48 protein-coding genes, 1 tRNA gene and 1 pseudogene (2 of these 50 running past the window's edge) are annotated in these 57,671 nt (G+C 41.6%); 23 read left to right on the top strand and 27 right to left on the bottom strand.

The annotated features are described in order from the left end of the window. Positions 1-941 carry the 3' portion of a DUF6377 domain-containing protein gene (locus tag WKT12_RS04505; RefSeq protein WP_445323120.1) on the top strand. Its footprint begins 655 nt before the window's first position, so the window shows 941 of its 1,596 coding nt (coding positions 656-1,596); the start codon falls outside the window, past its left edge; it ends in the stop codon at positions 939-941. A 112-nt stretch (positions 942-1,053) separates the two neighbouring features. On the opposite strand, the gene WKT12_RS04500 is transcribed toward WKT12_RS04505, so the two are convergent. Both WKT12_RS04500 and WKT12_RS04495 read right to left on the bottom strand, forming a co-directional pair. After that, on the bottom strand, positions 1,054-1,788 hold the full coding sequence (locus WKT12_RS04500; protein ID WP_418587301.1) for a hypothetical protein: 735 nt from the start codon (positions 1,786-1,788) through the stop codon (positions 1,054-1,056). A 105-nt stretch (positions 1,789-1,893) separates the two neighbouring features. Then, a complete protein-coding gene (locus tag WKT12_RS04495; protein WP_340318894.1) occupies positions 1,894-3,201 on the bottom strand; it encodes a cytidylate kinase family protein in 1,308 nt (435 codons plus the stop codon). 120 nt (positions 3,202-3,321) lie between these two features. Between WKT12_RS04495 and WKT12_RS04490 the strand changes: the two genes are divergently transcribed. The 5 genes from WKT12_RS04490 (at position 3,322) to WKT12_RS04470 (ending at position 9,878) form a co-directional block, all read left to right on the top strand. Next, positions 3,322-4,179: a helix-turn-helix domain-containing protein gene (locus WKT12_RS04490; RefSeq protein ID WP_340318893.1), complete on the top strand. Its 858-nt coding sequence runs from the start codon at positions 3,322-3,324 to the stop codon at positions 4,177-4,179. Positions 4,180-4,510: 331 nt separating this feature from the next. After that, the gene (locus WKT12_RS04485) at positions 4,511-5,734 is read left to right on the top strand and encodes a site-specific integrase (RefSeq protein WP_119219419.1); all 1,224 of its coding nucleotides are present in this window, start codon (positions 4,511-4,513) and stop codon (positions 5,732-5,734) included. Positions 5,735-5,759: 25 nt separating this feature from the next. Further along, on the top strand, positions 5,760-6,899 hold the full coding sequence (locus WKT12_RS04480; protein WP_340318892.1) for a PDDEXK nuclease domain-containing protein: 1,140 nt from the start codon (positions 5,760-5,762) through the stop codon (positions 6,897-6,899). Positions 6,900-7,158: 259 nt separating this feature from the next. After that, entirely contained in the window at positions 7,159-9,162 is a 2,004-nt protein-coding gene (locus WKT12_RS04475; protein WP_009123684.1) for an energy transducer TonB, read from the top strand. A gap of 23 nt (positions 9,163-9,185) precedes the next feature. Then, positions 9,186-9,878: an SIMPL domain-containing protein gene (locus WKT12_RS04470; protein WP_005863300.1), complete on the top strand. Its 693-nt coding sequence runs from the start codon at positions 9,186-9,188 to the stop codon at positions 9,876-9,878. An 83-nt stretch (positions 9,879-9,961) separates the two neighbouring features. Here WKT12_RS04470 and WKT12_RS04465 read toward each other — a convergent pair whose 3' ends face one another. The 8 genes and pseudogenes from WKT12_RS04465 to WKT12_RS04430 form a co-directional block, all read right to left on the bottom strand. Then, a complete protein-coding gene (locus tag WKT12_RS04465; RefSeq protein WP_009123682.1) occupies positions 9,962-10,681 on the bottom strand; it encodes a hypothetical protein in 720 nt (239 codons plus the stop codon). Between the two features lie 4 nt (positions 10,682-10,685). After that, a complete protein-coding gene (locus WKT12_RS04460; RefSeq protein ID WP_119219418.1) occupies positions 10,686-11,606 on the bottom strand; it encodes a relaxase/mobilization nuclease domain-containing protein in 921 nt (306 codons plus the stop codon). Then, positions 11,572-11,955 (bottom strand): MobC family plasmid mobilization relaxosome protein, encoded by a 384-nt coding sequence (locus tag WKT12_RS04455; RefSeq protein ID WP_005633161.1) that lies wholly within the window; start codon positions 11,953-11,955, stop codon positions 11,572-11,574. The genes WKT12_RS04460 and WKT12_RS04455 overlap by 35 nt, the downstream gene beginning before the upstream one ends. 146 nt (positions 11,956-12,101) lie before the next feature. Then, a pseudogene (locus WKT12_RS04450) lies at positions 12,102-13,067 on the bottom strand (toprim domain-containing protein). A 163-nt stretch (positions 13,068-13,230) separates the two neighbouring features. Beyond that, on the bottom strand, positions 13,231-14,310 hold the full coding sequence (locus WKT12_RS04445; RefSeq protein WP_005633163.1) for an AAA family ATPase: 1,080 nt from the start codon (positions 14,308-14,310) through the stop codon (positions 13,231-13,233). Continuing rightward, positions 14,310-14,597, bottom strand: coding sequence for a helix-turn-helix domain-containing protein (locus WKT12_RS04440; RefSeq protein ID WP_005633171.1), 288 nt, complete (start codon positions 14,595-14,597; stop codon positions 14,310-14,312). Before WKT12_RS04440 ends, WKT12_RS04445 begins: the two co-directional genes overlap by 1 nt. A 125-nt stretch (positions 14,598-14,722) precedes the next feature. Then, positions 14,723-15,631, bottom strand: a complete 909-nt coding sequence (locus tag WKT12_RS04435; RefSeq protein WP_117462331.1) for a hypothetical protein — start codon at positions 15,629-15,631, stop codon at positions 14,723-14,725. Positions 15,632-15,871: 240 nt separating this feature from the next. After that, positions 15,872-15,955, bottom strand: a tRNA-Leu gene (locus tag WKT12_RS04430). Positions 15,956-16,138: 183 nt separating this feature from the next. Here WKT12_RS04430 and WKT12_RS04425 point away from each other — a divergent pair. Then, a complete protein-coding gene (locus tag WKT12_RS04425) occupies positions 16,139-17,182 on the top strand; it encodes a mannose-1-phosphate guanylyltransferase (protein ID WP_340318909.1) in 1,044 nt (347 codons plus the stop codon). A gap of 221 nt (positions 17,183-17,403) precedes the next feature. On the opposite strand, the gene WKT12_RS04420 is transcribed toward WKT12_RS04425, so the two are convergent. The 4 genes from WKT12_RS04420 to WKT12_RS04405 all read right to left on the bottom strand — a co-directional run bounded on the left by WKT12_RS04420 (position 17,404) and on the right by WKT12_RS04405 (position 22,120). Then, entirely contained in the window at positions 17,404-19,749 is a 2,346-nt protein-coding gene (locus tag WKT12_RS04420) for a TonB-dependent receptor (RefSeq protein WP_340318908.1), read from the bottom strand. Between the two features lie 118 nt (positions 19,750-19,867). After that, on the bottom strand, positions 19,868-20,272 hold the full coding sequence (locus tag WKT12_RS04415) for an HIT family protein (RefSeq protein WP_340318891.1): 405 nt from the start codon (positions 20,270-20,272) through the stop codon (positions 19,868-19,870). Positions 20,273-20,326: 54 nt separating this feature from the next. After that, complete coding sequence (gene greA / locus WKT12_RS04410) at positions 20,327-20,791, bottom strand: transcription elongation factor GreA (protein WP_340318890.1); 465 nt, start codon at positions 20,789-20,791, stop codon at positions 20,327-20,329. Positions 20,792-20,974: 183 nt separating this feature from the next. After that, entirely contained in the window at positions 20,975-22,120 is a 1,146-nt protein-coding gene (locus tag WKT12_RS04405) for a TlpA disulfide reductase family protein (RefSeq protein ID WP_340318889.1), read from the bottom strand. A 262-nt stretch (positions 22,121-22,382) separates the two neighbouring features. Between WKT12_RS04405 and pnp the strand changes: the two genes are divergently transcribed. Next, positions 22,383-24,569, top strand: coding sequence for a polyribonucleotide nucleotidyltransferase (pnp, locus tag WKT12_RS04400; protein ID WP_340318888.1), 2,187 nt, complete (start codon positions 22,383-22,385; stop codon positions 24,567-24,569). 211 nt (positions 24,570-24,780) lie between these two features. On the opposite strand, the gene rd is transcribed toward pnp, so the two are convergent. Next, positions 24,781-24,945, bottom strand: a complete 165-nt coding sequence (rd, locus tag WKT12_RS04395) for a rubredoxin (RefSeq protein ID WP_021972063.1) — start codon at positions 24,943-24,945, stop codon at positions 24,781-24,783. A 71-nt stretch (positions 24,946-25,016) separates the two neighbouring features. Further along, positions 25,017-25,724, bottom strand: a complete 708-nt coding sequence (locus WKT12_RS04390) for an SIR2 family NAD-dependent protein deacylase (protein ID WP_021972062.1) — start codon at positions 25,722-25,724, stop codon at positions 25,017-25,019. A gap of 138 nt (positions 25,725-25,862) precedes the next feature. Between WKT12_RS04390 and WKT12_RS04385 the strand changes: the two genes are divergently transcribed. Together WKT12_RS04385 and WKT12_RS04380 are read left to right on the top strand one after the other, a co-directional pair. Continuing rightward, positions 25,863-26,447: an FKBP-type peptidyl-prolyl cis-trans isomerase gene (locus WKT12_RS04385; protein ID WP_021972061.1), complete on the top strand. Its 585-nt coding sequence runs from the start codon at positions 25,863-25,865 to the stop codon at positions 26,445-26,447. A gap of 42 nt (positions 26,448-26,489) precedes the next feature. Next, entirely contained in the window at positions 26,490-27,365 is an 876-nt protein-coding gene (locus WKT12_RS04380) for an FKBP-type peptidyl-prolyl cis-trans isomerase (protein WP_021972060.1), read from the top strand. 59 nt (positions 27,366-27,424) lie between these two features. On the opposite strand, the gene WKT12_RS04375 is transcribed toward WKT12_RS04380, so the two are convergent. Further along, the gene (locus WKT12_RS04375; RefSeq protein ID WP_021972059.1) at positions 27,425-28,330 is read right to left on the bottom strand and encodes a helix-turn-helix domain-containing protein; all 906 of its coding nucleotides are present in this window, start codon (positions 28,328-28,330) and stop codon (positions 27,425-27,427) included. Between the two features lie 160 nt (positions 28,331-28,490). Here WKT12_RS04375 and WKT12_RS04370 point away from each other — a divergent pair, with 160 nt between their 5' ends. The 6 genes from WKT12_RS04370 to WKT12_RS04345 all read left to right on the top strand — a co-directional run bounded on the left by WKT12_RS04370 (position 28,491) and on the right by WKT12_RS04345 (position 35,614). Continuing rightward, a complete protein-coding gene (locus WKT12_RS04370; RefSeq protein ID WP_340318887.1) occupies positions 28,491-29,759 on the top strand; it encodes a TolC family protein in 1,269 nt (422 codons plus the stop codon). Between the two features lie 14 nt (positions 29,760-29,773). Beyond that, positions 29,774-30,670 (top strand): HlyD family secretion protein, encoded by an 897-nt coding sequence (locus tag WKT12_RS04365; RefSeq protein ID WP_340318886.1) that lies wholly within the window; start codon positions 29,774-29,776, stop codon positions 30,668-30,670. A 16-nt stretch (positions 30,671-30,686) separates the two neighbouring features. After that, entirely contained in the window at positions 30,687-32,147 is a 1,461-nt protein-coding gene (locus WKT12_RS04360; protein ID WP_340318907.1) for an ATP-binding cassette domain-containing protein, read from the top strand. Between the two features lie 32 nt (positions 32,148-32,179). Next, positions 32,180-33,277, top strand: a complete 1,098-nt coding sequence (locus WKT12_RS04355; protein WP_340318885.1) for an ABC transporter permease — start codon at positions 32,180-32,182, stop codon at positions 33,275-33,277. Positions 33,278-33,290: 13 nt separating this feature from the next. Beyond that, a complete protein-coding gene (locus tag WKT12_RS04350) occupies positions 33,291-34,349 on the top strand; it encodes an ABC transporter permease (RefSeq protein WP_340318906.1) in 1,059 nt (352 codons plus the stop codon). Between the two features lie 92 nt (positions 34,350-34,441). Continuing rightward, on the top strand, positions 34,442-35,614 hold the full coding sequence (locus WKT12_RS04345) for an iron-containing alcohol dehydrogenase (protein ID WP_340318884.1): 1,173 nt from the start codon (positions 34,442-34,444) through the stop codon (positions 35,612-35,614). Between the two features lie 110 nt (positions 35,615-35,724). On the opposite strand, the gene bglX is transcribed toward WKT12_RS04345, so the two are convergent. The 7 genes from bglX to WKT12_RS04310 form a co-directional block, all read right to left on the bottom strand. Further along, the gene (bglX, locus tag WKT12_RS04340; protein ID WP_340318883.1) at positions 35,725-38,025 is read right to left on the bottom strand and encodes a beta-glucosidase BglX; all 2,301 of its coding nucleotides are present in this window, start codon (positions 38,023-38,025) and stop codon (positions 35,725-35,727) included. A gap of 24 nt (positions 38,026-38,049) precedes the next feature. Continuing rightward, a complete protein-coding gene (locus WKT12_RS04335; RefSeq protein ID WP_445323117.1) occupies positions 38,050-39,408 on the bottom strand; it encodes a glucoamylase family protein in 1,359 nt (452 codons plus the stop codon). A gap of 96 nt (positions 39,409-39,504) precedes the next feature. Continuing rightward, positions 39,505-40,983, bottom strand: coding sequence for a RagB/SusD family nutrient uptake outer membrane protein (locus WKT12_RS04330; RefSeq protein WP_021969817.1), 1,479 nt, complete (start codon positions 40,981-40,983; stop codon positions 39,505-39,507). A 23-nt stretch (positions 40,984-41,006) separates the two neighbouring features. Further along, positions 41,007-44,042, bottom strand: a complete 3,036-nt coding sequence (locus WKT12_RS04325; RefSeq protein ID WP_340318882.1) for a SusC/RagA family TonB-linked outer membrane protein — start codon at positions 44,040-44,042, stop codon at positions 41,007-41,009. 161 nt (positions 44,043-44,203) lie between these two features. Next, a complete protein-coding gene (locus WKT12_RS04320; RefSeq protein ID WP_340318881.1) occupies positions 44,204-47,053 on the bottom strand; it encodes a hypothetical protein in 2,850 nt (949 codons plus the stop codon). Positions 47,054-47,205: 152 nt separating this feature from the next. Then, positions 47,206-48,933, bottom strand: coding sequence for a family 43 glycosylhydrolase (locus WKT12_RS04315; protein ID WP_445323119.1), 1,728 nt, complete (start codon positions 48,931-48,933; stop codon positions 47,206-47,208). A gap of 199 nt (positions 48,934-49,132) precedes the next feature. Then, positions 49,133-49,630 (bottom strand): hypothetical protein, encoded by a 498-nt coding sequence (locus WKT12_RS04310; protein WP_340318880.1) that lies wholly within the window; start codon positions 49,628-49,630, stop codon positions 49,133-49,135. 167 nt (positions 49,631-49,797) lie between these two features. On the opposite strand from WKT12_RS04310, the gene WKT12_RS04305 reads away from it, so the two are divergent. From WKT12_RS04305 to WKT12_RS04280, 6 genes are all read left to right on the top strand, one after another. Further along, on the top strand, positions 49,798-50,340 hold the full coding sequence (locus tag WKT12_RS04305) for a DUF1599 domain-containing protein (RefSeq protein WP_021969830.1): 543 nt from the start codon (positions 49,798-49,800) through the stop codon (positions 50,338-50,340). After that, a complete protein-coding gene (locus WKT12_RS04300; protein ID WP_340318879.1) occupies positions 50,330-51,643 on the top strand; it encodes a BT_3928 family protein in 1,314 nt (437 codons plus the stop codon). Before WKT12_RS04305 ends, WKT12_RS04300 begins: the two co-directional genes overlap by 11 nt. Before the next feature lie 32 nt (positions 51,644-51,675). Further along, the gene (gene tpiA / locus WKT12_RS04295; RefSeq protein ID WP_021969828.1) at positions 51,676-52,431 is read left to right on the top strand and encodes a triose-phosphate isomerase; all 756 of its coding nucleotides are present in this window, start codon (positions 51,676-51,678) and stop codon (positions 52,429-52,431) included. A gap of 96 nt (positions 52,432-52,527) precedes the next feature. Beyond that, entirely contained in the window at positions 52,528-52,989 is a 462-nt protein-coding gene (locus tag WKT12_RS04290) for an SPOR domain-containing protein (RefSeq protein ID WP_340318903.1), read from the top strand. Continuing rightward, positions 52,989-53,576, top strand: a complete 588-nt coding sequence (folE, locus tag WKT12_RS04285; protein ID WP_021969826.1) for a GTP cyclohydrolase I FolE — start codon at positions 52,989-52,991, stop codon at positions 53,574-53,576. The genes WKT12_RS04290 and folE overlap by 1 nt, the downstream gene beginning before the upstream one ends. Before the next feature lie 95 nt (positions 53,577-53,671). Beyond that, a complete protein-coding gene (locus WKT12_RS04280; RefSeq protein ID WP_340318902.1) occupies positions 53,672-55,021 on the top strand; it encodes an MATE family efflux transporter in 1,350 nt (449 codons plus the stop codon). 1 nt (position 55,022) lies between these two features. Here the strand turns inward: WKT12_RS04280 and WKT12_RS04275 are convergent, their stop codons facing one another. The 3 genes from WKT12_RS04275 to WKT12_RS04265 are packed head-to-tail and all read right to left on the bottom strand — an operon-like array spanning position 55,023 to position 56,526. Next, positions 55,023-55,244: a hypothetical protein gene (locus tag WKT12_RS04275; RefSeq protein ID WP_021969824.1), complete on the bottom strand. Its 222-nt coding sequence runs from the start codon at positions 55,242-55,244 to the stop codon at positions 55,023-55,025. Positions 55,245-55,273: 29 nt separating this feature from the next. Further along, the gene (proC, locus tag WKT12_RS04270) at positions 55,274-56,044 is read right to left on the bottom strand and encodes a pyrroline-5-carboxylate reductase (protein ID WP_021969823.1); all 771 of its coding nucleotides are present in this window, start codon (positions 56,042-56,044) and stop codon (positions 55,274-55,276) included. A gap of 32 nt (positions 56,045-56,076) precedes the next feature. Then, the gene (locus tag WKT12_RS04265) at positions 56,077-56,526 is read right to left on the bottom strand and encodes an acyl-CoA thioesterase (protein WP_021969822.1); all 450 of its coding nucleotides are present in this window, start codon (positions 56,524-56,526) and stop codon (positions 56,077-56,079) included. Between the two features lie 122 nt (positions 56,527-56,648). On the opposite strand from WKT12_RS04265, the gene WKT12_RS04260 reads away from it, so the two are divergent. Next, positions 56,649-57,671, top strand: the 5' portion of a protein-coding gene (locus WKT12_RS04260) for an O-acetylhomoserine aminocarboxypropyltransferase/cysteine synthase family protein (protein WP_021969821.1). The gene runs 261 nt beyond the window's last position; the window shows 1,023 of its 1,284 coding nt (coding positions 1-1,023); the start codon lies at positions 56,649-56,651; its stop codon lies beyond the right edge, outside the window.

The following is a 57,671-nucleotide window of genomic DNA, read 5'->3' as shown; positions in this document are numbered from 1 at the left end:
CCCTCGACATGAAGCAGAAAGCATATGTAAACTATACGCTGTCACTGGCATACGAAGCAAAGAATGAAATCGATATGCAAATCTATTATCTGGCACAAACTGCCATCATCGATTTAAGTATGCCAGTCAGAGAATATGCTTCGCTGCAAAAACTGGCACGACTCCTTTACCGACATGGAGATTTGAAAAGAGCATACAGCTACCTAAGCTGCTCTATGGAAGATGCAGTGGCTTGCAATGCCCGACTACGTTTTGCGGAAGTTACAGAGTTTTATCCGATTATTGATCATGCATATTCGCAAAAAGAAGCGCAAGAAAAAAGAATGGTTGTCATACTTCTGGTATGTATGGGTGTACTGGCTATCCTACTGATCATACTGGCTTTATACTTATATTACGGATTAAAGAAACTGTCGGTTATGCGAAAGAACCTGTACATATCCAACAAAGAGTTGCAGGCAGCCAATATGAATCTGGCACAGACCGGTAAAATCAAGGAAGTATATATAGCCCGTTACCTGGACCGCTGTGTCAGCTATCTGGACAAACTTGAACAATATCGCCGTTCGCTCGAAAAACTGGCAATGGCTTCACGCATCGACGACCTGTTCAAAGCTATACGCTCTGAACAATTCCTGCGCGACGAACGGAAAAATTTCTACAATGAATTCGACAAATCGTTTTTAGAGTTGTTCCCCAACTTCATTACCGATTTCAATAATCTGCTGAACGATGAAGGGAAAATATATCCCAAGCCCGGTGAAATACTCAATACGGAACTTCGTATTTTTGCCTTAATACGCCTGGGAGTAACCGACGCCAACCGTATCGCTCATTTCCTTGGATACTCACTGGCTACGGTTTATAACTACCGAAGCAAAATACGCAATAAGGCAAAAGGTGACAAAGATAACTTCGAACAAATGGTGATGGGGTTATAACCAACATCAACAAACCGAAATCCAATCATTCAGAACATCCTAAAAAAGAAACTGTTTCTCAAAAATATTCAATTCTTTTGAGAAACAGTTTCCATAATGCTCCGGATAACTTTTAAAAGCTCAATCCAGCTACAAAGTAAAATCCCTCAGTAGAAGGATTCCATATCGCCTTTGCAAACAAAGGCAACGACCAGTTTTTAGTAATCTTTATTTCCTTGGCAGCTTCGACAGCCACTTCGCATACAGCAAAACCATTTATCATTTCCTTTGAATAACTGGAGTTTTCTCCACCCGTATAAAAATCATTTTCCCAAGGAGTTGCTCCAATCTCTACATTCCAGTCCAGACCGCCCAATACAAAAGGAACCGCAACCGAACAGTAAGAAGCGTAAGCCTTGCTGCCATCTGCCTTATAGCCAATATATCCGGCAAAGTTTGTAAACCAGTTTACGGCAAGAATTCCGAAATCATATCCTACCTGAGCTTCAAAAGTATGGCTGGTATTATGAGCGCCATAGTGAAAATATCCCGGTCCGCCGCTGATCCAATAATCTGTAACCGAAACGCTAAAACCTTTTACTTCATAACCCAACGTCAAGTCAAATTCTTTTGTATCATCTTTGTCGAATCCAACCGTTCCCCATCCCGTCAAGGAAAGTCCTTTATAAGCCAATGATACTTCCGGCTGAACGCTTACATTTCCTAAATCCTGACCACGCCAGACATAACCACTCACCAAATCCATACCGACGCCCGCCTCTACCTTGTCTTGCGCCTTTACCTTAACAGGGCATAAGACAAGCATTACGAACACCCATAACATCACCTTTCGGATCACTTTCATCATCATAATTTGCATCTGTCAATAACTATTTAATAAAACGGATGCAAAGTTAGAAAATAAAATCGCCCGAACCGCATCAAATGCCTTATCACTCTTACTTTTATCCCCCTAATTCTGCTTTTCTTCTTTTTCCCTGTTCCGGTAAATACTCTTTATCAAATTGCAAGCCATAGGCAAATCAATGCTTCCCGTGTTTATCATCAGGTTATAATGATGCGGCTCGCCCCATTTTTCTCCTGTATAATATTCATAATGAGCAATACGGTTATGGTTGATCCGCCTGATTTCCGTTTCAGCCTTATCTGCCGCAATGCCATATTCCTGCACGCAACGTGCGCATGCACCCTTCAAATCGGAATAACAGAAAACCTTAATCAGATTTGGATAATTCTTCAAAACAAAATCGGCACACCTGCCCACAATGATACACGATTCCTTTTCAGCCAGTTCTTCGATAATCTTACTTTCTGCAACAAACAATACATCATCCGACGAAAGGCTGCGTTCCAATGCCTGCTCGCTACTTTTACCTAAAATACATTTCAGCCAGAAAGAAGGAATAGACTGCTCGTTTTTCTTGATATATTGTTCGTCTATGCCACTCTTTTGTGCCACCAGATGAATAAACTCCTTATCATACAGCTTAATTCCCAACTCCTTGGACAGCATTTCACCCAGCAAATGTCCTCCACTTCCATACTCCCTTGCAATAGTAATGATAACATGCTGTGCATTCTTCAGAGTAACCGTAACCTTACCAGCCCCTTCATTAATCCATTTATCGAAACAACGGTAGTAAGGACTGATAAAATGTACGATCGGTCCAACCAGCAAAGCTGCGGCTACCGTTCCTTCACGCACCCCATAGATGCCCGACAGGAAACACAAAGACAGCACGCATGCGATACAGACCAGCGTAATATCGAAACACAACTTTACATAGCCAAACTCACCGTGAAAGCGTTTAGATATGACACGGACAAAATACTCCCCAGCCATCATTGCCACATCGGCCTTTACCTCCAGCGTAATTCCCGCCGCCAATACCACACATCCTACAAGCAAGTAAGCAATCTGGCTTATATACGTCACAGGCTCCACCCAATAAAGCATGTTCATACACACATCGATAAACGTACCGAAACACAAAGAAATCGGTATCTGAAGTAAAAACATCCGCAAGTCGTCTTTCAGTTCCCGCCACGTCATAAAAGGAAGTTCGAGAAGTACGAACAAAAGATTCAGGGCAATTGTCCACTGCCCTATGGTAAGTGGAGTAAACATACTCAGCACATAGGTAACACTCGTAATTGGAGATGTACCCAGCAAAGCCTTCGTTATAAGGGCGATACCCATGGCATTGACAAACAAGGAAACGGCAAACAAACCATACCGTCTATACATGAATTTATTCATAAAGCCTTCTATTGATTGGCGCAAAGTTCATGCTATTTTTTTTATTTCCATTCATAAAAGAATAACTGTTGTTGGTTAAAAACGAAACAAATCTTATTTTTGTAAAGAAAAAACCTTTTTATGAAATTATTTGATCCTGACAAAAACGGTTTCCCTGTTTCCGGTGAAGAAAATCCTCCTTATCATGTTGTAAAATGTTCTTTTGAGAAAGAGGGATCTGTCGTTTTGAAAAAAGGATTCTTTATTATTTTAGTTGCAAACGGAACAGCGTTGTTATCGAACAACAACGACAGTCACCTTATTCGGAAAAACGATCTGATCATACTGACTCCAAGTATGACCAACACCCTGCACGAGAAAAGTTCCGATTTTGCCATGACGTGCATTTATATCTATCCTGATTATTTCGATACGCTCTCGGACGGACAGGCAATGTATCATCAACTGGCCAGATTTATCAACAAATACAATATTCCAGCACTTCATCTGGAAACGGACACATTCTGCTATCTGCAACAAACAGCCGAGTTGTTCTCGGACAAACTGAAATGCTTCCGGATTTACCAAAACAGCATTACCAGTCATCTGTGCAATTTCCTATTATTGCAAATAGCCGACATTCTTTACCGGAATACCCAAAATGCTTCGGTCTGCATCAAGCGTACGGACGAGATATTCCGTAATTTCAAGAAATTACTCATCAACAATTACAAAAGACACCATGATATTCTGTTTTATGCCAACAAACTGAATATATCGACCACTTACCTTTCTCGTATCGTAAAACGTACAACCGGACGCACGGTACGCTTTCATGTATCGGAACTGCTCTGTGCAGAGGCAAGACGCCTGCTCGAAAGTACGGATATGGGAATAAAGGAGATAGCCGATAACCTCGGCTTTTCCGACCAGTCTGTCTTCGGCAAATTCTTCGTCAAGATGACAGGAGTTTCTCCACTCAAGTACAGGAAAAGATGAAAATCCTGAGAAATATAGAAAAAGGAAAAGAGCCAAGCATCTGATTACTCATTCTGCTTAGCTCTTTTCCTGGTACCCAGACCCGGTACAAGCCATAGAAATAATAGGAAAACAAAAGAATTTATTTTCCTTATTATCAGTTATTTGCATATTTCCTATTTTCTCCATTTTTGCCCTATTTTGCCCGTTTTCTGTTATTCAGTACACTTTTAGTACACTTTGAAATCTCATTTTCTTTTGTACCTTTGCAATATCGGAAAACAAAAGAAAATCAACTATTTAGTGTAATTACCCGGTTACGGTACCTAAATCGGGATAAAACCTCTAAACAATGGCAAAGTTAGAAAATAAAACGAAAGAGAACCCCAAGTTGGAGCAAAATAAGCTCTCGGACGGTAGAATAAGCCTTTACTTAGAGTATTATTTAGGTAGAGAGGAAAAGCCCGTATTGGATGAAAACGGTAATCAGGTGTATTACGATAGTGGGAAAATGCAAGGCAAGCCCAAGTTTGCAGTAAAGCATAACAGGCGAAAAGAAAACCTTAGCCTGTATCTGATAGACAAACCCCGTACTCCTGCGGAACGGCAACAGAACAAGGAAACTTTGGAACTCGCCATGCGCATACGTGCAGAGCGTGAACAGGAGTTTAAAGAAAGCATGTTGGGTTACCGCTTAAAGAAAGACAGGGCTGTTAATTTCTTGGACTACTTTCAAGCCTATATCAATAGCTATACCAAGAAAGATATTCGCATGGTGCAAATTGCGCTTAGCCGTTTTAAGGACTTCTTAAAAGAGCAATACCCCATGAATGAGTTTAGTATCAAACCGGAACTTATCACCAAAGAAATGATGGAGCAGTTTGTAGCCTATTTGCAATCCCGAAGTGTGGGTGAAGGTGCTAAAAGCATTTACCAGCGTTTCAAGAAAGTTATTCGATATGCGATTGACCATGATGTAATGTTGAAAGACCCATGTAAAAGTGTTACCTGTAAAGTGGATAGCCAAATGCTTCGAAAAGATGTGCTTTCTCCCGAAGAAATACAAAAGCTGATAGCTTGTCATTATGACAACGAAACCCCCACAATCAGACGAGCGTTTATCTTTTGTCTGTATTGCGGTCTGCGCTTCTGTGATGTAAAAGACCTTACTTATAAAAATGTGGATTATGCCAACCGATTATTGAAATTCGAGCAAAGCAAGACCAAGGGACATTCAGCCAGTAGCGGTGTGGTTATCCCCTTGAATGACGGTCTATTATCCATTATTGGCGAAGCTCCGGCAGATAAGAACTGTTTGATATTCGATTTGCCTACATACGAAAGCTGCTGCAAATCAGTAAAACGTTGGGTAAAGAGAGCCGGAATAGACAAGCATATAAGCTGGCATTGCGCCCGCCATTCGTTTGCCGTGAACATTCTGAACAATGGGGCAAATATCAAGACGGTAGCCAGTCTTTTAGGACATAGCGGATTGAAGCATACCGAGAAATACACCCGTGCCGTGGATAAATTGAAAGAGGAAGCAATAAACAGCCTACCCGAACTAAAGTTTTAACCACAAAAGACTTATCTTTGTAACTATGGACTTTGAAGCATTAGTAAAACATATCTGTACGATACAGAACACGTTGCAGGCACAAGCCGCACACGCTGTAAACCTTGCACTTACTTCCCGTAACTGGCTTATGGGGTGCTATATCGTAGAGTTTGAGCAGAACGGAGAAGACCGTGCCGCATACGGTGAACAACTGTTGAAAAAGCTGGAACAACGGCTGAAAACAAAAGGTCTGAATGAACGTAGATTCCGTGAATTTAGGCGGCTGTACCTTGTTTATCCACAACTGAAAAAACCTGTTACACAATACATTGCATCACAAATTCAAATTCGGCAGTCATTGACCGCCGAATTCACTGAACCAATTCGGCGGTTGGTGACCGCCGAATCTGAAAATGGCGTTTGGAAGCTATCAACAGAATACCCACAAACCGAAACATGGATGATTCCAGCTGATAGATTATTCAACAGATTATCTTCCACCCATTTAAATTCTATATCGGGAATTGAGAACCCGGTAAAACGTGCTTTCTATGAAATGGAAACTATTCGTGGCTGCTGGTCTGTAAAAGAGTTAGAGCGGCAAATCGCATCTTTATATTACGAACGTAGCGGACTATCTAAAAACAAAGAAGCCCTCTCCGCTTTAGTCCAGCAACAAGCAACCTTATTGCAACCCAAAGATGTTATCAACACCCCTGTTACTTTAGAGTTCTTAGGATTGAATGAACGAGCCTTAGTAACAGAAAACGACTTGGAGCAATCCATTCTTGATAACCTGCAACACTTCTTGTTGGAGATGGGACATGGTTTCTGCTTTGAAGCCCGGCAAAAACGTATCTTGATTGATGAAGATTATTTCTTTGCCGACCTCGTATTCTATCACCGCATTTTGAAGTGCCATATCATTGTGGAATTGAAGATAGACAAATTTCGCCATGAATACGCTTCGCAACTAAATATGTACCTTAACTACTTTAAAGCGGAAGTGATGCAGCCGGATGATAATCCGCCTATCGGTATTCTGCTTTGCACAGAAAAGGGAGATACATTGGTTAAGTATGCCACTGCCGGATTAGACCCGAATATCTTCGTACAGAAGTACATGATAGAACTTCCAAGCGAGGAAGAAATAAAGGAGTTCATTGCTTCCTCAAATTACTAACCTATCATAAAAAGTAATACTGGCGAAAAGAAGAATACTGTTTTTCTTTTCGCCAGCAACATATAATCTGCCGACAAAAAATAGGTTTAGTCCGTTTTGGATATATAAACAAAGGTATGAACTAAACTTGTAAATGTACTGATTTTTACTTGAATATTAAAAGTTAATTTATTCAAATACAGGAAGAAATAAATTATTTAATACGCTATTCTATTACTCATTTACATTATATTTGGATGTTGTTTATATAATTGGTTGAATGAAATATTTTCTATCCATATTATTTATATTTTCTCTCAATCTTGTCAGCCCACTTTTAGCCCAAGACAAGAATTCGGCAGATATGTCTGCTTTATTAGAGAATAAAATATGGAAAGTGCAACTTCCCAAAGACAAACACTATGCTATGGAAATGGAATTCCGCAGCGCTGGATGGAAACAGACCTTTCTATATGATGAAAAACAAACTGAAATATGCGATTCTTACTCTTTGCATGGAGATACAATAAAATCTTTTCAAAAGAATTACATTATTCAAGAACTGACAGATAGTACGTTGGTTCTCCAATATCTGCCGGAAAGTTTGACAATCGGAGTTACACCTGTCAGATGTACAACAGATAACAGTGTTCAAGGACAAAGGCAGAACGAAGAACGCTTGGATAGTATTTGGCGTAAAGAGGATATTTGGAATAAAGGTGTTGCTAAAATAACCGGAGAACCAATTAAAGATTTATCCACGATAGAACCTCCCCGATGGGCGGTATGGGATTACGATTTGACAAAATACTATGTTTCCCAAATGAAATACCCAGAAGAGTTGCTAAAAAAGAATGTGGCAGGTTATTCCGTAGTGATGTTTGCTCTTGACACATTAGGGCTACCACGCTGGAATACCATTTTGACGACCATCCATGAAGATTTTGACAAAGAGGTCATCAGACTGACCAAAGAGCTTCCACACTGCCTGCCTTGCAGGAACAAAAACGGCAAACGAATGGAGTGTCTTTATACGGTATATGTCCCTTTCCTGCCCCAACATTATAGGGATAGGGTAAAGGCGGACAGCGTTAGGGAAGAAGAATTGAAACAAAGTTTTGTGGAATGGGAAGCTGTGTCTTATTTTGAAAAAGCAAATCCGTATGCAATTACCAACTACATTAATGAACGCCTAACATACGATTCCAATCTATTAAACGGTAAAAAAGAAATCAAAGGGATTTATACGATACGCATTGATTCTTACGGAGAAATAATAAAGGTAGAGACCTTACGAGGTTGTGGCATACAAGAATGGGACAACCAAGTATTGCAAATCATAAAAGGTATGCCACGGTGGACTCCTACCATCAATTTTCATGGTAAAGGTGAATATCGGAACTCTGTTTGGACTGTACCTGTTTTATTCAAGAATGATAGTCCAACAAAAAATGAAGTTAATAACTATAATTGGCTTATCAAAACTCTAAGCAAATCATGTAAGTATCCACCTAAATTACAGAAAAAGAATCGAGAAGGGATGGTCTATGTTACATATAAATTAGATGGTAACGGATATATTACCAACCCCCAAGTTATTTCGTGTAACAACCGAAAATTCAAAAGAGCTGCACTAAATGCATTCAATGCTGTAACGGGTATTTCTATAACTTTACCAGCCCCAAAGGACACTCTTGTTTTTCAATTTAAATTGGATAGACCGACAACTCCTATCAACCCTCATACTGATGTTTTGATAATCGGCTACAGTTCTTGTGACACTCCAATTCTGATGCGATATGACGCCACACTGACTGCCCATACCACAGAGCCTTATTTGGAGGTGGGTGTTCCGGTCTGTTATCTGAATGAACGGGGCGATACCATTGTGCCATACGGCAAGTACAGATACTGTCAAACAGATACTATCAAAAAAATAGGTTTTGTTTATGAGAACAAGCCAAAGGACGCTCGAATAATCTGCATCAATGATGCGGGCAAAGAACTTTTCTATGTATTCAAATATGATAATGGTCCCGACTACATACAAGAAGGGCTTTTCCGTATAATGGACGAGGATGGATTGGTAGGTTTTGCCGATTCATTGGGTAATGTAATAATTGAACCTCAATTTAAGTTTGCCTACCCATTTAAAGGAGGAAAAGCCAAAGCAACTTTAAAAGGTGAACGAAAGGTAGTTCCTGAATCAGACGGAGAAAAACATTATTGGGAAAGCGAAACTTGGTTTTATATAGATAAGAAAAACAGGCGTTTAACTGATTAAAAACAAATAAATACCTAACCATCATGAAAACAAAACTATTTTTATCCGCTATTGTCTTCTTTATGGTTCTAACTGCGCAAGCGCAAGAAGTTAATGAACACTACATTGAAGTGACAGGTACATCGGAAATAGAAATCATGCCGGACAAAATTCACTACATCATTGAAATTCGTGAATACTTCGAGGAAGAATTTGATGGAAAGTCTAAGCCCGAAGAGTATCACACCAAAGTGCCATTGTCACAAATAGAACAAGGATTGCGAAAGAAACTTTCCGAAGTAGGTATTACGCAAGATGTAATCCGTACACAAGAGATTGGCGATTATTGGCGAAAGCAAGGACAGGATTTTTTAATATCCAAGCAATTTGATATTACACTGACTGATTTCAAACAGATAGATGAAATAATCAAGCACATAGATACGAAAGGCATTAATACGATGCGCATCGGTGAATTGGAAAATAAAGATATGTTGGCATATCACCAAAAAGGAAAGATAGAAGCACTAAAAGCTGCACAGCGAAAAGCTACTTATTTGGTTGAAGCCTTGGGTAAAAGATTAGGCAATGTCATACGCATTGTGGAAAAAGATAGCGGTAATGCTTTTCCGATAGCGCAAAGCAATGTCCTATCATCGAATGTTGCCTCATTCGACAATTTCCGTACCATTAAAAAGGACTATTCCATGCTGGTGCGTTTTGAAATTGTTGATTAGTAAGCTAAGCACAAAATTACATATCAAAAACGAAATAGCTGGAGTAAGAAAGTTTTCATTTCATCACTCCAGCTTTACTTCGTTTATGGTTTACCCAACTTATCGGCTTCTTTCTTTAGCTGTTCGGCTTGCTCGTTCAACAGCCTTGCACGTTCCAATGCTTCCGCCTGTTTCTTGCTGCGATATTCAAAATCTATCACAGAATCGGTCAGAATTTGAATGAAATCATTATCCCTCTGCCAGTTGAATTTGGTTTCCAGTATATCAAGGACTTCTCCGTTTGCCCAACCCTGCATCAGCAAAAAACGGTATTTCATATCATTGTCCTGTAACTGCTGCATCCGTGTAGCCAAACGGATATTTAACCATATGGAAGCGGAACAGAGAACCAGCACTGCCGAAAAAATAAACAATCCCGGACGAATCCAAGAAGTAACCTTGTTGTAAATCCGTTGATAGAACGGCAAGGGGGCAACTTCCTCTTTATCCGTCTTGTAGGAATTCAAGGTATCAACCATTATTTTAAAATTACGATAGATTTCCAATGATATTCTCTTGGTGTCCTCGATGTGCTGCTGCTGACCTTGCATCCTGTTCCGTACATCGTCAAGTTGACTTTGGATAGTCTGCAACTTCTCCACAGGAACAGCCGGATTACTATGCAGCCTCGACAATGCCTGTTCAATCGCTCCAAACCGTTCGAGAGTTTCCTCCCGGCTGGCTGGCGTTACCTGCGCTTCCAACTTCTCTTTCAGTTCTGTTACCATAGAGAGAAGCCCCTCTAAAATCAAGTTGTCTTCCATGTCTTTACAATTTAAGTCGTTTTTTCTTTTTCTTCTTCTTTCTCAAATTCAAGTTCGGCTCTTCATCCACCGGGGACGGTGATGCAAAAAACAGACCGAGCGAACCGCTTATAAACGGACTTTCTGCGTTACTCCGTGTGGGTATTTGTTCCCGGATGGGTGCGAAAGCTGTTTGCCGTTGACTTTCGGCAACATTCAAACCTGTATCTCCGAAATATCTATCCAGTTTGGAAAAACTGAAACTGCGGTCTATCTCCGAACCCTTGAATGTGTATTCTCCTTTGGAAAAGGATATACCCTGTATTTCATCAGTCTGTCCCTTTCGTTTGAACTGGATAGTGATACCCTTTTCCGCTAACCTGTGCTGCAACTGCTGCCAGTTGCGGGATTTGCCGATTTCATTTTTCACAGCCGTGTAAATCTCGTATTTCGACTTGTCCGGCTCTTTCAATCGGTGCTGTTTCACCTGCTCTTTCCCCTTGGCGAAATAAAGCCCATGTTTGGCTTTCAGCTTCTTGCATACCTGTTCGTTACGGTACATATCGTTCCTGTCCGAAATAGTCTTGCCGTTGTTGTCTATACGGTTGAACACGATATGCACGTGTGGATGCTCCCGGTCTTGATGGCGCACGATGATGTACTGCGTATCGGTGATTTTCATTTCACGCATATACTCCTGTGCAAGCTGTACCATCTTCTCGTCTGTCAATTTGGGTGCGTCCACTGCCGAATAGCTTAGTGCAATATGTCCAACCGGCTTTTTCAAGTCGGGATTCATCCCGGTCTGCATACAGAAACTGCGGATTATATCGCTCCGGCTCTCGGTCAGAACCCCATCCGCATGAAGCAAAACCGTCTGCTCCTTACCAAGCACATAGTTCACACAGCCCTTAAAACCGCTTCCTTTTTTTATTTTTCCAATCATCCGACAAATGGTTTATGATTTCAACAATCCTATCTTTGAGTTTCACCAATTCCACCGCCACCAATGCGAAACCTCCGGCATTTGCCCTATGCGCCAGCTGGTTGATGTTGTTGGCTTCCCCTACCAGCTTGCGGATAGCATCTGCATCCTGCCTGTTCAGCCGGGGTATGACCTCTGCCGAAATAACTGCTTGCCGGACATATTCACTGATGCGCACCCCGGCTTCCCCGGCTCGCTTCCTGATGGCGTAATACTGCAACTCGGTCAGCTTCGTACTGACTACCTTTTTCTGCTTTTCCGTCCGTTTCTTTGCCGGACGACCGCCCGGCTTGTCCTGTATCCTTTTCATGTCTTTTTACTTTTTGATGGTATCTTAGAAATTGCGACCAACGGGAGCGGTTTCCTTTGCGGTGAGCAAAGCAAGGTGGTTTCGGTCTACCGAAACATAACCTTGCTCTCCCTATGAAACCGCCAGCCGCTGGCAATCCTGCCGGATTAAATACCCCTGCCCTTCTTTTGTCTTGGGGCGGCACGTTGTCCGGTTTTCTGCTTTATTTCCTGTACTTGGCTGGCTGCGTTTTTCTGTTCCTGCTTCCTGCCGCACAGGTAATCGTTCAAGTCCGAATACCCCCTGTAATTGTGCGAGAAGTCACGCACACGGTAGGAGTATTCTAATTCGATAGCCCGTGTCGCCTTATACCCCGCCTCGTCATTGTCAAGCATACAGTGGATGCGTTCATACGGGTATAGCACATCAATGGCTTTCGGCACATTGACAGTCGAGTTAAGAATAACATAGTCCTACCTGTCAAGGTCAGGCATGGTCGGACAGTTCTTCATGCGGAGCGTAAGGAAAGAGAGGTAGTCCATGAATCCCTCGAATACCAGACACTTCTCTCTCGGCTCTCCCTGCTGCCGTATATGGGTGATGTCTTTCGGGGCAATACAGCCTTTGAAAAAGGAATTGCGAACCTCGTAACCTCCTGCCATGTTCGGGAACCCGATAGCAAAGAATGGCTTCCCGTTATTGGTAAAATGAAGTTCCTTACATTCTCTTTTTGCCAGCTCAATATTGATACCCCGTCCCTGCAAATAACGGAGCAATGCCGGATGAGTTAAGTCCCGGACTTCCAAATGTTGGAAACTTGGTTCTGTCCTACACTGGGGAAAAGAAAAACTGACTGGGCGAACATTCGGGGTCTGCTCTTCTATCCTCTTTAAAAGGTAGGGCAGACTGTCGGAAAAGTAAAGTTCCTTTGCCAGGGCGATGATGTTGCCGCCTTTTCCTGCGCCAAAGTCATACCAAAGGTTGCGGTCTGTATTCACCTTAAAGGACGCTTCGTGTTCCTCTCTCAATGGTGATTTATACCATAAACCGTTACCCTGCCGCTTGACGGGCGAATAACCTAAACTATGCAGATAATCTGCGATGGGTATTTGTTTCACATCTTCGATGTTCATAATATTTTCTTTTTGGGGATTAAAAAATAGTTGAAAAGTGCGCCAGTCCTGTTTAGTCCGTCATATATATACCCGTACCATACTAAACCTGCCTGCTGTCGATACCGGGAAACAGACAGTCCGTTCCGCTTATATATACACCCGGACTAAACCAAACCGACTTTTAATAATGAAAATCGGGATTGTAGCGATAGCCCTTACCCTCTTTCACAATCATGCGCTTGTTCACAAGGAACTTGTTAAGCGACACAAGGACATTGCGTCCACGCTCGTAACCTATACTTGCGTAACCTTGTTTCAATGCCGCTATCACATTGGAATAGCCTTGTACAACCTGCTTGCCAAAACCGTTCTCCAATGCTTCCCGGTGCTGCTGTTCCGTCAGCTCTGTAAGCGGAAAGTTCCTGTCTTGTTTGGGTTGCTGGAATACATAACCGTCCATGACTTCGGGCAAAGCGTTGTCATTGATGCGAAATGCGAACGGGTCAAACTCCCGGTCACGTATGTGCATCGCCTTTACTTCACTTATATTGCCGTCCTGCGTGCTTTTCGTGATTTGCAGGACGGTTTCAGCTTTGTTGTTCAGCTCTGTACCGATATGTCCTCTTGTGTTATCATCCCCCTTGTTCAAATGCAGTACGGTATGGATATGCAGATTATACCCACTTGACCAGCGCATCAAAAGGTTGATTAGGTCGGTCGATTCGCTCGGACTGTTGATGTCGTACATCAAATCACGGATTCCGTCAATGATGAGCAACCCCACATCGGGCATATTCTCTAACATATAGCCAATTATCTGCTTACGTTTGTCGGGGGTCTGCTCCCTTAACACAATGAAAACAAAATCGTCCACATCTTTATCGGTCGGCAGTCCGGCAAGGCGCAAAATACGTTCCATGACCTTATGGCAATGGTACTTGCTCTGCTCGGTATCAACATAGAGAATTTTGCGCTTGTTCGGTGGCAGATATGCCGAATACTTCAAAACCTCGTCATTCTTCAATGCTGCCGCAACAATGGCGGAAATGTTGAATGTCTTTTTGCTCTTGGCTTTGCCTGTGGATGCACTGAAATTGCCCAACGTGCCGATAGTAGAACCGTTCACCCAAAGAATTTCGGGCGGTACTTCATAAGTGTCCGTCACCTTTAGACGAATGGTTTTCCAAAGGGCTGCAAAATCTTCTTTCGTCATGGCTGTACCTTGTCCGATTTCCTCTTTCGTCTTGTTTTCCATAGCCATTATTTCTTTAGAGGACGGTTAAGGATATACTTCTGCGCTTCCTGCTCTATCTGCGCCTGCGTCTTCACCGGGTTCTGACGCAACCATGCTTCCAGCTCAGCCTTTTCAAAATAAAGCATTTTGCCCTGCGGCTTGTAATGGGGTATCAAGTTACCCGAAGTCAGCTTGTACAGGTAACTTTTAGAAAGGTTCAAGAACCTGCTCGCTTCATCGAAGCTAAGCACGTTCTTTGAAAGGAACAACATCTTTTCGAGTTCGGAAACTCTTAACTCCAAGTCTTTTTCCATATCGTTTGGGATTTTAGGTGAAACAATATGAAGGTGCGCACCCTCGTCTTTTGTGTTAACGGGAGCAAAGTTAAGAGGTTGAAAATGAAGTCTAATTGACCTTTGTTTGAGCGTTCAATCTATGCTCAACCTTTTTGCAGTTGTTTGATGTATTTGTCTATAATTTCATATCCTTTCGGATAGATGTTCTTCGCCTGGTCTGTCGCACTCGACAAGTCAGTGCGTGTAAGCGGTTCTCCTTTTATCTTCTTCAATATCAACTTGTTGTTTGCTATAACTGACTGCCACTCATAAACGATGTAGTTATAACAGCTGAGTTGCATCATTAGGTAAGCCAACAGACGGGTATTATTAACTTTCAATACACCGTCCAACTTACAGTTGAAAAAATCGGTAAGTATTTTGGTGCTGACAGTAGTAGTAAACATATTCGCTTCGTTCACACATTCAGTCAGAAGTTTGATTTCATTGGCTTTCAAAGTGGATTTGAAGGGATTGCTTTTACCCACAATCTTGGCTGGAGTGGTTTCTACACTTTCATCTTTTTCTTTTGGCAAGACTTGTTCTTGGGGGGCAATAGAATCTGTATAGTATTTGCTTTCCTGTTCTTGCAGAAAGTACAAATACTTAGAAAGTACCACAAGGCTAACAATGATGGAAAAATAGGGAAGTCGTTCATCATAGCAAGACGGTTCATGCAAATATGCGTCCATATCAAAATCAGAACAGCGGAAAACGATGTACTTTTTCCTCTCATTAGAGTTTAAGTCCTCAAAATAACCGCTTTCCCACAAAAAATCGGGAACATCCATATCCTGTACAATATCACGCACGACACGGTATTTTTGCTGAATGGCTACTATATTTTCGGTAACACGGAAAATTTCCTGTCGCAAATAATCCTTTAGCTGAGCCTGTGTCAGATATTCACGCTTTAAAAATAGTGCATCAACCTTAGTTTTATAGCCATGCGATACGCAACTATCTAATATCTTCTGTATCTCTCTGAAATTGGTTTCTATATGATTTTCCATAACTGTACCTTATATAAATTTGTTCTCAGATACAAATATAAGGTGGAAATCGCATTTTCCGAGAAAACATCAGCAATAATAAGACAGAAAAGAACGCATAAGAGTTAAGAAATCATAAAGATGAAAGGATGAAAACCACAAAAGTACACTCTATTCTTGTTTTTGTCGCTCAGTACACATTTAGTACGCCTTACAGAAAGAGAAAACCCTGATAATCAGTCGATTATCAGGGTTTATTTGTACCCAGACCCGGGGTCGAACCGGGATGGATGTTACTCCACTGGTGTTTGAGACCAGCGCGTCTACCGATTCCGCCATCTGGGCAACTTGCTTTGGGAAAATGTTTCCCCTCAATTGCGGTGCAAAGGTAGACAAATATTTTTAAATGACAAGCGTTTGAGATAAAAAAGTGAAAATATTTTTCATCTAACACTATTTAGAACTCTTTCCAAGCTATGTTCGAAAAATAAAGGTTATCTTAGCATAAACATTTAAAGCTACGCCAATATCATGAATAACAACTACTACTGTATCATCATGGCCGGAGGAATGGGACGCCGTTTCTGGCCTTACAGTCGCAAAGCATTACCTAAACAGTTTCTCGATTTCTTTGGCACCGGACAGACCTTATTGCAACAAACTTTCGACAGATACAAGAAAATTGTTCCTGCAAGTAATATTTATATTACGACTCATACCGATTATAAACAAATCGTACTCGACTTATTACCTGAAATAACAGAGAGCCAACTGATTATTGAAGAGGAAAGACGCAATACTGCACCTTCCATTGCATATGCATCACACGTTATCCAAAGAATCAATCCCAATGCAACGATTGTAGTTGCCCCCTCGGATCATCTGATTCTGAAGGCGGACGAGTTTAAGGAAGCTATCCTGAAGGGACTGGATTTCGCCTCCGAAAACGACAAGCTTGTTACGCTGGGCATCAAGCCCAACCGACCTGAAACGGGATATGGATATATACAGATTGACGAGGAAAAGAAGGGAGATTTCTATAAGGTTAAAACATTCATTGAAAAGCCGGCACGCGAATTCGCCGAAATATTCGTACAGAGCAATGAGTTCTATTGGAACTCGGGTATCTTTGTATGGCATGTGAATACAATCCTGAAAGCTTTCCACGAAATGATGTCGGAAATCTGCCCGCGTGTGGAATGCGATGTTCCCGACTTTACTTCGTGCCCCAACATATCCATCGATTACAGCATCATGGAAAAGGCAAACAATGTATACGTTCAGCTATGTGATTTCGGATGGGCCGATCTGGGTACATGGGATGCACTTTACGATGCTTCTCCTAAAGATGCCAACCATAATGTTATAATCAACAGCAATACGCTGCTGTACAACTGCGAGAACAATATCATCCTGATGCCGGAGGGACAGCTTGCCGTAGTACAGGATCTGGACGGCTATCTGATAGCTTCACGCGATAATGTTCTGCTTATCTGCAAGAAAGACGATCAGGATGCCATCCGAAAGTTTGTGAATGATGTAGAAATGAAGTTCGAAGAAAAATACTCCTGATTTCAGCTCCATACATACCTTTCCGTCAACTTTGCGTTTGCGTGTGGTAATGCGAAGAAAGGAAGATTATAAGGGTATAAAAAGTTTTTGTACAAAGATTTTTTGTTTTTGTACAAAAAATAAAAAAACGTCCCGACAAATAAACGAAAACGTGCCCACGTTCCAAACGAAACGTGGGCACGTTTTTTAGCAATTGTCCGCAGGATGATTCCGGAACCGCATCAATACTCGAAGGTAATGCCGATAGTAGGCAATAATGTTCCGCTTTCCTGCTTGATAGACTTCATGACATAACGCTGTTCGGAAAGGGGTGCCGACGGATTTTCTATCTGTCCCGTACTCATCAGCACATCGGGCTGGCGGAGTTTGCTCGCCGTAATGTTCTGGATGTCGAGGTAAATTCCGAACATACACTTCTTCCAGTAGAACATTTTGTCGACACGGATATCCAACTGACCGAATGCGGGCAGACGCTCCGTGTTGTAACGACTGTAATCGTAATAGGCTTTTCCCTGTACATTCCACGCTTCTACCAGCGACGATTTCTCCACATCGTAGGGTGTATACGGGGAACCTCCTATGCAACTGACTTTCATTCCTACACTCCACTGCTTGGGAAAATTGTAGGTACCGCTCACGTTGAAGATAAAACGGTTGTCCCATGCCGACGGGACATAACCGCCTTCCTCACCGTTGCGGAATTCGCTTTTGAAAAGAGTCAATGACGAAGACAAGTTCAGACGCTGTACCAGCAACCATTTGAACATCAGTTCCACACCATACGAACGGCCCTCGGCTGTGGATACCAGACGTTCGTTCCCAATCACGCCGTAGTCATTTCCCTTGCAGGCCAAGGGGATGCCGTCGGTTACCGACAGCGGCATATCGTGATAGAACTTATAAAAACCTTCTGCCGACAGTTCCATGTTTTCATTCGGTTGCCATGTCAGTCCGACACTCTCCTGCGATACAGAGATATAATCCAGGTTACGGTTCAAGTACGTCCCGTCGTTTCCCTTGAATCCCAGTGCCGTATAAGGCGGAAGCTGGTAGTACAAGCCCATGTGTCCGCTCAGGAACAGGTTATCGATCAGGCGGAAAGACACCGACAGACGGGACGAAAGCTGCCGCCAAAGTTCTTTCATCTTGTCACTGTAATTGTTTCCGTCGGTACGTACGCCGAGCGATGCCGTGAAACGTTCGTCGGGTGCCGTATAGTCCATTGAAGCAAAGAGTCCCCAACGGAATAGATCCAGGGCAGTACGGTAGTCGAATACTTGTGCCTCATCGGTAAAGACTCGCTGATAAGTCGTATTGGAGTATTGTGAATAATTCAGCTCGATGCCGGCATTCAGCTTCCACACGTTCCATGTAGACGTATTCTCCATCCGCAGTTTCGTTTCCTGTTCTACCGAACGCAGGCGGAGAGTCAGGTTGTCTTCCGAGCTTTCGTCGTTGTTAAGATACTTCAGGTTACGGTTGTTCAGATAGCTGTGACTCAAGGTAACCGACTGCACATGTGGTCCGGCATAATGACGATAGACGCCTCCCAGCGTAAAGGTTTCCTGATTGATTTTCGGCAGATACCCTAAAATGTATTCAGCATCCTCACCTTCGATGTCAAAATTCAGTTTCATGCGGTCTATGCCTCCCAATCCGAGCAGGGTAAGTTCATTCTGATCGTTGAAACGGGTTTTCAACTTGAACGAAGCATCCGTATAAGCCGGAAGCAACGGCAATCCCAAAACCTTAAAGAGCATCTGCAAATACGACTGCCGGACAGAAACCAGATAAGAGGTTTTGTCGCCCAGATGTCCGTTGGAAGTAAGTGACACTTCCGAAGCTCCCAGTGTTGCTTTTACGGAATTGTGCTCCATATCGCCGTCGCGTAAGCTGAAATCGAGCACCGAACTCAAGGCATTTCCCCTGTTGGCAGGAAAAGCTCCGCTGTAGAACTTCACATTTCGTATCAGGTCGGCATCAATCAGTCCCACCGGACCTCCCGAAGCTCCTTGCGTACTGAAGTGGTTAATATTCGGAATTTCTACGCCATCCAGGTAAAAACGGTTCTCCGACGGTCCGCCTCCGCGCACAATCAGGTCGTTTCGATAGCCAATCGGCGAAAAGGCGACTCCCGGATAATTCTGCACTACTCGCGAAATATCACGATTTGCCCCGGGAGCTTTCTCTATTTCCTGCAAGCCGATAACCCGAAGACTGACCGGACTTTCGGGTACCCGCTGAAAAGGAGAAGCTGTGATGGTTACTCCCTCCAACTGGGTTCCCTCCTCTTCCATTTCTATCTGAATGTGCGGTGTGCGGTGATTAACACGGTACTCGGATGTAAAAACTGTTTTGTAGCCCAGCATGGACGCTTGCAGACGGTAAATACCTGGAGGAACCTGCTCGACTGCAAAATGTCCTTCGGCATCTGTAGACGAACCTATTCCCAGACCTACAACCAGTACATTGACAAACTCCAGCGGCTTTCGGCTTGTCTTGTCTATCACTGTACCTTCTATCCGGTAGGTTTGAGCATGCACCAGCATACAAACAGCCAGCAGCATGAAGAAAGTAACTGTTCTTTTTGCCATAATATCTTCTTTAGGATTATCATAAATCAAAAAAAGCCATCCTGTGAAAAAGGATGGCTTTCATTCTTGTGTATATCTATAGGAGGAGGTATCAAGCTTTGCCTTCCCAGGCTTTATGAATACTTTCGGCAATGGCCTTAAATTCGTCATCGCTCAATTTCAGTTTCGGATTAGAAAAAAGCATATCCGATTCCTTCTGCATAGGAATCAAGTGAATATGAGCATGGGGAACTTCCAGACCCATAACGGCCTCACCTACTTTCCGACAAGGGAATGCCTTCTGAATAGCCAGTGCCACATGTTTGGCAAATACATGCATAGCAGCCAGTTCTTCATCGCTTAAATCGTAAATATAGTCGACTTCGCGTTTCGGAACTACCAAAGTATGTCCCTTTACCAACGGATTTATATCCAAAAAAGCATAGAACTGTTCGTTCTCTGCTACCTTGTAGCTGGGTATTTCGCCCGCAATGATCTTACTGAATATAGTTGCCATAATCTGTATATATTAAAAAAGGCAAGCCTGCGACAAAGCAGACTCGCCTCATAGTTAAAACGATATTCCTGTTACTTCAAGACTGATTTTACCCTGCGGGATTGTGATTTCGGCAATATCACCAACTTTCTTGCCCAGCAAGCCCTGAGCAATCGGAGTATTTACAGAAATCTTTCCTTGCTTCAGATTGGCTTCTGTTTCCGATACGATAGTGTATGCCATCTTCATACCCGTCTTCACATTCTTCAGTTCTACACGGCTAAGAATCTGTACGGTATCAGCCTTCAACTTTGATGTATCGATAATCTTTGCATCGCCGATGGTGGCTTTCAACTGGTTTATTTTCATTTCCAGCATACCCTGAGCTTCCTTTGCAGCATCGTACTCTGCATTTTCCGACAAGTCACCCTTATCACGTGCTTCGGCAATAGCTGCTACAATTTTCGGACGCTCAACTGCCTCCAGTTGTTTTAGTTCTGCTACCAACTTCTGGTAGCCTTCTTCTGACATATAAGCCATAGTTTTTTCCTCCTTATTATTCGGTTATTAATTAAATTGTTCTTGCTTATAAAACAAAAAAGAATCCCGATACACAAAAGAATGTATCGGAACCCTTCTCTGTTATGACTTTGGCAAAGATACGCCTTTTTACGATACCAGTCAAGTACCGAAGCGTACTATTTTCACATGCTTTTCAACATGTTATAATAATTTCTTAATTGCTTCCTCCAAGTTGGTTTTCTCACCAATTCGCATGCTCAATTCATTATTCCGGCTTACAAGAAAGGCTGTAGGCAACTGGGTTACGCCATACAAGTTTACGTAAGTAGAATAAGGCCCCTGCGGATCGCGTACACAAATCCATGGCAGATTGTCGGCTGCGGTTTTCCAGAAATGCTCATCAGTGTCGAGTGAAATCTGATATATTTCCAAGCCTTGTGAAGCATATTTATCATATATTTCACGCAACAGGAGATTACGAGCTCCCGATTCAGCACTGCCATATGCTGTAAAGTCTATCAAAACAACCTTTCCCTTCAAGTCTGTAAGATGGTGTGTCGTACCATTTATATCCTTCAAAGGGATATCGATAATGGAAGTCTCCTGTATCTTGTCAGCAGGAATATCCAAAGGCTTTACCTGGGGAGCGCGGGTATTCTTCATACCTTTTATCACCATATTATATAGATTACGCGAACGATCGGCATGTGGATACATGTTGTTCATACTGGTAGCTACCGCTGCAAAGCATTTTACATCCTCTTTATTGTTCAACGGATCGAAAATCATATATCCGTTCAACACCTGAAACAAGGCGAAATATGCATAGGATTTATTAGGACCGACAAAAATATATTTTCGCTTTACATTATCCTTATATGCATTTACCATGTGCGCCAGACTGTCTTGTACAACGCCAACTGGCATTCCTGATTGTGCCAGCTTATTGACGCGCTCTTGTAAATCGGCCTGCAACAGGACCAGTTCCTTGATTTTCTGGTTATTTTCTGAACCTTGTATGTCGTAATCCGTTGCAAAGTTTTTATAATCAGCCTTAACACCGACAGTTTCAGTAGAATCGACCGAGAAGTTTATAACTTTATTCTCGATTCGCAACCGATAAAAATCAGGCGCTTCAGGACGAGCAGCAGAAAAACTAAAAGTTCCATCACTTCCCAATTCTACAGAATCGAGTGCAACAATACCATCCAGGCCGGTCTGTTCCAAATACAACATTTTATCGGCAGCATCGGTTACCTCTCCCTGCACTTTAAAAGCAGGCTCGTTGTTGCAGGCTGCTACGCCCGCGAACAACAGAGCTGCAGCGATATAAGCATTTCTTTTCATTAGCGATTATTATTCATTTCGGGATGCAAAGATACGGCTTTTTACGAGTTCACAAAGTTTTTATTCAAGTTCTTACAAAATGACATAATTTTTTTAGCCTGCTTTTCCTTGTGATATTACATAATGTAAGGTCAGGACGAAACAAAATAATATAAAAAAGGGGCATACTACGAAACTTTTATCTCATTTTCACCCAATTACTACAATAATATTTGTATCTTTGCGCGAACTTTAAGAAGACTTTTATATTAAAACATTTTTTATGATCAATCCTATTGTTAAGACGATCGAGTTAAGTGATGGAAGAACCATTACACTCGAAACGGGAAAGCTGGCAAAACAGGCAGATGGTGCTGTTATGCTACGCATGGGTAATACCATGTTGCTGGCTACTGTTTGTGCAGCAAAAGATGCAGTTCCCGGTACAGATTTTATGCCGCTTCAGGTAGAGTACAAAGAAAAATATTCAGCATTCGGACGTTTTCCGGGTGGCTTTACCAAACGTGAAGGCAAAGCTTCTGATTATGAAATCCTGACTTGCCGTTTGGTAGACCGCGCTTTGCGTCCGTTGTTCCCCGATAACTTCCATGCAGAAGTTTATGTAAATATCATTCTGTTTTCAGCAGACGGCGTAGACATGCCTGATGCATTAGCCGGTCTGGCTGCTTCTGCCGCACTGGCTGTTTCTGACATTCCGTTCGGAGGCCCTATCTCAGAAGTACGTGTAGCACGTATCGACGGTCAGTTCGTTATCGACCCGACTTTCGAACAGCTTGAAAAGGCTGATATGGACTTGATGGTAGCCGCTACTTACGACAACATCATGATGGTAGAAGGCGAAATGAACGAAGTAAGCGAACAGGATTTGCTGGCAGCTTTGAAATGCGCTCACGAAGCTATCAAGATACATTGTAAGGCACAGATGGAACTGATGGAAGAAGTTGGTTCTACTGTAAAACGCGAATACTGCCACGAAGAAAACGATGAGGATTTGCGTAAAGCTGTTCACGATGCTTGCTACGACAAAGCTTATGCCATTGCAGCATCAGGAAATCACAACAAACATGAACGTCAGGATGCTTTCGATGCTATCTGTGAAGAATTCAAAGCTCAGTTCACAGAAGAAGAACTCGAAGAAAAAGCACCTATGATAGACCGTTATTATCATGATGTAGAAAAAGAAGCTATGCGTCGTTGCATCCTCGATGAAGGTAAACGTCTGGATGGTCGTAAGACAACTGAAATTCGTCCAATCTGGTGCGAAGTTGGTCCGTTGCCTTACCCACATGGCTCTTCAATCTTCACTCGTGGTGAAACACAATCATTAAGTACCGTTACTTTGGGAACTAAACTTGATGAAAAGATTGTAGACGATGTACTCGATCAGCATAAAGAACGTTTCTTGTTGCATTATAACTTCCCTCCTTTCTCAACAGGTGAGGCAAAAGCACAACGCGGTGTAGGTCGTCGTGAAATCGGTCACGGACATTTGGCATGGCGTGCATTGAAAGGTCAGATTCCTGCTGACTATCCTTATTGTGTACGTGTCGTTTCAGATATTCTTGAATCTAACGGTTCTTCTTCTATGGCTACGGTATGTGCCGGAACATTAGCCTTGATGGATGCTGGTGTACCTATCAAGAATCCGGTATCAGGTATTGCAATGGGATTGATCAAAAATGCCGGAGAAGAAAAATATGCTGTCTTGTCGGATATCCTGGGAGATGAAGATCATCTGGGAGATATGGACTTCAAGGTTACAGGTACGAAGAACGGTATTACAGCAACACAGATGGATATCAAGTGTGACGGTTTGACTTACGACATTCTTGAAAAAGCACTGATGCAGGCAAAAGAAGGTCGTGAATATATTCTGAGCAAACTGACAGAATGTATTGCAGAACCACGCAAGGAACTGAAACCAAATGCTCCGCGTATTGAAACTATGACTATTCCGAAAGAATTTATCGGTGCTGTAATCGGCCCGGGCGGAAAGATCATTCAGGGTATGCAGGAAGAAACAGGTGCTACAATCACAATCGAAGAAGTTGACGGTGCAGGACGTATCGAAATTGCTGGAAATAACAAGAAGACTATCGATGATGCTATGCGTCTGATCAAAGGTATTGTTGCTGTACCTGAAATTGGTGAAGTATATCAGGGTAAAGTACGTTCTATCATGCCTTATGGTGCATTCGTAGAATTCCTTCCTGGCAAAGATGGTTTGTTGCACATTTCAGAAATCGACTGGAAACGTCTGGAAACTATCGAAGAAGCTGGTCTGAAGGAAGGTGACGACATCGAAGTGAAATTGTTGGATATCGATCCGAAAACAGGTAAATTCAAATTATCACACAAGGTATTGTTACCGAAACCAGAAGGTATGGCAGAAGGAAACCACGCAAAACGTGAACGTAAGCCTCAACAGAACAAGGAACAAAAACAATAATCCTTCATATATCTTTAATAAAAAAGGTTGCCTAAGGGCAACCTTTTTTTTATGCAACCAAGTAACTCAAGTCACAAGTAACAGACTGAAACGCCGCCCTTCATTAGCAGGTTACCAATAACAAGGGACAAGCATCCAGACAGAAATAGCCCGACTTGTTTCGGATAAATCCGCATGCAAGTCGGGCTATATTATATTTTTCGGCCGGAAATTATTCTGTAACTTCCTGGAAATCTTCTTTTCCTACACCGCAAACCGGGCAAACCCAGTCATCAGGAAGATCTTCAAACGCTGTTCCCGGAGCGATACCACCATCTGGATCTCCAACCTCTGGGTCATAAACCCAATCGCATACTGTGCAAATGTACTTTTTCATAATTTTATCGTTTATTCTAAGTTAGTATTTATTGTTACTCTACTATGAAAACAAATATAGAAAGAATTTGTTTACACTGTTTCATTTAGTAACATATTTTTTAATTCTTCCATACCTTCTGACGCTCCTTTACGAATAACATGTACTTGCCGCCCCGAAGCAATGGCGACTTCTTTCGGATCGATAAGGTATACCGGAACACGAGAAGGGACATAATTCAGCAAACCGGCAGCAGGATAAACATTCAAGGATGTGCCAATAATGACAAATATATCAGCCTGTTCTGCATAATCAATAGCTGTTTCTATCATTGGCACACTTTCTCCAAACCAGACTATAAACGGACGCAGTTGTGAACCGTCAGCAGCTACATCCCCCATTTTTACTTCATACTCTTCTGGCTTTAATTCCTTTATAAACTTAGGATTGTTCGGTTGCCAACTGGATGTAACTTTAGTGAGTTCTCCATGCAAATGAATAACATGGTGACTGCCTGCACGCTCATGCAAATTATCAATATTTTGTGTAATAACTGTCACATCAAAATATTTTTCAAGTTCTGCTATCAACTCATGTCCTCGATTAGGTTTCACTGTCAGCAATTGTTTACGCCGTTCATTATAAAAATCGATTACCAACTTCGGATTGGCAGCATAACCTTCGGGTGTAGCAACTTGCTCTACAGGATAACGATCCCATAAGCCACCCGAATCACGGAATGTACTGATACCGCTTTCAGCACTCATTCCCGCACCAGTGAGTATTACCAGCTTTTTCATACACAAATATTTTCGTTCTATTTTAGATACAGTGACAAAAATAAGAATTTTTAATCGCTTAAAGATGCTCATATTCAAAGAAAAAAGATACCTTTGCCATGCTTTTAAAGAATATTACATACTAATAAATATAATTACATGGATAAATTTAGTTACGCCATTGGTCTGGGTATAGGCCAAAATCTGTTAAGCATGGGTGCCCGCGGCATCGAAGTAAACGACTTTGCACAGGCTATCAAAGACGTATTAGAGGGAAACCAGACAGCTATTACTCATACCGAAGCTCGTGATATTGTGAACAAATATTTCACCGAGCTGGAAGAAAAGATGAATGCTGAAAATATAGCAAAAGGAAAGAAATTCCTCGAAGAAAACAAAAAGAACCCAAACGTTGTAACATTACCAAGCGGACTGCAATACGAAGTTATCAAGGAAGGCAACGGTAAAAAGCCGAAAGCAACTGACCGTGTACGCTGCCACTATGAAGGAACATTGATAGATGGTACCTTGTTCGATAGTTCTATCAAGCGTGGTGAACCTGCTGTATTCGGCGTCAACCAAGTTATTAAAGGATGGGTTGAAGCACTTCAGCTTATGTCTGAAGGTGCAAAATGGAAACTTTATATTCCTTCAGAACTGGCATATGGTGCACAGGGAGCAGGTGAAATGATTCCTCCTCACAGCACATTGATTTTTGAAGTAGAACTGATTGAAGTTCTCTAAGAAACCTAAAATCGATAAATTATAATTTAAAAATAAAAGTAAATGAAAAAAAGTACTTTAATCATGATGTTTGCAGCCGCAGCTGGACTGGCATCATGTACAGCTCAAAGCCCAAAGGCAAACATGAAAAGCGACATTGATACTCTTTCTTATATGATGGGTGTCAGCAATACTCAGGGACTGGAAGAATATGCTATGGGACGTCTGGGTATAGACTCAACTCACATGGCTGACTTTGTAAGAGGTATTGAAGAAGGATTGAAACAGACTGATGCTAAGCAGAAAGCTTATATGGCTGGTATCCAAATTGGACAGCAAATCAGTGGAGATATGTTCGATGCTATCAGCAGCCGTATTTTCAACGGTGATTCTACTCAGAGCTTGAGCAAAGAAAACTTCCTGGCTGGTTTCGTTGCTGCTGTAAAGAAACAAGCTATTGTTCCGACCGATTCTGCTGCTGTATATGTTAATACAAAGGCAGAAGCTATCAAAGAAAAAGCATTGGAAACTCAATATGCCGACTATAAGAAACAGAATGAAGAGTTCCTTGCTAAGAACAAGAGCAAAGAAGGTGTTAAAGTTACTCCTAGTGGCTTGCAGTACAAAGTAATCACTGAAGGTAAAGGAGAAGTGCCTACTGAAACAGCAAGAGTTAAAGTACACTACAAAGGAACATTGATTGACGGTACTCAGTTTGATAGTTCATACGAACGTAACGAACCGACAACATTCCGTGCTAACCAGGTTATCAAAGGATGGACTGAAGCTCTGACTATGATGCCTGTTGGTTCTAAATGGGAATTATATATTCCTCAGGAATTGGCTTACGGCTCACGTGAAACTGGCAAGATCAAACCTTTCTCTACCCTGATTTTTGAAGTTGAATTAATCAGCATCGAAAAAGAAGATAAGAAATAAGTTTTAAAAACTGTCTCTATACTGAAACAGGTACGGATTTCATCTCCGTACCTGTTTTTTTATTCGCCTAACCGATATTCATGAGGTGTCTTTCCTGTCAATCTCCGAAAATACTTGCAGAAGAAAGATGCATTAGGAAAATTAAGATCATCGGCAATCTGATAAACCAGTTTATCTGAATGACGAAGTAATAACTTAGCTTCTTGTATAACAGCTTCATTCACCCAGTCCATAACAGTACGACCACTCGTCTGCCTTATTAGCGTACTTAAATAACGGGGAGTCAGGTATAATTTTTCGGCATAAAATACAATACTTCGTTCACGGATGGCATACTTATTAACAAGTAAAAGAAACCTGTTGAAAACTTCTTCTTGCCGCGTACGTTGCTGTCTGTCTTCTGACATTTCCTGCATACGATAAGCATGTATTTGATGAAACAATGCTGAAATCAGGCTTCTGACCATTTCACGAGGAAAAGGCTCATCGTGTACAACATTCCACAACATATCAAAAAACGATTGAATGCGTTTCTCTTCCTTTTCATCCAAGTCAAGTTGTACATAAAGCCTTCCCTGTAAAAACATTTGTAAAAGCATTTCTTTTTGCCACCCCTCCATCAAACTATTTGTAAAGGCAAGCATTTCTAATTCACAATCTTTCGATACTTCCAAAATCTGAAGAATCGTTCCCGGAGAGGCTACTATCAATTGTCGTGCTGAAAGTGTCAGTTCTATCAGATTGGCTCTGACACGGATATAACCTGCATGCATAAACAAAACACGACCTTCAGTCAGACGATAGGGCTGTCCCAATGTCAAGATTTGTTCCGGAATACCCAAAGTTCCCCTCATAGAACGTACCAGTCCCAACTCTGCAGAAACAAACCGGTAAGCATTGCAAGAAATAGTTGACAACTCAAAAATCTGCTTTAAAGCCAAAAGCAAAAGATTATTTTGTTTCATAACAAAATACATTTATTTCCTGCAAAGATAATAATAGCATCCAATAAAGGGGTAAAATCGATATATAATCGAACAAACAGAACATTTACAAAAACCAATAGGACCTCATGGATAGATAGAAAGGCTTTAACTTTGTATAACAACAATAAAACAACATGCCATGATTAGAATAATCTTATTCGTTCTGTTTGCCATCATTACTTTAAATACAAAGGCACAAATAACATTAGACGAATGCCAGCAGGCTGCACAAGAAAATTATCCCCTCGTCCGACAATATAATCTCATTCAACTTTCGGAACAATACACAGTATCGAACGTAGAAAAAGGGAACCTTCCACAAATCAGTGTCAGTGGAAAAATATCTTATCAAAGCGATGCTACAACTCTGCCATTTGAAATACCAGGTATCGGATTTAGAGGATTATCTAAAGATCAATACCAAGCCATAATAGAAGTCAAACAAAACATCTGGGACGGTGGAAAGATTCATAATCAAAAAGAAGAGATAAAAGCCGTAAGTCGTGAGAACAAGCGTCAGCTGGATGTTAGTATGTATGCACTTCACGAACAGGTTAATCAGGTATACTTTGGGATTCTGCTTTTAAACGAACAGTTACACCAAAATTCCCTGCTTAACGAAAACCTGCAACGGAATCTGAAAAATATAGAAGCTTACCGAAACAATGGCATAGCTAATGATGCAGATGTAGACGCTGTAAAAGTAGAAATACTAAATACCAAACAACAACGTACTTTACTTTCTGCCAACCGTCATGCTTATTTGCATATGCTTGCATTACTGACAGGAAAAACGATTGATGATAATACCCAATTCGTGGTTCCGAAAGCGATAGAAAACAATGATAGTTACACAAGCATCAACCGACCGGAACTTCAACTATACGAGGCCCAAGAGCAAACGCTCTATATCCGACAACGCAACCTTCGTGCCGGGTATATGCCACAATTAGGATTTTTCGCCCAAGGGGGATATGGTAATCCCGGATTGGACATGTTAAAAGATAAATTTACAGCTTACTATATGGTAGGTGCACGGCTGACATGGAACTTTGGTAGTCTATATACCTTGAAAAATGACAAGCAGAAACTCGATATACTACACCGGCAAATTCAGAACAATCGAGATGTATTTCTTTTTAAGACACAATTGAAATTGACTGAACAAGATGGAATAATCAAAGCCTTACGTCAACAAATGATAGAAGATGATGAAATGATTCGCCTGCGTTCCAACATTCGTCAGGCAGCCGAAGCCAAAGTAGCCAACGGAACATTAACAGTTACTGAAATGTTACGTGAAGTGACATCCGAAAGTCTGGCACGACAAACTCAGGCTATTCATAAGATTCAGTTACTCATGAATCTGTATAACAGAAAACACCTTACCAATTCCCCAACATATTAATATGTTTCAGCCTTATGAAGAAAAAATATTTTTCATTTATCGCCTTATCTATTTTCTTTTCTGCCTGTCGGCCCAATGTCGACTTTGATGCAACAGGTACATTCGAAGCTACAGAAATTATTGTTTCCGCAGAATCGAACGGTAAATTATTCTACCTTAATGCAGAAGAAGGCACGCATCTCACTCAAGGAGAAGAAGTCGGACTCATAGATACGATTCAGCTCTATTTGAAAAAGCTTCAGTTAGAAGCAAACATGAAATCGGTGGATAAACTGCGTCCTGATATCCACAAGCAAATAGCTGCTACCCAAAAACAACTTGCAACAGCACATCGTGAACGTACGCGAGTCGATAATTTGTTGAAAGCAAATGCAGCTAACCGCAAACAACTTGACGACTGGGATGCTCAAATTGCCGTATTACAAAGTCAGTTGGAAGCACAGATATCTTCTCTCACCAACAATACACAAAGTTTAAATGAGCAAAGTTCCTCTGTAGCTATCAAGATTCTCCAAACAGAAGATCTGTTAAACAAATGCCATATTCTTTCTCCTATCAGCGGAACAGTACTTGCCAAATATGCAGAACCAGGCGAACTGGCTGCTGCAGGAAAGCCTCTTTTCAAAATAGCCGATACTGAAAATATTTTCTTACGGGCCTATGTCACTTCCTCACAGTTAGAAAAAGTCAAATTAGGTGAACAGGTCAAAGTATTTGCAGACTTTGGAAATGGCAATCAAAAAGAATATCAAGGAACAATAAGTTGGATAGCCGACGAGGCGGAATTCACTCCTAAGACAATATTAACAGAAGACGAACGTGCCAATCAGGTATATGCTGTAAAAATAGCTGTCAGAAATGACGGCAGCATTAAAATAGGAATGTATGGAGAAGTAAAATTCGATCAATAACAACATGAATAAAAATATGAATCCTGTCATCGACACACAACATCTCTGTAAATGCTACGGAACAGTTAAAGCGCTGCAAGACATTTCACTAAATATACAGCAAGGAGAGCTATTTGGACTAATAGGTCCTGACGGTGCAGGAAAGACTACATTATTCCGCATCCTCACGACCTTATTAAATGCTGATTCAGGCGAGGCTTCTGTATTAGGATATGATGTTCAAAACGAATTCCGTTGCATCAGACGAGAAATAGGCTACATGCCGGGACGTTTTTCTCTCTACCAAGACTTGACAGTAGAAGAAAATCTGAATTTTTTTGCTACGATCTTTCAGACGACCATAGAGGAGCACTATGATCAGATACGGGAAATATACGAACAAATAGCTCCTTTCAGAAAGCGCCGTGCAGGAGCATTATCAGGAGGAATGAAGCAAAAACTGGCTCTTTGCTGTGCCTTAATACATTCTCCCAAGATTCTATTCCTCGATGAGCCAACAACCGGAGTGGATCCCGTTTCAAGAAAAGAGTTTTGGGTAATGCTGAAGAGATTACGTGATAAAGGTATTACAATCTTAGTTTCTACTCCTTTTATGGATGAAGCCCGGAAATGCGACCGAATAGCTTTCTTATACGAAGGCAGAATAAGAGGTATAAATACTCCCAGTGTCATATTAGAACAATTTAAAGATATTCTTTGTCCTCCTGGTTTGAAACACAACCACACCGAAGAAAACGAACGACCTATTATAAAAGTAGACAATCTGGTAAAATGCTTTGGTACATTTACGGCTGTCGACCATATCTCATTTGAAGTAAAACGAGGAGAAATATTTGGCTTTTTAGGAGCTAACGGTGCAGGTAAAACAACTGCAATGCGTATCTTATGTGGTTTAAGTTTGCCGACAGAAGGATATGCCGAAGTAATGGGCTACGATGTCAGGACACAAAGCGAAAACATAAAACGGCATATAGGATACATGAGTCAAAGGTTTTCTTTATACGAAGATTTAACAGTCAGCGAAAATGTACGTCTTTTTGGAGGAATATATGGAGTCCCTAAAAAAGAAATTCCAGCGCGAACAGAAGCAATGCTACGGCGTATCGGATTATACGAAGAACGAAATACTGTAGTCCAATCCCTTCCCTTAGGCTGGAAACAACGTCTGGCTTTTTCGGTTGCAATATTTCATCGCCCACAACTCGTCTTTCTCGATGAACCAACAGGAGGAGTGGATCCTGCTACACGACGCCAGTTTTGGGAACTCATCTATCAAGCCGCCGAACAAGGAATCACGATATTCGTTACTACTCACTATATGGATGAAGCAGAATACTGTGACCGAATTTCGATGATGGTAGACGGACGTATCCGGGCCTTGGATACCCCAACAGGCTTAAAAGCTCATTTTCAAGCTCAGAACATGGACGAAGTTTTTCAAATGCTTGCGCGAGAAGCCAAACGAAATCATAACTAACATTTTACATTGTCGTACATTATACTAAGAGTATGAAACAATTCATTGCATTTATCAGGAAAGAATTTTATCACATTCTGCGCGATAAGCGTACAATGCTGATACTTATTGGAATGCCTATCATACAAATTATACTTTTCGGATTTGCCATCTCTACAGAAGTACGCAACGTACAAACTGCTGTTCTTGTAAATTCGGCAGATGCTGACGTACAACGTATCGTTGACCGGCTGGATGCAAGTGAATACTTTACCGTAAAGTATATTGTACATTCTCCCGATGAAATAGAGCATTTATTGAAAAGAAATAAGATAGAACTTGCTGTCATTATAAGTCATGATTTAAACCGGTTACGTTTTGATTCCGAACAACTACAAATTATAGCTGACGCCACTGAACCCAACTTAGCCATCACCCGTAGTGCTTATGCAAACGGAATATTATCGAAAGCACTGGCAGCACTGAAGCAAGACAATCCTAAAGGGAAAATCATAGTTTCTGGAAAACTACTCTACAATCCTCAAATGAAAAGTGCCTATAATTTTGTACCTGGTGTCATGGGATTAATTCTGATGCTCATTTGTGCTATGATGACATCTATATCCATCGTACGGGAAAAAGAAACTGGTACAATGGAAATCTTGCTTGTTTCTCCAATAAGCCCGATATGGGTTATTTTATCAAAGACTGTCCCTTACTTTGTATTATCTATCGTCAACTTAACTACAATTTTACTGCTATCTTTTTTTGTCCTTGATGTTCCTATTGCAGGCAATTTATTCAGTTTATTAGGAGTATCACTCCTGTTCATTTTTGTTTCACTCGCTTTAGGTCTGCTTATCTCATGCATTACTCATACTCAAGTAGCAGCCCTACTTGCATCGGCTATGGTTTTACTGATTCCTACAATCATTTTATCAGGCATTATCTTTCCCATAGAAAGCATGCCAGCTCCCCTACAGTGGCTATCCTGTATAATTCCAGCACGATGGTATGTAGCAATAGTACGAAAACTGATGATAGAAGGTGTTCCGATATCTTATGTATGGCAAGAAATCTGTATTCTTCTGCTTATGGCAGCCATTCTTATAGGAATCACAATTAAAATGTTCAAGAATCACTTAGAATAGAATAAAGTACATGATATTACAATATCTCATAGAAAAAGAATTTAAGCAACTCCGTCGAAACAGCTTTTTACCTCGACTGATACTGATATTTCCTTGTGTCATCATGCTTATTATGCCATGGGCTGCTACATTGGAAATTGAAGACCTACGTATAGCCATCATCGATCACGATCATAGTCCGTCTTCCATCCGGCTGACTCATCGCATAGAGGCATCACCCTATTTCAAATTAGTAGCCTTTCCCGAAACATATCAAAAAGGATTAGAACATATTGAAAGGAATCAGGCAGATATGTTACTTGAAATACCGAAAGGCTTCGAAAAAGAGCAAGTCAACGGACGTCCGGCTTCTGCTTTAGTAGCTATAAATACAGTAAACGGGAGCAAAGGTGGACTGGGCAGTACTTATCTGCAACAGATACTTAATCCACAAAACACATCTATATCAGTCCGGTACCGTTTTAATCAACATTTAGATTATAAAGTATTTATGGTCCCAGCCCTAATGACTATGTTATTAGTGATGATTTGCGGTTTTCTCCCCGCATTAAATGTTGTTAGCGAAAAAGAAGCCGGGACAATCGAACAAATTAATGTCAGTCCAGTAAGCCGTTTTACATTTACCTTAGCCAAATTATTACCTTATTGGTTTATTGGCTTTATCGTATTAAACTTATGCATGATACTTTCCTGGCTCGTATACGATTTAATACCAGAAGGTAGTATACTTACCATTTATCTTGCAACATTGATATTTGTTCTGGTCATGTCCGGATTAGGTCTGGTTATCTCCAATTATTCAGCAACTTTGCAACAGGCTATGTTCGTTATGTGGTTTTGTATGTTGACCTTCATACTGATGAGTGGCCTATTTACCCCCATCAGCAGTATGCCAGAATGGGCGCAATACCTTACCTATATCAATCCTTTACGATACTTCATGGAAATAATGCGTATGGTCTATCTAAAAGGGAGCAGTATAACCGATATCGCATCACAATTAAGCATTTTATCTTGTTTTGCTGTAATATTATATGGATGGGCAATTTATAGTTATCGGAAGCAGCAATAACTGTGATTATAAAATTTAACATTTCATTTATAACATAATACCATTTTATTCTCTATATTTGAAAATACACAAACTTTAAATACGTGAATATTATGAACGCAAATCCTGTTTTCAGTTTGCACATCCCGACAAGAATCTTGTTCGGATGTGGTGAGATAAAGAAGTTAGCAACCGAAATACTTCCGGGAAAGAAAGCGATGATTGTAATTTCCGGTGGAACTTCGATGAAAAAATACGGATATTTAGATAAGGTAACCGGCTTCTTGACCGAGAATGATGTTGCATCTATCGTTTACGATAAAATTCTTCCTAACCCCATCAAATCGCATGTAATGGAAGCTGCAGCTATTTGCCGCGAACAAGGCTGCGATTTTATTATCGGATTAGGAGGCGGCAGTACAATCGATTCAGCCAAGGCTATTGCCGTTATGGCATGCAATGAGGGAGACTTCTGGAATTACGTAACAGGTGGAACCGGTAAAGGACGCCCAGTAACAAAAGCACTGCCGATTGTAGCCATTCCAACTACCGCAGGTACAGGAACAGAAGTCGACCCATGGGCAGTAATTACCAACGAAGAAAAACAAGAAAAAATTGGTTTCGGATGCCCACTTACCTTCCCTACTCTCTCTATCATCGATCCGGAATTAATGGTTTCCATTCCTGCACATCTAACAGCTTATCAAGGATTCGATGCTTTCTTCCATGCTGCTGAAGGATTCATTGCCAATTATGCAACTCCAATCAGTGACCTCTACGCATTAGAAGCAATTCGCCTACTTTATAAATATCTTCCTGTAGCCGTAAACGACGGCAAGAACTTAAAAGCACGTGCTAAAGTTGCATGGGCCAGTACACTTGCCGGACTGGTAGAAGCAACTTCCAGCTGTACCTCCGAACACTCAATGGAGCATGCAATGAGTGCCTATTATCCGGAATTGCCTCATGGAGCAGGATTGATAGCATTAAGTGAAGCTTATTTTGAAACATTCCGTAATGACTGCATGAAGCGTTACATGAAAATGGCTGATATCATGACTCAGCAGAAGAGTAATCGTCCAAGTGATTTTATCGACGCATTGGTACGCATGAAAAAAGAATGCCATGTAGACGACATCAAATTAAGCAAATGGGGATTGAAAGAAGAGGATCTTCCGAAAATGGTTCAGAATGCACGCGATACAATGGGTGGTCTGTTCACCTTAGACCCACGTCCGCTTACAGACGAAGAAGTATTGAACATCTACAAACAATCTTATAAATAAAGGTCTCACTTAGTCTGTTAATCATCTAAAAGAGAAGCGACCATTCACATGGTCCGATAAAGTAAAACAAAAAGAGTTCACCCCCAAGGATGAACTCTTTTTGCTATTTATTATTCTGTTACGGCAAATTTCAATGTCGATACATCTTCGCTGTTGGGACCAATCATTACATTAAAATCTCCCGGTTCGCAAACGTAATTCAAATCGTAATCATAGAATTTAAGTAGTTCTGGAGTTATTTTAAAAGATACTTTCTTGCTTTCTCCTTTCTTTAAATGTATACGCTGAAAACCTTTCAATTCCTTCACCGGACGAGTAATGCTTCCTACCAGATCACGGATATACAACTGAACAACTTCATCTGCATCATACTTTCCTGTATTGGTAACTGTAATAGAAGCAGTCAACTCACCATTCTGCTTATTCATGGAATCAGCACTCAACTGCATGTCGGAGTAAGCAAATGTTGTATAACTCAGACCAAATCCAAAAGGATATAAAGGATCGTTTGATACATCAATATAATTGCTGCGGAATTTTTCAAACCATTTACCTTTAGCCAACGGACGACCTGTGTTCTTATGGTTGTAATTCATAGGCAATTGACCTACGTTCTGTGGGAAGCTTGCTGTAAGTTTTCCACTCGGACAAACGTCGCCAAACAAAACATCACATATAGCATCGGCCGACTCACTTCCGCCAAACCAAACGTTCAAAATAGACGGAACGTGCTGCTGTTCCCAAGTCATGACTGTTGGACGGCCTGCAAAATGAACCAGTACAACAGGCTTACCTGTTTTCAACAAAGCTTCCAGCAAGTCACGCTGTGCATCCGGCATTTCCAGATTTGTACGACTACTACATTCACCACTCATTTCAGAGGACTCGCCCAAAGCAGCAACTATAACATCTGCCTGTGAAGCAACACGCAAAGCCTCATCCAGCAATTCTTGATCATTGCCACGAGGTATTTCACGCCCAAACATGGTAGCACGAGTCTGATAGTCCGCATCATACATTAAGTTACTACCTTGTGCATAAAGGATATTAGCCCGATCACCCACAGCCTTTTTCAATCCCTCGAGCAAAGTACTGTAACGCTGCGGAGTTGCAGCAACACTCCATGTACCCGGCATATTAGTACGTGTATCAGCTAACGGACCAATTAATGCGATGTTACCTTTTTTCTGCAGAGGCAATAAATTACCTTCATTTTTCAGCAAAACAAATGATTCTGTAGCAATACGACGTGCTTCGGCACGATGCTCTGCATTATAAAGATCTTTAGCCGGACGCTTTAGGTCACAATATTTATACGGATCCTTAAACAGGCCCAGTTTATATTTTGCTTCCAACATTCGGCGACAAGCTGTATCAATATCCTGCATGCTGACTTTACCTTCCTTCAAAGATTTTTCCAGTGTCCCGATAAATCCATCAGCCACCATATCCATATCTGTACCAGCCTTTAATGCACGTGCGGAAACCTCTTGCAAATCTCCTATTCCATGATCCACCATCTCAGCAATTGCCGTATAGTCGGTAACAACGAAGCCATCAAATCCCCACTGATTACGCAAAACATCCGTCATCAACCAGCGGTTGGCTGTAGCAGGAACTCCATCCACTTCATTAAATGAACTCATAAAACTACCGGCGCCTGCTTCAGCAGCAGCTTTATAAGGAGGAAAATACTCATTAAACATCCGGTTACGGCTCATGTCGACCGTATTATAATCTCTTCCGGCCTCAATGGCACCATACAAGGCAAAGTGTTTCACACATGCCATAACCTCATCATTCTTTTCCATTTTTTCTCCCTGGTAGCCTTTAACCATTGCTTTGGCAATTTCAGCTCCCAGATAAGGATCTTCTCCATTACCTTCTGAAACACGTCCCCAACGAGCATCACGGCAAATATCCACCATCGGACTGAAAGTCCAACAAATACCATCAGCACTTGCCTCTACAGCTGCAATACGAGCCGACTTCTCGATAGCCTCCATATCCCAAGTACAAGAAAGTGCCAAAGGTATAGGGAATATAGTTTCATATCCATGAATCACATCCATACCAAAAAGCAATGGAATACCCAAACGGCTTTTTTCAACAGCCAGTTCCTGCATTTCACGAATAGCTTTCACCCCTTTCAGGTTGAACAAGCCTCCGACTTCTCCTCGACTGATTTTTCCGGCTACATCACTACTCTTAGCCTGACCTGTCGTAATATTACCAGTTACAGGCAAGTTTAACTGACCTAATTTTTCCTGAAGAGTCATTTTACTCATCAGTTCGGTCACAAACTTATCCATATTACCTTCATCTTTAGGCAACAGTGATTTTTTGTTTCCGGCAAAAAGTGTAGCCGACATACACAAAGAAGTCACTAAAAGGAATGTTGTCTTTTTCATTATTTCTTTCTAATTAAAAATAAATCACTTTTTAACTTCAAAACCTAAATTTTTCAGTCCTTCCTGAATTTCAGGACAACTCATAAACAAGTTCCAGAGTAATCCGGTACGATAATTTTCTATCATTGGAGCAATCGTACACTGATCTATAGCAAGATAATGCGGTACCGTCCAGTTATCCGTTTCCGAGAATGCATCATAAAAACCATACGTACCCCAAATAGCATTACCCTTTGAATAGAAATATTTCAAGGCACGCATCGATTCTTCAGGAGTATACGGGAAACTCGATAAAGCAGCTGTAGGAGTAATTACACCCAGATCATTGTCACCCGGACAATGTGCCGCATAGCCATTCACAGAATAACTGGCAGTCAGTCCCCAGCAGTTTTCACCATAACCCTTATAACCTTTCGGATTTTCCACACAATACCGATAATCAGATAGAGCATGATTCCGTACAACATTCCAATAATCAGCATAACGGTCTTTTATTTTGCGTGGATCCAATCCGATATAAGAATAATGTGCCCAAAACAGCGGACCTCCCAGCTCCTCGGCTCCATTATGTTTCAACTCCAGAGGTAACCCATAAGGAGCAGCCGATGTCTTGATATCTCCTCCTCGTGCCCATCCATTATGATAAGCAGAAGCAGGAACCGGATGTGTTGGAGAAGATGCAGCCAACACATAAACGATCAAAGCTTCATTGTAGCCTTCAAGAGGAAAGTTCATTTCCCAGCCGTAATTGGGCGACCAGTGCCAGTAGATAACATCCTTACCGTTCTGATACCAGTCAAATTCCATTTCATGCCACAATTTATTAATTTTCTCACAAAGTTCTTTTTCTTTTGGGTTTCCATTTTCAAAATACTGGCGAACACAAAGCAAACTTTGCATTACAAAACAGCTTTCTACCAAATCGCCACCATCATCTTTCATACCAAAAGGTTTCACTTTTCCTGTCGGACCGTCAAGCCAGTGAGGCCAAACTCCATGAAAGCGGTCAGCACGAGTCAGATAATCGACAATTTTATGCAAGCGTTCCACACCATCTTCACGAGAAATAAACTTTCTATCGATAGCAACCAAGACACCAGCAATACCAAATCCACTACCTCCCGTAGTAACTACAGATGAATCATTCTGAGGATAACTTCCATCCAAATGAATACGTTCAGGAGCAAGACCAGATGTTTTCTCCGCTCCATCCCACATATAATTGAAATGTACTTTCTGTATATAATCCAACATTGCGCTATCCGATGGGAAAGAATCCGGACGAGCAATTGTTTGTTCGGTAATGCTTAGGTTTTCACCTTTTTTAGCCGATGTGCATGAAAGCATAAACAATACACACAAGCCATAAAAATATTTCCACATAAGTATTTACAGATAATTGTAACAATCCTTTCAGGAGCATCACGTATATATCACACGTTAGCTCCCGAAAGTTACCTTCTAAAAAACTATTAACCTTTATTCATCTTTCGGCTCATTCGCCAACGTCGAAGAGATATCTATCTGAGCTGTAGGTACCGGATAGTATTCTTTTCCAGCAGTCCATCCCAAAGGTCCCAGGACTTCACTTAACTTACCTGTACGGCGCAAATCATTGTACCGTTCACCCCATTCCAGTGCAAGTTCCATACGACGTTCATCCATAATCTGATCAAGTGTCACATCCTCCAGCTCAGGCATTGCTGCACGCTTACGAACCTGATTAAACGGATCATCACCATCCTTATTCTGACGCACTTTTGCCTCTGCATTCATTAAAAGCACTTCTGCATAACGGAATACACGGATATTATTATTTGTTCCATACTCTGTACGTCCTTCAGTCATCTGATTCGATGGAGTATAAGCCTTTCCATTGAAACAATCCGGTGCAACACTACTGGCCGGTGCCTTGATGAAATCACCTTCTTGAGTCGTTTCACCTGCCATCAGGAAGGTTGTAGTAGCACGAACGGTTTCACCACGTTCGGCTGCCCACTGACGGAAAGCTTTTGTCGGACTGATAAAGCCCCATCCTGAAATATTACCATCATTCAAAGGTCCCTGGAATACAAACCAACTGTCCGGTACTACAACTTCTCCCGAGCCATTGCCAAAATCGGTAAACTGCATTTCGAACAAAGATTCATCACAGAGTTTACCGGGGATTTTAAACAAGTTATTAAAATCACTGTATAAAGAGAACTTTTTACTTCCGATAATATCATCTGTCAGTAGCTCAACTTTCGACCAGTTCTCCTGTTCCATATAAACCTTAGCAGCCAGCATTTCAGCAGTAAACAAAGAAACAGCTCCGATACGGTCGGTATATTCGTTCGGACGGATACGGGGCAAATATGTCATAGAATATTCCAAATCGCTTAATATATAGCGATATACAGCATTTACCGTAGAACGAGTCATATCGGTCTGCTTATTGTCACGCAAAATGGTAACAGGGCCAAACAATTCTGTCAGACGATAGTAGCAATAAGCACGGATAAATTTTACTTCGCCTGTATATTCTTCATAACGTTTTTCATCTGCATCCGAAACGATGTTGGCAGCATAACCGTCGAGAGCTTCCAGTGCAGCATTTGCCACCTTAATGATGTCATAATAAACCATCCATGCCTCGTTTGTTCCCCAAAAGCCGGCATTATAAGTATAATTTTGATCGATAGCAACCAAGTCTGCCTGGTCGTCAATTCGACCTGTAGAAACATCATCGTCACGGACAACTGTCGCTCCCCATACAATCCAGTGAGAACCTCTCTGGCGTAACTTTGCATAAACGCCAGATACCGGCTGATACATATTATTCAGGTTTGTATAATCAACCTTTTCTTCATCCACCTTATTCTCCGGCAATTTATCCAAATAATCGGAACAGGAGGATAATAATGTTGTGGCAGCAAACGCACATAGTAATATATTTTTTATCTTAATACTTTTCATAAATCAGCGTGTTTAGCAATTTGTTAGAAATCGATAGTCAAACCAAAAGTATAAGTGGCAGCCAGCGGGTAAACACCCTCGTCCCAACCATAGCTCTGGCTAATTTCAGGAGTAAATCCGTTCGAAGTAAAGTAAGTAAACGGACGGTCGGCAGTCAAACTTACTTTTACACCCGGCAATGTGTAACTTCCCATATGGATATTACGGAAATTGTATGCCAGCATGACATTCTGTATGCGGAAGAAATTTCCTTTTTCCACAAAGAAGGAGTTGGTATGACTGTTATTCCAAGCCTTCAACATACCTTTTGCCGAAGGATATGAATTGGTAGAACCTTCACCCGTCCAACGGTTATCATAGAAATCCTTATCGAAGTTGAAGTTAGCCTGAGTATAACGTACGGCACGCTTACGGTTATAAATTTCATTTCCTGCCTGTCCGAATGTTGACAAAGAGAATTCCAGATTCTTATATTGGAAACCTAAATTGAAACTATAAGTCAGTGTCGGTATATTCGATCCTAAGATCTGACGGTCCTTATCATCAATCACCTGGTCGTTGTTCACATCCTCATAAATGAAATCTCCTGGTTCCAATCCATTAGCCTTAGCTATCGGATCAGCATCAATCTGAGCCTGATTCTGATATACTCCCAACACTTTATATCCGTAATACGACTGCATTTCTTCGCCCACCAGATTAATGGTACGGCTTTCTGCACTACCACCATAAATATAAGGAGCACCATTCAGACTCTTTACACGATTACGCAGAGTAGACAGGTTAACTCCGGCATAATAACTGAAATCCTTACCTATTTTATCACTCCAATTCAGCTGGATATCAAAACCACTGTTTCGTATTTCTCCATTATTACCTGCCAAAGTCTGTGTACTGAAAGGCAAGGTTGTACTGATAACAGCATTTTTAGTGATACGGTTATAGTAATCCACATCCACGTTCAAACGGCTGTCTAATAAAGCAAAGTTTACACCGGCGTTAAACTCTTCTACCTTTTCCCAGCCCAACCAACTGAAATAACTTGTATTCTGGAATCCAGGCAATGTCGTATTACCGAATACACCCGAAGCAGAAGTTCCGGTAGTAATAGAAGCAAAACCATCACTTGCAGAAACATGGTCATTACCAAGTTGTCCCCAACTTGCACGAACCTTTAAATAGTCGATTACCTCCTGTTTCTTAAAGAAGTTCTCGTCACTCATAACCCAAGCAGCTCCAACAGAAGGGAAATATCCCCATTTATTTTGATACTTGGAACTACCATCAGCACGCATTGTCAAAGACAACAAATATTTTCCAGCATAATCATAACTTGCACGAGCAAAATAAGATAATCCACGATAGCAAGAACCATCATCACTTACTTCACGTCCGGTAGAGTTACCTTGAGTAAGGTATAAATACTCATCATAATCTCCGGGAACATTGCTTGCTTTTCCTTCCAGCTTACGCATCTGCTCCTGACGTGCAGATTGTCCCAGCAAGACATTCAGGTTATGACTACCCCAAGAGTCTGTATAAGTCAATGTATTATCCCAAATGTAATTATAATAGTTTGTGTCTGTCTTGGTCAATCTTGATTCAGAGTTCTGTTGCAATGAACTCACCAGATAAGGCTGTACGTATACACGTCCTCTTATCAAAGAGAAGTCCTGACTATAGCTGGTCTTAAACTTCAACTTATTAGGAATTAAGCTCAACTCAGCGAAAAAGTTAGCCATTACCTGAAAATTCTCGTTCAGGCTATTGTTATTGTATTTGGCAATAGCAACCGGATTTGAGAAGTTATTAGTAAGCCCTATTTGCTGAGGAGAAGCAAACTTTTCAGGAAAAGCCTCATCATCCGAACGAGTATAATCATATACCGGAAGTAATGAAGGCATATTGTATGCAGCCAGCCAGGCTGAGTTTTCAGGATTATACTGTTCCGAGTTACTGATTACAATGTTACTTCCAACCTTCAACCAGTCGGTTGCTTCAAAATCAAAGTTCGCACGGAAGTTCAAACGATTGTAATCATTACGTGTATCCATGATACCATTCTGATACAGATAGTTGATACCTACTGCATAAGTTGCTTTCTCACTACCGCCACTGATATCGACTCCATGATTAGTCATCAAGGCAGGACGCAACAATTCGTCATACCAGTCGGTATCTGCACCAAATGTCAACGAATCATAATCACCACCAAACTTTTCGATAGACGACTTAATCAATGGATCATAAGCCTCACGATTTGCCTCAAGCAATAAAGTTGCATACTCGTGAGAATTAGCCATATCAAGCACATTGGTAGCAGTCTGTACACCTACATAACCATTGTAGGTAATCCGTGCTTTCGTATTGCGTTTACCTTTCTTGGTAGTAATAATTACAACTCCATTTGCTGCACGCACACCATAGATGGCAGCAGCAGATGCATCTTTCAATACAGAGATTTCCTGTATATCGGAATTGTTCAAGAAATTGATATTATCGTAGAACATGCCGTCTACTACATAAAGGGGAGAAGTGTCGCCAAATGACCCTAAACCACGAATGGTAACTTTAGGACCGCTTCCCGGAGTACCCGATGCCACGACATTCATGCCAGGAACTTTTCCCTGTAAAGCCGACATAGGTGAAGTGGTTGCCTGCGAAGCAATCTGATCACTTTTTACAACCGATATAGGAGCCGTCAAGTCTTTTGCCTTACTGGTACCATAACCAATAACAACTACATCTTCCAATTTCTGTACATCGTCCGAGAGTTCGACATTGATGGTTTTCTTTCCGTCTACTTTCACTTCAACGGTTTTCATACCAATAAAACTAAAGACCAAAGTTCCATTTGCAGGAACATTTTCAAGAAGATACTTACCATCCACATCACAGATGGTACCGAGCGTTGTGCCTTTCACTAAAATATTAGCACCAATTACAGGTTCGTTAAAGTTAGCGTCGGTTACGACACCTTGAACCGTTACCGTTCGTTGTGCATAAGTTGTAGCAACGAACAATAATGACATCAGAATGAATACTAATTGTTTTTTCATGAATTGATTAAAGTTATGATTCAAAAAACGGTGGCAAAGGTGAACATAAACTTAACGATTCACAAAAAAAGTAATACGACGTTACTACTTTGGACACTTTAAATACTACTTTTTTACTACTTTTTCAAAATAATATCCATTCATTTTCAGATATTTATAAATTACTTTAATTCTATAAGAAAATCAACAAGACTTACTCCGTCTGGAACTTCCATCCGCTTCCTGATACGATATCTTGCAGCCTCAACACCCCGAATGGTAAGGTTTGTCATTTGAGCAATATCTTTCGTTGAAAGGTTCAAACGCAAAAAGGCACAAAAACGCAAATCGGTTGCTGTCAAATTGGGATAACGTTCACGCAAGGTACGGAAAAAACGCTGGTGAATCAAATCAAAATTCTGCTGAAAAACTTCCCAAGAATCCTCTCCGGCGATGTTCTCGTTAATCAGCTTCAGCACCAGTTCCATATTCTTACGCCCACATTGTGATTTTGCCAACTGCTCTTGTACTACAGTGCGTAACTTTTCCAACATTTCCTGCTTGGCAAACGTACCCAATGCCATACTTGCCAGTTCCTTTCCTTTCAATGACAATTCAGCTTCCAATAATTTTTTCTGCTGCTCTGCAATTAACCGCTGCTGTTCACTCAATTTAATATTCTGTTCAATCTTGTGTGCTTCATATTCCTTTCGCTTCTTTTCTGCAACAGCCTTTCCTCTCCATCGAGCGACTCCATAAACCAATCCAGACAAAAACAAGACATACAGCAACAACATCGGATAAGACATCCACAAAGGTCTATTAATGACGAATTCATACTTCGTTTCATCCAGCAAACGTCCGTCATCACTATACACTCCAGCCCATAATGTATACGATCCGAATTCAAGGCTTCCAAAATGTACAGACGGAAATGCAGATTCTTCTGATAATATCTGATGACCGGATTGCAACTTAAACTTGAAACGAATAGCCGGCTGATCATAACACGGATAAGAGAGCAAGACCGAAATATCACGACAGTCACTTGCCACAGACACCTTTTGTGTGACATTCAGAGCCAGTTCCTTACCAAAAGAAGAAGATGCCAGAACACGACGAATTTGCAGGCCCGACAAATTATGCTGTGTGACAGATTGTTCGTTTAGCCGCAAACAAGCAATGCTATTATTCAAATTCAGATAACAATTATTTCCATCTACATAAATTTTATTATTCCCTTCAATACAAGGAGAGTTGAACATTTCTACTGGTATACGACGCTTAATTATGAACTTACCTTCATGATATGCCAAAAGCACATATTCATGCGAATTCATCAGCCAAAGCATTTCATTGTTATGCACATCTACAGCTGTATGCGCATCCATTAAAAACGGAACTGAATTATTCAACTGTTCATAAGGCTTTATCTTACGATCGATGTCATCGTACATAAAATACCCCTCAACACTGGAAAATACAATACGCCCTCTGATTTTCATTACATGAATTTTACCCGATGTCTTCTTTCCACCGAGAGTATGAATATGCTCAATATCTTTAATACGATACAAATCATCGTCCAACTTGATGCGATAAAGCCCGTTATACATGTGTGAAGCCCATATAACCCCCGTTCCATCCACTTCCAGCGACTTGATCGGCGCATAGAAATCTTTCACGTTATGCGACAAATACCAGATTCCTTCTTTCTTTTTCCAGATTCGCAATTCTGCATACGAAGCCTCCACCAGTACATCTTGCCCATTGATAGAAGCCTTTACAATACACGTACTATTCAGAGTTCCCGGAACCGCCTGTATATCCCCATATTTTCCAACAAGCATCGTAGAAGCATCATTACCAATAAAAATCTGTGAATCAATTTGCTTGACATACCAGTTCTGTCCAGCAGTATGAGGAAGTAACCGAATTTCCCGGGTATGCTGATTATACTCATAAGCCCCCTGATTGGTTGCCAGATATATTTTTTCTCCAACTCTTTCTACACCGTATACCATTCCTATACTCAAGTCTTTTACAGAAGGAGTTAACAGTGTAACCGAAGTATTGGTATGTACAAAAGAAATTCCATCATCCAGTGCTGCCCACAGATTATTCTCATTATCACAGAACAGTCCCATCACAGAATTATTATTCAGCTGATTATCACGACTAAGATGCCAAAGCAGATGCCCATCCTTATTTAAGCCATAAATACCATCCAGAATGGTACCGACCACAAGTATAGAATCTCCCAGCATGACTGCACGATTCCCTTTTGCCCAGTTCAATTGCTTGTCAATATCCGTATGTAATGCCGAAGCGACTCCGTCCCGATAGGAAAATAGCCCATGATCGACCGTCAGCAATATCATGCCTTCCTTTCCATCTGGAAGTATGGAAACTACATTATCATTGCCAACAGCAACCCTATCCAGCAAAAGATGAAAGCGATTTCCATCAAACTCATAAAAGCCACCGTCAATCATCTGCGCATATACCCGTTTATGACAGGTATAAAAATACAACGGACGGATACCAGTTTTCCGGTTCATACTGCTCACATTCTTCCCATCAAAAGCATACCAGCAGGTAAACGACTGAAAATAGATTTTTTCTCCCAGCCGTACAATATGCCAGATTTCATCATTAGGAGTAATTTCATCCTTTAGCTGTTCACTTAAAGAGTGATACTCCATTTTCCCTGTCACCCCACGGGAGAAATAACCAAACTCTTCGAATGAGCCGATATAAACTTTATCCTTGTCTACAAATACAGAACGGACGATATATCCTCCCGGTACCTTATAAAGTTCCCAGGAAAAACCATCATACACAAGTAATCCGTTATTATTGCCAAAATACATGACTCCATCATCCCCTTGTGCACATGCCCAGTTTTGGTGTCCACCTCTATAATCTTTCACAGTATAATTCGTTATAGCAGGAATGAAATCAGCTCCCCAGGCCGGAATAGCATAGAGAAACAACAACAGCAAAGATATTTTCAGTAGTACCAGTCTCATCGGAGTTTATATAAAAATTTAAGTACAAAGATACACGATTTCAGTCAATCCCCTATCCGACTTACAGATTTTAAGATAAAAAGAAAAGCCACCTGCAGCCGTTTTTACCACAGATGACTCTCAATCAAAAACAGATCTCTATCTTTTTACCTTTACCTGCAATGCACAATTTCTGAACGCTCGGCTACTCCATTCTCATTGAATGCTTCTACACAGAAATAATAATCCTGAGTTGTCGTCAACGAACGCATAAACAATTCATTTACATCATATACCATCCATGAGCTATATAATTTATCGGGAGCAATACCCCATAGCACGTTATACCCTTGTGCCCCTTGAACAGGTTTCCAACTAACAGCTACATCTCTACGGTCCGACTGACGAACTAACTTCAGTCCCTCCACTTTATGAGGAGCTTTTCCTGTCCCTTTACCAAACAATCGTAATTCCGATATGGCCAAATGAGGAGTAGGAACATGAACATTACGGTAACGAACATACCTTACTTTGGCAGGATGAGTAAGCTCCACATAATCATTTGGAGTATCTTTATAACTTCTCCGACGATCAACCAGTATCTTCCACACCTGTCCGTCGGATGAACCTTCTACATAATAACGATGATATAATCCTTCATAACGACCATACATATTACTCTGATAATCATGATAATTTATTTGTACAGCACACACCTCAGCCTCTTTCTGCAGGTCTATCATCACCCATTGCCCGTCATCATTAGCCTCAGCCAGCCAAAAGGACTTTGTCTTTTCATCGGTCAGCCCTTCAGGACTATACGTTCCAACTTGTGACGATGCTGTTACCGGCTTCTTGTATGAAAGCAACATCCACCCGCGAAATTCCCCCTTCTTACCCGGAACGGCCGGAGCATAATGTGGATAATCGCCAAAGCGAGTATCGCAAAACATAATCCCGTCACGATCAAATCCCATAGGGAACATGCACAGTCTACGCTCCCAATTAACATTGATAGACAATGACATCGAAGCAAAATGCCAGTATGTACTATCAGGTCCCAGCACACTGCTTCCATGTCCTGCACCATTCATAAAGCCTCCCGGTTTATACGATACCGGATTATGCTGCTGATAAGTATATGGTCCCATTGGGCTGTCTGCTACATATACGCCGTCGCCATATACATTGAACTCCGTCCCCGGAGAACCATACTGCATATAATATTTACCATTATGCTTAGTCAACCAGGGTCCCTCTATAAAACCACCCAGATCGGAATCACTCACATGGTTTTCTCCAAATCTTTCCCAACCATGATTTTCCAGATTCAGTCCGAAAAGTTCTTTTTTCTCTCCCTTGGGAAGGAAACGATGGTTACGGTCCAATTCCATACCACGAATAGGAAAAACATTCGATGACCCCCAAAACATATAGGCCTTACCGTCATCATCTATAAATAAATCCGGATCCTGCAAATCATGTAAAATGGCAGGTACTCCCTTCCATTTCCCCTTTTTCGGATTGTCGGTATAAAGAATGCTCATCGAGCCCGACGGATCTCCACATACGTAAAGCAAAGAATCTTTATAATTATGTGCGGCTGGAGCATTACACCCCTGTGGATACCAATTAGACGGAGCCGGAATAAATTCCCAATTCTGCAAATCCGTCGAATGCCAGTAACCATGCGAGCGGGTTACGAACATATAATATTCACCACGAAATTCTACAACAGCCGGATCGGCTCCCGAACGGTAAGAAATATCTTTATCCGAATTGTAAATCATGTATGTATAATCTACGTTCAGAGGATTGCAAAAAGTTTCCATACGAGTGCTTTGACCTTTCAGTGGCATAGCCGACACGACACAAAAAAGAGGCAACAAAAGTGTTTTCATTTTCATAGTTACATAATTTATTGCATCAAATGTAAACACATTTCCGTTACCTCTACTTATAAGTAACTACTACAAGAATACGTTTTACGATAACCGCACCACCTTTTCACTACGTTTTACCAACATAACAAATTGTACATAAGCATATTAAACATAGAATACAATATACTATTTCGTCAGTCCCAAGTTCCGGTTATTTTTACCAGTTTACAGGCGTACCATCAAAGTTTAATAAAAGTTCAGAATCCGACTGATGAAACTTTATGTAAAAATAATCCGTACGATCAGCCCAATCGAAAAGCTTAACTTCCTCCACCTTCCATCCTTTTGCCATTACAGCCTCTCTTACAGCTTGTGGAATAACTGTAGAAGCAGTATTCAAATAATCGCGTGTCAAATCAAAGTCGGAACGTTGCCATTTACCTTTCTGGCTAATATATGTACATGCTTCCACTTTATTTAAAGAAATATGTTGCCCGTTCTCCGTATATACCCCATCATAAATAAACTCAGCTTCGTAGGCACCTACCAGAATATTCCATCTGACATCCTTCACATCCGGATATTTCTGACTGAAGGCACTGACCACCTCAGCGGCCGGAGTGATAACAACATTTTCATCGTCCTTACTACACGAAGGCAATGCAAACAATAAAGCTGCCGCCAACATCATAAATGTAATTTTCAGAGTCTTCATAAAGCTTCAACTATACAAATTAGGAATCGTTTTTTGAGATATAACGCCGGAAAACATCCTTTGTTTAAACCCTTAGTAAATATTAAGTTTTAGACAAATGTTGCATTTTTATTGCGCGGTTGTTCCGAAAAATCGTAACTTTGCGACATATATTCGGATATAAGTGTATGAAAGATACGAAACAGCAATTTGAACATGTAATAGCAATCTGTCGCGATTTGTTTGCAAAGAAGCTGCACGATTACGGTGCTGCATGGCGCATCATGCGTCCCTCTTCGGTTACCGACCAGATATTTATCAAAGCCAACCGCATCCGGAGTATCGAGATCAAAGGTGTTGCTCTGGTCAACGAAGGCATACGACCGGAATTTATCGCTATCATAAACTATGGTATCATCGGGCTTATCCAACTGGAACTGGGATATGCAGAAACAGATGATATGACCGAACAACAGGCTCTCGACCTGTACGACAAGTATGCAAAAGCTGCACTGGAACTAATGCTGGCAAAGAATCATGACTACGATGAAGCGTGGAGAAGCATGCGCATCACTTCGTACACCGACCTGATTCTGATGAAAATTTACCGTACCAAGCAAATAGAAGCCTTGAGCGGCAATACATTGGTGTCTGAAGGTATAGATGCCAACTATATGGATATGATAAACTATTCGGTATTCGCTTTAATAAAACTGGAATTTGGAGAATAAGCATTTACATAGAGCTATTTTCGTGTGGGTTAACATTTGCCGCTTCCTGCTGGCAGGTGTCTTTATCTTTTCCGGATTCATCAAAGCCAACGACCCATATGGTACTGCATATAAGATACAAGACTATGTAGAAGCCTGGGGACTTTCCCAGCTAATTCCCGACGCATTTCCTTATCTGGGCGCAATGGTAATGGGCGTATTTGAATTTGCATTGGGATTTTATATGCTCTTCGGAATACACCGTAAAGTGGCCCCCACCCTGATGTTGCTTGTGATGTCGTTTATGACACCTCTGACATTGTGGCTTGCCATCTCGAATCCTATTTCCGACTGCGGCTGTTTTGGCGATGCCGTAGTTCTGACCAACTGGGAAACCTTCGGGAAAAATATCGTATTGCTTATTGCTGCCATTACTGTATTCAAATGGAGAAAGACTGGCATCGTTAAACTTGTCAGTGAAAAAGTTGACTGGCTGGTAGCTCTCTATGGCGTAGTATTTATTATCCTTTATACATTATACTGCATACGCGAACTTCCTGTATTCGATTTCCGCCCTTACCATATCGGGGCAGATATACGTAAAGGCATGGAAATTCCAGAAGGAGAAAAGCCAACAACTTACGAAACAACCTTCATTTATGCAAAAGACGGAGTAGAAAAGGAATTTACGATTGATAATTTCCCTTCAGACTCGACATGGACATTCGTTGACTCTAAAACCCGTATCAAAGAGAAAGGTTACGAGCCGCCTATTCACGATTTCTCCATAATCTCGCAAGAAGACGGAACAGACCTGACAGACATGGTACTGGATGATGATAATTATACGTTCCTGCTGGTAGCGCCTTATTTGAAAAATGCAGATGATAGCGGAATCGATCTGATAAATGAGGTATACGACTACAGTGTAGAACATGGCTATCGCTTCCTCTGCCTGACCTCTTCACCGGATGAAGATATTGCCATGTGGCAAGACAACACAGGAGCGGAATATCCATTTGCTCTGACAGACGAAATTACCTTGAAAACAATAATTCGTTCCAATCCCGGACTGGTATTGCTGAAAAAAGGAGTCGTCATCAATAAATGGAGCAACAACCAGTTGCCGGACGAATATGTACTGAGAGCTCCTCTGGATAAACTTTCCATCGGGACACTAAACCCGAAAACCGTCAGCCATAAACTGGCAGAGGTGATAGGATGGTTTACCGGACCACTGATATTTCTGACCTTATGCGATCTGGCATGGCTGAAATGGCATAAACGGAAAAAGAAGCAAGAAGAAGAAAAAACAGAAAACTAATATTATATAAACCCTTTTAAAATTTAAACAAAATGAGAAAAAACATTGTAGCAGGTAACTGGAAAATGAACAAGAACCTGCAAGAAGGTATCGCTTTGGCTAAAGAATTGAACGAAGTATTGACTGCAGACAAACCTAACTGCGACGTTATCATCTGTACTCCGTTTATTCACCTGGCTTCTGTAACTCCGATCGTAGACAAAAACATTATCGGTGTAGGTGCAGAAAACTGCGCAGACAAAGCATCTGGTGCTTATACAGGTGAAGTTTCAGCAGAAATGGTTGCTTCAACTGGTGCTCAGTACGTTATCCTGGGTCACTCAGAACGTCGTGCTTACTACCACGAAACTGTTGAAATCCTGGCAGAAAAAGTTAAATTGGCTTTGGCTAACAACCTGAAACCTATCTTCTGTATCGGTGAAGTTCTGGAAGAACGTGAAGCTAACAAACAGAATGAAGTTGTAGAAGCTCAGTTGGCTTCTGTATTCTCTCTGTCTGCTGAAGACTTCAGCAAGATCATCCTGGCTTACGAACCGGTATGGGCTATCGGTACAGGTAAGACTGCTACTCCTGCTCAGGCTCAGGAAATCCACGCTCACATCCGTTCTTTGGTTGCTGCTAAATACGGCAAAGAAGTTGCTGAAAACACTTCTATCCTGTATGGTGGTAGCTGCAAGCCGACCAATGCAAAAGAATTGTTCGCTAATCCTGACGTAGATGGTGGTTTGATTGGTGGAGCTGCTTTGAAAGCTGCTGACTTCAAAGGTATCATCGATGCTTTTAAATAATTAAGCGAACTATATTATTTTTCACGGAAGAGAGGGAAAATCCTTCCCTCCTCTCCGTGATTATTTAAACTCACTTATTAAAAGACAACCGGTATGATGAAGTACTTATTAACCCTTGTGTTCCTGCTTACAGCAAATATGGCAAGCGCACAGCGCAATATTGTAGAAAGCCTGCAGACCCGAACCCCGGGAGAGGGTATAGTCAACATCCATCAAGATGCCTACATTACCTCACTGATAGGATTGCGCTATGTAAACAATGCAGCGACTTCCGGTTCTGGCAAGACATTAAAAGCAAGAGGATTCCGTGTCCAAGTGTATGCTGGAAACAATTCGAGAGTTGCCCGCAATGAAGCAACTGCCGTAGCCAATAAAGTAAAAAGGGAATTTCCCGATATGCCGGTATATACTTATTTTCAACCTCCCCGCTGGCTATGCCGCATAGGCGATTTCAAAAGTATAGAAGAAGCACATGTAGCCATGCGCAAGCTGAAAGAGAGCGGTGAATTTAAAGAAGTGGCAATCGTACGCGAACAAATTAATATACCCATTGAATAATGATTGATACGAACTTGATGCACTTTCCGGAAGAGAAGGTGCAGAAACTGATGTCGCACTACAAGGAAATACTTTCTCTGCTGGGAGAAGATCCGGAACGTGAAGGCTTGTTGAAAACACCAGAACGTGTGGCGAAGGCCATGCTGACCTTAACACGCGGTTACGAAGTAGATCCCAAAGCCGTATTACTGGGTGCCAAATTTAAAGAAGAATACAGTCAGATGGTCATCGTAAAGGATATTGACTTTTTCTCCATGTGTGAGCATCATATGCTGCCCTTTTACGGGAAAGCCCATGTAGCTTATATTCCCAACGGATATATTACGGGCTTAAGCAAGATAGCGCGCGTAGTCGATATATTTTCACACCGCCTTCAGGTACAGGAACGCATGACCCTGCAAATTAAAGAGTGCATACAAGAGACACTCAACCCATTAGGAGTAATGGTTGTTGTAGAAGCCAAGCACATGTGCATGCAGATGAGAGGAGTAGAGAAACAAAACTCTGTAACTACTACTTCCGATTTTACCGGAGCCTTCAATCGCGCAAAGACTCGTGAGGAGTTTATGACACTGATTGGCAGGTAAAACTACTGTACTTCCAAGATTAGAAAATGATTTAAGTCAAGTCTCCGCGTGTAAAAAAAGTCGTAACTTTGCACGCGGAATTTTTTTATCATCTCGTGGAACAGGCAATTCAACAGACTAATATTCGTAAGGGACTGACTAAACTGGTTGTCCCGATCTTTATCGAAACGTTATTGATTATGATGCTGGGAGCAGTAGATACAATCATGCTGAGCCAGTATTCGGATGAAAGTGTAGCTGCCGTAGGAGTAGTCAACCAGATAGTAATGTTTGCTTTCCTCGTATTCGAAGTTATCAATATCGGAACGTCCGTACTTTGTTCCCAATACCTCGGCGCCAAAATGCACAAGAATATGGTGCAGGTCGTAGGAGTAGCCTTACTTCTGAATCTTGTGGTAGGACTTCTTATAAGTGCGATTTTACACTTCGGAGCAACAACCTTACTGGGCTGGATGGGGCTTCGTCCTGAATTGCTGAAATATGGTATCGGATATATGGAGATAGTAGGTGCCTTTGCTTTCTTTCAGGCAATATCGTTGACCATTTCGGCTGCACTGCGCAGTGCCAACAAAGCTATCTATCCGATGCTGGTCACCGTTTTGGTGAATATTATGAATATCATCGGAAACTACTCACTGATATTCGGTAAATTCGGTATGCCCGCATTAGGAGCCGAAGGAGCTGCTATATCGACTTCCATAGCCCGAGGAGTAAGTATGATCGTACTGTTCATCATTCTGTTTCGCAAGCATATACCTAAATTTCCACTGGCCTATTTCCGTCCTTTCCCCTGGATAGAACTGAAAAACCTGTTAAAAGTAGGATTGCCCTCTGCCGGTGAGAACCTTTCGTACAGCTTTTCTCAGGTAGTAATTACTTATCTGATTAATATCTTGGGAAACAATGCGCTGGCAACCCGTACTTACACCGTAAACATTATCATGTTTGTATACTTGTTTGCCATAGCCATGGCGCAAGGAGGAGCCATCAGCATCGGTCATCTGGTTGGACAGAAGAAAATACACGCTGCTTATTTGTTGGGCAAATATGTCATGCGACTCTCTATCCTCGTATCACTCATCCTCTCCTGTATCTGGGCAGCAGGCGGACATTTCATCTTCAGCCTTCTGACTGACAATGAAGAGATCATCCGAATGGGAGTTACCATTATGATCATCGATGTGGTAGTAGAAATCGGACGTGCCGTAAACATCTACGCCACCAACGCACTACGTTCGGCTGGCGACGTAAACTATCCGTTCTACGTGGGATTAATCGTACAGTGGACCGTTTCGGTAGGTTTCAGCTATCTTTTAGGAATTCACTGGGGCTGGGGACTTCCGGGCATGTGGTGTGCCTTCCTGCTGGACGAGAATATACGTGCCCTTATATTCGTCAAACGCTGGAACAGCCTGAAATGGGCAAAGAAAGGCTTTGTGAAATAAATCACAGATTTCCCATCCCTACATAAATCAAAAGGACACAAATCAGGTCGATGACAAGGGCTGTCACCGACCATCTAATAAACTGTTTGTCTTTTTTCGCGGCTCCATAAATAATGCCGATGATAGCAGAAACCAATATTCCGGCTGCCACACCCAACATACCTTGTACGGCAAGCCCTACAAGAATCAGAATAGCCATCGTTATCAGAATATTGTTTTTCATAAATATCGTATTTAAGTGTAGAACATTTATCACATACTTGCCTTAAAGGCATTAATTACAGCAGAGGTAAATCCATCGTGTTCCAGTGAATTAACTCCCTTGATTGTAATGCCACCCGGTGTTGTAACCTTTTCTATTTCGACAGCCGGATGCGAATTTTCATCACTCAGCAGCAAACGAGCAGCGCCATCTAATGTCTGTGCTACCATTTTCTTGGCCTCTCCCGGACGTAATCCGGCTTCTACCCCTGCCTGCATAGCTGCCTGTACATATTTCATGACGTAGGCTATTCCACATGAAGCAAGTGAAGTGGCTGCCGCAAACTGTTTTTCCTCTATCAGCATCGCAAGTCCCATTTCATTGAAAACCCCTAACATGACTTGTGTCTGCTCGTCGGTAGCATTCCGCCGGGCTATCAATGTCATACTGGCACGTTCGGCTATTGCCGTATTCGGAATTACACGGAAGATAGGCATTTCCGGATCAACAAAATGAGCCAAATCTTCGAAAGTCAGCCCGGCAGCAACCGACACAAGTATCTGCGGCTGACGAAGACGCAAAGGTTTCAGCACTTCTTCTACCTTCCAGGGCTTGACTGCAACAATCACCACATCGGCATCGGCAGCTTCCTTATTGTTGGTAGAGGTATGAATGTCGGGAAATTCAGCCTTCAACTTATCCAGCTTTGCCGTACTGGGATTAGTAACTACTATTTCGCTCGCTTTAATATAATGTCCCTGTGCCAGCCCGCGTGCAATAGCTCCGCCCATATTGCCGGCTCCGATAATTGCTACTTTCATATGAAAAACTCAATTGTTCTTTATCCGTAATATTATTTTAAAGGCTGCGACAGCTCGTCCAACGACTTGCCTTCATAGTCACAAACAGCCTGTTTGAAATCATCCGGAAGTTCCACCGGTTCCTTGGTTGCAACATCATATCCTACCATGACCGTACGACACTGACATTTCAACACACCGCTCGCCTTATTGACCGCCCGCTGAAGCAAGGTAAAGCTCTTATGTCCCAGATGTACGACAGTGGTTTCTATTATCAGATCGTCGGAAAAAAACACCGGTGCCAGAAAATCGGCATTGATATTGGCAACTACAATACCCAGATGACTCCAGTCTTTATTACCAAACACATCACGCATATACGAAGTCTTTGCCAAATCGTACAAAGAGAAATACGAAGAATTATTCATGTGACCATACTGGTCGACGTCGCTGAAGCGAATCTGTACAGGCAATGCATGCCTAAATTTCATATCATCTGCCATATCCATTTGTTTTTATATAATCTCAAATATAAATCTTTTTTCCCGAAAACCTACTATAAAGGAAGATTATTTCTTACTTTTGCTCGTCAACTAAATGAAAAAGTAAATTTAAGCATTACAATATGGAACAGAAATTCAAAAAGGAGACCCTGTGCGTACAGGCTGGATGGACTCCGAAGAACGGAGAACCCCGTGTTTTACCTATCTATCAAAGTACAACATTCAAATACGATACCAGCGAAGAGATGGCTAAACTCTTCGACCTGGAAAAGAGCGGATATTTCTACACCCGCTTGCAGAACCCGACAAACGATGCCGTAGCTGCCAAGATTGCTGCGCTGGAAGGTGGTGTAGGTGCTATGCTGACTTCGTCTGGTCAGGCAGCCAATTTTTATGCTGTATTCAATATCTGTGAGGCAGGTGATCACTTTGTCTGCTCATCAACTATCTACGGAGGCACATTCAACCTTTTTGGTGTAACAATGAAGAAACTGGGAATAGAGTGTACATTTGTCGATGCCGATGCACCGGAAGAGGAAATTGAAAAAGCTTTCCGCCCGAATACCAAATGTCTGTTCGGCGAAACCATCTCGAATCCGAGCATCAATGTCCTCGATATTGAAAAGTTTGCACGTATCGCACACAAACATGGAGTGCCCTTGATTGTGGACAATACATTTGCTACTCCTATCAACTGCCGCCCGTTTGAATGGGGAGCCGACATCGTAACACATTCTACTACCAAATATATGGACGGACATGCAACTTGTGTAGGAGGTGCCGTAGTAGACAGTGGTAACTTCGACTGGGAAGCACATGCCGACAAGTTTCCGGGACTGACTCAGCCGGATGCTTCTTATCACGGACTGACTTATACCAAGGCTTTCGGCAAGATGGCTTATATAACCAAAGCAACCGCACAGCTGATGCGTGACCTCGGTTCCATACAGTCGCCCGAAAATGCCTTCCTGCTAAATCTGGGACTGGAAACATTGCACCTGCGTGTAGCACGTCACTGTGAGAACGCACAGAAGGTGGCCGAATGGCTGGAAGCAAACCCGAAGGTAAAATGGGTAAACTACTGTGGGCTGAAAAGTAGCAAATATTATGAACTGGCTCAGAAATACATGCCAAACGGCTCGTGT

Source organism: Phocaeicola sp. HCN-6420, from assembly GCF_037890145.1.
In the GTDB taxonomy this organism is placed as follows: domain Bacteria; phylum Bacteroidota; class Bacteroidia; order Bacteroidales; family Bacteroidaceae; genus Phocaeicola.
Note: the sequence above shows the minus strand (reverse complement) of the source record. Positions and strands in the feature narration are given on the sequence as shown.

Coding starts and splice junctions, on each gene's coding strand:
- WKT12_RS04500 (WP_418587301.1), bottom strand. CDS start 1,788: ATGATGAAAGTGATCCGAAAGGTGATGTTATGGGTGTTCGTAATGCTT.
- WKT12_RS04495 (WP_340318894.1), bottom strand. CDS start 3,201: ATGAATAAATTCATGTATAGACGGTATGGTTTGTTTGCCGTTTCCTTG.
- WKT12_RS04490 (WP_340318893.1), top strand. CDS start 3,322: ATGAAATTATTTGATCCTGACAAAAACGGTTTCCCTGTTTCCGGTGAA.
- WKT12_RS04485 (WP_119219419.1), top strand. CDS start 4,511: ATGGCAAAGTTAGAAAATAAAACGAAAGAGAACCCCAAGTTGGAGCAA.
- WKT12_RS04480 (WP_340318892.1), top strand. CDS start 5,760: ATGGACTTTGAAGCATTAGTAAAACATATCTGTACGATACAGAACACG.
- WKT12_RS04475 (WP_009123684.1), top strand. CDS start 7,159: ATGAAATATTTTCTATCCATATTATTTATATTTTCTCTCAATCTTGTC.
- WKT12_RS04470 (WP_005863300.1), top strand. CDS start 9,186: ATGAAAACAAAACTATTTTTATCCGCTATTGTCTTCTTTATGGTTCTA.
- WKT12_RS04465 (WP_009123682.1), bottom strand. CDS start 10,681: ATGGAAGACAACTTGATTTTAGAGGGGCTTCTCTCTATGGTAACAGAA.
- WKT12_RS04460 (WP_119219418.1), bottom strand. CDS start 11,606: ATGATTGGAAAAATAAAAAAAGGAAGCGGTTTTAAGGGCTGTGTGAAC.
- WKT12_RS04455 (WP_005633161.1), bottom strand. CDS start 11,955: ATGAAAAGGATACAGGACAAGCCGGGCGGTCGTCCGGCAAAGAAACGG.
- WKT12_RS04445 (WP_005633163.1), bottom strand. CDS start 14,310: ATGGCTATGGAAAACAAGACGAAAGAGGAAATCGGACAAGGTACAGCC.
- WKT12_RS04440 (WP_005633171.1), bottom strand. CDS start 14,597: ATGGAAAAAGACTTGGAGTTAAGAGTTTCCGAACTCGAAAAGATGTTG.
- WKT12_RS04435 (WP_117462331.1), bottom strand. CDS start 15,631: ATGGAAAATCATATAGAAACCAATTTCAGAGAGATACAGAAGATATTA.
- WKT12_RS04420 (WP_340318908.1), bottom strand. CDS start 19,749: ATGCTGCTGGCTGTTTGTATGCTGGTGCATGCTCAAACCTACCGGATA.
- WKT12_RS04415 (WP_340318891.1), bottom strand. CDS start 20,272: ATGGCAACTATATTCAGTAAGATCATTGCGGGCGAAATACCCAGCTAC.
- greA (WP_340318890.1), bottom strand. CDS start 20,791: ATGGCTTATATGTCAGAAGAAGGCTACCAGAAGTTGGTAGCAGAACTA.
- WKT12_RS04405 (WP_340318889.1), bottom strand. CDS start 22,120: ATGAAAAGAAATGCTTATATCGCTGCAGCTCTGTTGTTCGCGGGCGTA.
- pnp (WP_340318888.1), top strand. CDS start 22,383: ATGATCAATCCTATTGTTAAGACGATCGAGTTAAGTGATGGAAGAACC.
- rd (WP_021972063.1), bottom strand. CDS start 24,945: ATGAAAAAGTACATTTGCACAGTATGCGATTGGGTTTATGACCCAGAG.
- WKT12_RS04390 (WP_021972062.1), bottom strand. CDS start 25,724: ATGAAAAAGCTGGTAATACTCACTGGTGCGGGAATGAGTGCTGAAAGC.
- WKT12_RS04385 (WP_021972061.1), top strand. CDS start 25,863: ATGGATAAATTTAGTTACGCCATTGGTCTGGGTATAGGCCAAAATCTG.
- WKT12_RS04380 (WP_021972060.1), top strand. CDS start 26,490: ATGAAAAAAAGTACTTTAATCATGATGTTTGCAGCCGCAGCTGGACTG.
- WKT12_RS04375 (WP_021972059.1), bottom strand. CDS start 28,330: ATGAAACAAAATAATCTTTTGCTTTTGGCTTTAAAGCAGATTTTTGAG.
- WKT12_RS04370 (WP_340318887.1), top strand. CDS start 28,491: ATGATTAGAATAATCTTATTCGTTCTGTTTGCCATCATTACTTTAAAT.
- WKT12_RS04365 (WP_340318886.1), top strand. CDS start 29,774: ATGAAGAAAAAATATTTTTCATTTATCGCCTTATCTATTTTCTTTTCT.
- WKT12_RS04360 (WP_340318907.1), top strand. CDS start 30,687: ATGAATCCTGTCATCGACACACAACATCTCTGTAAATGCTACGGAACA.
- WKT12_RS04355 (WP_340318885.1), top strand. CDS start 32,180: ATGAAACAATTCATTGCATTTATCAGGAAAGAATTTTATCACATTCTG.
- WKT12_RS04345 (WP_340318884.1), top strand. CDS start 34,442: ATGAACGCAAATCCTGTTTTCAGTTTGCACATCCCGACAAGAATCTTG.
- bglX (WP_340318883.1), bottom strand. CDS start 38,025: ATGAAAAAGACAACATTCCTTTTAGTGACTTCTTTGTGTATGTCGGCT.
- WKT12_RS04335 (WP_445323117.1), bottom strand. CDS start 39,408: ATGTGGAAATATTTTTATGGCTTGTGTGTATTGTTTATGCTTTCATGC.
- WKT12_RS04330 (WP_021969817.1), bottom strand. CDS start 40,983: ATGAAAAGTATTAAGATAAAAAATATATTACTATGTGCGTTTGCTGCC.
- WKT12_RS04325 (WP_340318882.1), bottom strand. CDS start 44,042: ATGAAAAAACAATTAGTATTCATTCTGATGTCATTATTGTTCGTTGCT.
- WKT12_RS04320 (WP_340318881.1), bottom strand. CDS start 47,053: ATGAGACTGGTACTACTGAAAATATCTTTGCTGTTGTTGTTTCTCTAT.
- WKT12_RS04315 (WP_445323119.1), bottom strand. CDS start 48,933: ATGAAAACACTTTTGTTGCCTCTTTTTTGTGTCGTGTCGGCTATGCCA.
- WKT12_RS04310 (WP_340318880.1), bottom strand. CDS start 49,630: ATGAAGACTCTGAAAATTACATTTATGATGTTGGCGGCAGCTTTATTG.
- WKT12_RS04305 (WP_021969830.1), top strand. CDS start 49,798: ATGAAAGATACGAAACAGCAATTTGAACATGTAATAGCAATCTGTCGC.
- tpiA (WP_021969828.1), top strand. CDS start 51,676: ATGAGAAAAAACATTGTAGCAGGTAACTGGAAAATGAACAAGAACCTG.
- WKT12_RS04290 (WP_340318903.1), top strand. CDS start 52,528: ATGAAGTACTTATTAACCCTTGTGTTCCTGCTTACAGCAAATATGGCA.
- folE (WP_021969826.1), top strand. CDS start 52,989: ATGATTGATACGAACTTGATGCACTTTCCGGAAGAGAAGGTGCAGAAA.
- WKT12_RS04275 (WP_021969824.1), bottom strand. CDS start 55,244: ATGAAAAACAATATTCTGATAACGATGGCTATTCTGATTCTTGTAGGG.
- proC (WP_021969823.1), bottom strand. CDS start 56,044: ATGAAAGTAGCAATTATCGGAGCCGGCAATATGGGCGGAGCTATTGCA.
- WKT12_RS04265 (WP_021969822.1), bottom strand. CDS start 56,526: ATGGCAGATGATATGAAATTTAGGCATGCATTGCCTGTACAGATTCGC.